58 protein-coding genes (2 of these 58 running past the window's edge) are annotated in these 54847 nt (G+C 63.6%); 21 read left to right on the top strand and 37 right to left on the bottom strand.

Going from position 1 to position 54847, the window contains the following annotated elements; all coding sequences use genetic code 11:
- On the top strand, positions 1–1575 hold the 3' portion of the coding sequence (pheT, locus tag HHL25_RS13785; RefSeq protein WP_169591864.1) for a phenylalanine--tRNA ligase subunit beta. Its footprint begins 849 nt before the window's first position; only the last 1575 of its 2424 coding nucleotides appear in the window; its start codon lies off the left edge, out of view; its stop codon occupies positions 1573–1575.
- Positions 1576–1658: 83 nt separating this feature from the next.
- Here the strand turns inward: pheT and HHL25_RS13780 are convergent, their stop codons facing one another.
- Positions 1659–2552, bottom strand: a complete 894-nt coding sequence (locus HHL25_RS13780; RefSeq protein WP_169591861.1) for a DMT family transporter — start codon at positions 2550–2552, stop codon at positions 1659–1661.
- A 283-nt stretch (positions 2553–2835) separates the two neighbouring features.
- Between HHL25_RS13780 and HHL25_RS13775 the strand changes: the two genes are divergently transcribed.
- Entirely contained in the window at positions 2836–3585 is a 750-nt protein-coding gene (locus HHL25_RS13775; RefSeq protein ID WP_205927874.1) for an AraC family transcriptional regulator, read from the top strand.
- Positions 3586–3593: 8 nt separating this feature from the next.
- Here the strand turns inward: HHL25_RS13775 and HHL25_RS13770 are convergent, their stop codons facing one another.
- The gene (locus HHL25_RS13770; protein WP_169591855.1) at positions 3594–4592 is read right to left on the bottom strand and encodes an aldo/keto reductase; all 999 of its coding nucleotides are present in this window, start codon (positions 4590–4592) and stop codon (positions 3594–3596) included.
- Between the two features lie 122 nt (positions 4593–4714).
- On the opposite strand from HHL25_RS13770, the gene HHL25_RS13765 reads away from it, so the two are divergent.
- Positions 4715–5626 (top strand): LysR family transcriptional regulator, encoded by a 912-nt coding sequence (locus tag HHL25_RS13765; protein WP_169591852.1) that lies wholly within the window; start codon positions 4715–4717, stop codon positions 5624–5626.
- Here the strand turns inward: HHL25_RS13765 and HHL25_RS13760 are convergent.
- From HHL25_RS13760 to HHL25_RS13735, 6 genes are all read right to left on the bottom strand, one after another.
- Positions 5595–5900 carry a type II toxin-antitoxin system RelE family toxin gene (locus HHL25_RS13760; protein ID WP_169591849.1) on the bottom strand — a complete coding sequence of 102 codons (306 nt, stop codon included), beginning with the start codon at positions 5898–5900 and terminating at the stop codon, positions 5595–5597. The genes HHL25_RS13765 and HHL25_RS13760 overlap by 32 nt on opposite strands.
- Positions 5890–6108: a type II toxin-antitoxin system RelB family antitoxin gene (relB, locus tag HHL25_RS13755; protein WP_169591845.1), complete on the bottom strand. Its 219-nt coding sequence runs from the start codon at positions 6106–6108 to the stop codon at positions 5890–5892. Before relB ends, HHL25_RS13760 begins: the two co-directional genes overlap by 11 nt.
- Before the next feature lie 51 nt (positions 6109–6159).
- Positions 6160–6606, bottom strand: a complete 447-nt coding sequence (locus HHL25_RS13750) for a GNAT family N-acetyltransferase (protein ID WP_169591841.1) — start codon at positions 6604–6606, stop codon at positions 6160–6162.
- Between the two features lie 7 nt (positions 6607–6613).
- Positions 6614–7564, bottom strand: a complete 951-nt coding sequence (locus tag HHL25_RS13745; RefSeq protein ID WP_169591836.1) for an aldo/keto reductase — start codon at positions 7562–7564, stop codon at positions 6614–6616.
- A 96-nt stretch (positions 7565–7660) separates the two neighbouring features.
- On the bottom strand, positions 7661–8644 hold the full coding sequence (locus HHL25_RS13740; RefSeq protein WP_169591833.1) for a GlxA family transcriptional regulator: 984 nt from the start codon (positions 8642–8644) through the stop codon (positions 7661–7663).
- Entirely contained in the window at positions 8641–9201 is a 561-nt protein-coding gene (locus HHL25_RS13735) for a cysteine hydrolase family protein (RefSeq protein WP_169591828.1), read from the bottom strand. Before HHL25_RS13735 ends, HHL25_RS13740 begins: the two co-directional genes overlap by 4 nt.
- Positions 9202–9403: 202 nt before the next feature.
- On the opposite strand from HHL25_RS13735, the gene HHL25_RS13730 reads away from it, so the two are divergent.
- Positions 9404–10393, top strand: a complete 990-nt coding sequence (locus HHL25_RS13730) for a Gfo/Idh/MocA family protein (RefSeq protein ID WP_169591824.1) — start codon at positions 9404–9406, stop codon at positions 10391–10393.
- Between the two features lie 9 nt (positions 10394–10402).
- Here the strand turns inward: HHL25_RS13730 and HHL25_RS13725 are convergent, their stop codons facing one another.
- Together HHL25_RS13725 and HHL25_RS13720 are read right to left on the bottom strand one after the other, a co-directional pair.
- A complete protein-coding gene (locus tag HHL25_RS13725; protein ID WP_169591820.1) occupies positions 10403–10777 on the bottom strand; it encodes a GtrA family protein in 375 nt (124 codons plus the stop codon).
- Positions 10774–11769: a glycosyltransferase gene (locus tag HHL25_RS13720; protein WP_169591816.1), complete on the bottom strand. Its 996-nt coding sequence runs from the start codon at positions 11767–11769 to the stop codon at positions 10774–10776. The genes HHL25_RS13725 and HHL25_RS13720 overlap by 4 nt, the downstream gene beginning before the upstream one ends.
- Before the next feature lie 161 nt (positions 11770–11930).
- Between HHL25_RS13720 and HHL25_RS13715 the strand changes: the two genes are divergently transcribed.
- Positions 11931–13751, top strand: coding sequence for a hypothetical protein (locus HHL25_RS13715; RefSeq protein ID WP_169591812.1), 1821 nt, complete (start codon positions 11931–11933; stop codon positions 13749–13751).
- Between the two features lie 30 nt (positions 13752–13781).
- On the opposite strand, the gene HHL25_RS13710 is transcribed toward HHL25_RS13715, so the two are convergent.
- Both HHL25_RS13710 and HHL25_RS13705 read right to left on the bottom strand, forming a co-directional pair.
- Positions 13782–14000, bottom strand: coding sequence for a hypothetical protein (locus tag HHL25_RS13710; RefSeq protein ID WP_169591808.1), 219 nt, complete (start codon positions 13998–14000; stop codon positions 13782–13784).
- Between the two features lie 123 nt (positions 14001–14123).
- Positions 14124–14387, bottom strand: a complete 264-nt coding sequence (locus HHL25_RS13705) for a spike base protein, RCAP_Rcc01079 family (protein ID WP_169591805.1) — start codon at positions 14385–14387, stop codon at positions 14124–14126.
- Positions 14388–14604: 217 nt separating this feature from the next.
- Between HHL25_RS13705 and xseA the strand changes: the two genes are divergently transcribed.
- Both xseA and HHL25_RS13695 read left to right on the top strand, forming a co-directional pair.
- Positions 14605–16242 carry an exodeoxyribonuclease VII large subunit gene (xseA, locus tag HHL25_RS13700; RefSeq protein WP_169591801.1) on the top strand — a complete coding sequence of 546 codons (1638 nt, stop codon included), beginning with the start codon at positions 14605–14607 and terminating at the stop codon, positions 16240–16242.
- A 247-nt stretch (positions 16243–16489) separates the two neighbouring features.
- On the top strand, positions 16490–16831 hold the full coding sequence (locus HHL25_RS13695) for a hypothetical protein (RefSeq protein WP_169591797.1): 342 nt from the start codon (positions 16490–16492) through the stop codon (positions 16829–16831).
- Between the two features lie 43 nt (positions 16832–16874).
- Here HHL25_RS13695 and HHL25_RS13690 read toward each other — a convergent pair whose 3' ends face one another.
- Entirely contained in the window at positions 16875–18128 is a 1254-nt protein-coding gene (locus HHL25_RS13690) for an aminopeptidase (RefSeq protein WP_169591793.1), read from the bottom strand.
- Between the two features lie 79 nt (positions 18129–18207).
- On the opposite strand from HHL25_RS13690, the gene HHL25_RS13685 reads away from it, so the two are divergent.
- Positions 18208–19053: a hypothetical protein gene (locus tag HHL25_RS13685; RefSeq protein WP_169591790.1), complete on the top strand. Its 846-nt coding sequence runs from the start codon at positions 18208–18210 to the stop codon at positions 19051–19053.
- A 27-nt stretch (positions 19054–19080) separates the two neighbouring features.
- Here the strand turns inward: HHL25_RS13685 and ybaK are convergent, their stop codons facing one another.
- The gene (gene ybaK / locus HHL25_RS13680) at positions 19081–19554 is read right to left on the bottom strand and encodes a Cys-tRNA(Pro) deacylase (protein ID WP_169591786.1); all 474 of its coding nucleotides are present in this window, start codon (positions 19552–19554) and stop codon (positions 19081–19083) included.
- A gap of 4 nt (positions 19555–19558) precedes the next feature.
- Positions 19559–19909, bottom strand: coding sequence for an ArsC family reductase (locus tag HHL25_RS13675; protein WP_169591782.1), 351 nt, complete (start codon positions 19907–19909; stop codon positions 19559–19561).
- Positions 19910–20050: 141 nt separating this feature from the next.
- Between HHL25_RS13675 and HHL25_RS13670 the strand changes: the two genes are divergently transcribed.
- On the top strand, positions 20051–20572 hold the full coding sequence (locus tag HHL25_RS13670; protein ID WP_169591778.1) for a MarR family winged helix-turn-helix transcriptional regulator: 522 nt from the start codon (positions 20051–20053) through the stop codon (positions 20570–20572).
- 256 nt (positions 20573–20828) lie between these two features.
- On the opposite strand, the gene HHL25_RS13665 is transcribed toward HHL25_RS13670, so the two are convergent.
- Both HHL25_RS13665 and HHL25_RS13660 read right to left on the bottom strand, forming a co-directional pair.
- Positions 20829–21776: a sensor domain-containing diguanylate cyclase gene (locus HHL25_RS13665; RefSeq protein WP_169591774.1), complete on the bottom strand. Its 948-nt coding sequence runs from the start codon at positions 21774–21776 to the stop codon at positions 20829–20831.
- A gap of 118 nt (positions 21777–21894) precedes the next feature.
- Entirely contained in the window at positions 21895–23463 is a 1569-nt protein-coding gene (locus tag HHL25_RS13660) for a methyl-accepting chemotaxis protein (protein WP_205927827.1), read from the bottom strand.
- 462 nt (positions 23464–23925) lie between these two features.
- On the opposite strand from HHL25_RS13660, the gene HHL25_RS13655 reads away from it, so the two are divergent.
- Both HHL25_RS13655 and HHL25_RS13650 read left to right on the top strand, forming a co-directional pair.
- A complete protein-coding gene (locus HHL25_RS13655) occupies positions 23926–24822 on the top strand; it encodes a Tll0287-like domain-containing protein (RefSeq protein WP_169591766.1) in 897 nt (298 codons plus the stop codon).
- Positions 24819–26345 carry a mechanosensitive ion channel family protein gene (locus HHL25_RS13650; protein WP_169591762.1) on the top strand — a complete coding sequence of 509 codons (1527 nt, stop codon included), beginning with the start codon at positions 24819–24821 and terminating at the stop codon, positions 26343–26345. Before HHL25_RS13655 ends, HHL25_RS13650 begins: the two co-directional genes overlap by 4 nt.
- Before the next feature lie 39 nt (positions 26346–26384).
- On the opposite strand, the gene guaA is transcribed toward HHL25_RS13650, so the two are convergent.
- The 13 genes from guaA to HHL25_RS13585 all read right to left on the bottom strand — a co-directional run bounded on the left by guaA (position 26385) and on the right by HHL25_RS13585 (position 39743).
- Positions 26385–27947 (bottom strand): glutamine-hydrolyzing GMP synthase, encoded by a 1563-nt coding sequence (gene guaA, locus HHL25_RS13645; protein ID WP_169591758.1) that lies wholly within the window; start codon positions 27945–27947, stop codon positions 26385–26387.
- A gap of 92 nt (positions 27948–28039) precedes the next feature.
- Positions 28040–28678 carry a 5'-methylthioadenosine/S-adenosylhomocysteine nucleosidase gene (locus HHL25_RS13640; protein ID WP_169591753.1) on the bottom strand — a complete coding sequence of 213 codons (639 nt, stop codon included), beginning with the start codon at positions 28676–28678 and terminating at the stop codon, positions 28040–28042.
- On the bottom strand, positions 28675–29124 hold the full coding sequence (locus tag HHL25_RS13635; protein ID WP_169591748.1) for a PaaI family thioesterase: 450 nt from the start codon (positions 29122–29124) through the stop codon (positions 28675–28677). The genes HHL25_RS13640 and HHL25_RS13635 overlap by 4 nt, the downstream gene beginning before the upstream one ends.
- Before the next feature lie 86 nt (positions 29125–29210).
- Positions 29211–29663 carry a TspO/MBR family protein gene (locus HHL25_RS13630; RefSeq protein ID WP_169592904.1) on the bottom strand — a complete coding sequence of 151 codons (453 nt, stop codon included), beginning with the start codon at positions 29661–29663 and terminating at the stop codon, positions 29211–29213.
- 44 nt (positions 29664–29707) lie between these two features.
- The gene (locus HHL25_RS13625) at positions 29708–30790 is read right to left on the bottom strand and encodes a DUF1513 domain-containing protein (protein WP_169591745.1); all 1083 of its coding nucleotides are present in this window, start codon (positions 30788–30790) and stop codon (positions 29708–29710) included.
- Between the two features lie 3 nt (positions 30791–30793).
- Positions 30794–31897 (bottom strand): imelysin family protein, encoded by a 1104-nt coding sequence (locus HHL25_RS13620; RefSeq protein WP_169591740.1) that lies wholly within the window; start codon positions 31895–31897, stop codon positions 30794–30796.
- Complete coding sequence (locus HHL25_RS13615; RefSeq protein ID WP_169591736.1) at positions 31894–33417, bottom strand: di-heme oxidoreductase family protein; 1524 nt, start codon at positions 33415–33417, stop codon at positions 31894–31896. The genes HHL25_RS13620 and HHL25_RS13615 overlap by 4 nt, the downstream gene beginning before the upstream one ends.
- Positions 33418–33474: 57 nt before the next feature.
- Positions 33475–34755: an imelysin family protein gene (locus HHL25_RS13610; RefSeq protein ID WP_169591732.1), complete on the bottom strand. Its 1281-nt coding sequence runs from the start codon at positions 34753–34755 to the stop codon at positions 33475–33477.
- Between the two features lie 134 nt (positions 34756–34889).
- Positions 34890–36179, bottom strand: coding sequence for an RsmB/NOP family class I SAM-dependent RNA methyltransferase (locus HHL25_RS13605; protein ID WP_169591727.1), 1290 nt, complete (start codon positions 36177–36179; stop codon positions 34890–34892).
- A gap of 100 nt (positions 36180–36279) precedes the next feature.
- On the bottom strand, positions 36280–36642 hold the full coding sequence (locus HHL25_RS13600; protein WP_169591723.1) for a septal ring lytic transglycosylase RlpA family protein: 363 nt from the start codon (positions 36640–36642) through the stop codon (positions 36280–36282).
- A 343-nt stretch (positions 36643–36985) separates the two neighbouring features.
- Positions 36986–37879, bottom strand: coding sequence for an SDR family oxidoreductase (locus HHL25_RS13595; protein ID WP_169591719.1), 894 nt, complete (start codon positions 37877–37879; stop codon positions 36986–36988).
- Positions 37880–37883: 4 nt separating this feature from the next.
- A complete protein-coding gene (gene queG / locus HHL25_RS13590) occupies positions 37884–39038 on the bottom strand; it encodes a tRNA epoxyqueuosine(34) reductase QueG (protein WP_169591715.1) in 1155 nt (384 codons plus the stop codon).
- A gap of 12 nt (positions 39039–39050) precedes the next feature.
- Positions 39051–39743: a glutathione S-transferase family protein gene (locus HHL25_RS13585; RefSeq protein ID WP_169591712.1), complete on the bottom strand. Its 693-nt coding sequence runs from the start codon at positions 39741–39743 to the stop codon at positions 39051–39053.
- A 149-nt stretch (positions 39744–39892) separates the two neighbouring features.
- Here HHL25_RS13585 and HHL25_RS13580 point away from each other — a divergent pair, with 149 nt between their 5' ends.
- Positions 39893–40711 carry an undecaprenyl-diphosphate phosphatase gene (locus HHL25_RS13580; protein WP_169591707.1) on the top strand — a complete coding sequence of 273 codons (819 nt, stop codon included), beginning with the start codon at positions 39893–39895 and terminating at the stop codon, positions 40709–40711.
- A gap of 66 nt (positions 40712–40777) precedes the next feature.
- Here the strand turns inward: HHL25_RS13580 and HHL25_RS13575 are convergent, their stop codons facing one another.
- From HHL25_RS13575 to dnaN, 7 genes are all read right to left on the bottom strand, one after another.
- Entirely contained in the window at positions 40778–40936 is a 159-nt protein-coding gene (locus HHL25_RS13575; protein ID WP_028738715.1) for a hypothetical protein, read from the bottom strand.
- A gap of 191 nt (positions 40937–41127) precedes the next feature.
- Positions 41128–42108 (bottom strand): complex I NDUFA9 subunit family protein, encoded by a 981-nt coding sequence (locus tag HHL25_RS13570; protein ID WP_169591702.1) that lies wholly within the window; start codon positions 42106–42108, stop codon positions 41128–41130.
- Positions 42109–42227: 119 nt separating this feature from the next.
- Positions 42228–42515: a DUF1330 domain-containing protein gene (locus HHL25_RS13565; RefSeq protein WP_169591698.1), complete on the bottom strand. Its 288-nt coding sequence runs from the start codon at positions 42513–42515 to the stop codon at positions 42228–42230.
- Between the two features lie 171 nt (positions 42516–42686).
- Complete coding sequence (gene pyrF / locus HHL25_RS13560; protein ID WP_169591693.1) at positions 42687–43379, bottom strand: orotidine-5'-phosphate decarboxylase; 693 nt, start codon at positions 43377–43379, stop codon at positions 42687–42689.
- On the bottom strand, positions 43376–43966 hold the full coding sequence (locus HHL25_RS13555) for a histidine phosphatase family protein (protein WP_169591688.1): 591 nt from the start codon (positions 43964–43966) through the stop codon (positions 43376–43378). The genes pyrF and HHL25_RS13555 overlap by 4 nt, the downstream gene beginning before the upstream one ends.
- Before the next feature lie 9 nt (positions 43967–43975).
- Positions 43976–44569 (bottom strand): phospholipid N-methyltransferase PmtA, encoded by a 594-nt coding sequence (pmtA, locus tag HHL25_RS13550; protein ID WP_169591684.1) that lies wholly within the window; start codon positions 44567–44569, stop codon positions 43976–43978.
- 123 nt (positions 44570–44692) lie between these two features.
- Positions 44693–45811, bottom strand: a complete 1119-nt coding sequence (gene dnaN / locus HHL25_RS13545; protein WP_169591680.1) for a DNA polymerase III subunit beta — start codon at positions 45809–45811, stop codon at positions 44693–44695.
- Positions 45812–46110: 299 nt separating this feature from the next.
- Between dnaN and rsmI the strand changes: the two genes are divergently transcribed.
- The 9 genes from rsmI to HHL25_RS13500 all read left to right on the top strand — a co-directional run.
- Positions 46111–46974, top strand: a complete 864-nt coding sequence (rsmI, locus tag HHL25_RS13540; RefSeq protein WP_246701834.1) for a 16S rRNA (cytidine(1402)-2'-O)-methyltransferase — start codon at positions 46111–46113, stop codon at positions 46972–46974.
- Positions 46971–47339, top strand: a complete 369-nt coding sequence (locus HHL25_RS13535; RefSeq protein WP_169591671.1) for a YraN family protein — start codon at positions 46971–46973, stop codon at positions 47337–47339. The genes rsmI and HHL25_RS13535 overlap by 4 nt, the downstream gene beginning before the upstream one ends.
- Before the next feature lie 120 nt (positions 47340–47459).
- Complete coding sequence (locus tag HHL25_RS13530) at positions 47460–48758, top strand: extracellular solute-binding protein (protein WP_169591668.1); 1299 nt, start codon at positions 47460–47462, stop codon at positions 48756–48758.
- A 69-nt stretch (positions 48759–48827) separates the two neighbouring features.
- Positions 48828–49709: an ABC transporter permease subunit gene (locus tag HHL25_RS13525; RefSeq protein WP_169591663.1), complete on the top strand. Its 882-nt coding sequence runs from the start codon at positions 48828–48830 to the stop codon at positions 49707–49709.
- Positions 49710–49720: 11 nt separating this feature from the next.
- Positions 49721–50563, top strand: a complete 843-nt coding sequence (gene ugpE / locus HHL25_RS13520) for a sn-glycerol-3-phosphate ABC transporter permease UgpE (protein WP_169591659.1) — start codon at positions 49721–49723, stop codon at positions 50561–50563.
- A 13-nt stretch (positions 50564–50576) separates the two neighbouring features.
- Positions 50577–51692, top strand: coding sequence for a sn-glycerol-3-phosphate import ATP-binding protein UgpC (locus tag HHL25_RS13515; RefSeq protein ID WP_169591655.1), 1116 nt, complete (start codon positions 50577–50579; stop codon positions 51690–51692).
- Positions 51693–51818: 126 nt separating this feature from the next.
- Positions 51819–52319, top strand: a complete 501-nt coding sequence (locus HHL25_RS13510; protein WP_169591651.1) for a cupin domain-containing protein — start codon at positions 51819–51821, stop codon at positions 52317–52319.
- Between the two features lie 99 nt (positions 52320–52418).
- Positions 52419–53366 (top strand): glutathione synthase, encoded by a 948-nt coding sequence (gshB, locus tag HHL25_RS13505; RefSeq protein WP_169591648.1) that lies wholly within the window; start codon positions 52419–52421, stop codon positions 53364–53366.
- Between the two features lie 192 nt (positions 53367–53558).
- A protein-coding gene (locus tag HHL25_RS13500; RefSeq protein WP_169591643.1) for a YifB family Mg chelatase-like AAA ATPase crosses the window boundary here: on the top strand, positions 53559–54847 show its 5' portion. The gene runs 244 nt beyond the window's last position; the window shows 1289 of its 1533 coding nt (coding positions 1–1289); its start codon is at positions 53559–53561; the stop codon falls past the right edge of the window.

The following is a 54847-nucleotide window of genomic DNA, read 5'->3' as shown; positions in this document are numbered from 1 at the left end:
GAAGGCGAGGAAATCCTCGCGCTCGACACCCGCACCTACAAGCTCAATCCGACCAACGTCATCATCGCCGACGACAACGGTCCGGAATCGATCGGCGGCATCATGGGCGGCGAGCATTCCGGCTGCGATGACAATACTGTCAACGTATTGATCGAGTCGGCGCTCTGGGACCCGATCAACATCGCCAAGACCGGCCGCAGCCACGGCATCATCACCGATGCGCGCTATCGCTTCGAGCGTGGCGTCGACCCGGAATACATGATGCCGGGCCTCGAGCGGACCACGGAACTGGTTCTGTCCATGTGCGGCGGCACCGCGGCCAAGGCCAGGGTCGTCGGCTACAAGGGCTTCGATCGCAAGATCGTCGACTTCCCCTTCTCGGAAGTGAAGCGCCTGACCGGCCTCAACGTGTCCAACGCGGAAGCCCGCACGATCCTGACTGGCCTTGGCTTCGAGGTCACCGGCGACGGCGAGACCGTTTCGGTCGCCGTGCCCTCCTGGCGCCCGGACGTCGACGGCAAGGCGGACCTGGTGGAAGAGGTCATGCGCGTGCATGGCGTCGACAACATCAAGCCCGAGCCGCTTGCCCCGACCGGCAGCGTCAACGGCCGCATCCTGACGCCGCTGCAGATCCGCACGCGCACTGCCAAGCGGGCGCTTGCCTCGCGCGGCATGCTGGAAGCCGTCACCTGGTCCTTCATCCCGGAAGAGCAGGCAAAGCTCTTCGGCGGCGGCAGCCGCGCGCTGAAGCTCGCCAACCCGATCGCCGCCGACATGTCGGACATGCGCCCCTCGCTGCTGCCCGGCCTCTTGACGGCAGCCCAGCGCAATGCCGACCGTGGTTTCGGTGACGTGGCGATCTTCGAGGTATCGGGCACCTACGAGAGCGACAAGCCGGAAGGCCAGCGCCGCGTCGCTGGCGGCATACGCCGCGGCACGGCATCGCTTGCCGGCGCCGGCCGCATGTGGTCGAACGCGGCCAAGGGCGGCGGCAAGCCGGTTGACGTCTATGACGCCAAGGCCGACGCGCTCGCCGTGCTCGAGGCCTGCGGCCTGCCGATGTCGAATGTCCAGGTCGAGCAGGGGGGGGCCGAATGGTACCATCCGGGCCGCTCCGGCACGATCAAGATGGGTCCGAAGGTGGTAGTCGGCCATTTTGGCGAATTCCATCCGAAGACGCTCGAGGCCCTCGACGTATCGGGCGCTCTCTGTGGTTTCGAAGTCTATCTCGACATCATGCCGGAGCCGAAGAAGAAGGCGACCCGCACCAAGCCGGCGCTCGATCTCTCGCCCTTCCAGATGGTCAAGCGCGACTTCGCCTTCGTGGTCGAGAAGTCGGTCGAAGCCGGTGCGATCATCAAGGCGGCGGCAAGCGCCGACCGCAAGCTGATCACCGGCGTCAATGTCTTCGACATCTTCGAGGGCGCCTCCGTCGGCGAGGGCAAGAAGTCGGTCGCGATCGAGGTGCTGATCCAGCCGGTCGAAAAGACGCTGACCGACGAGGACTTCGACGCGTTGACGAAAAAGATCGTCGGCAATGTCGAAAAGACCACGGGCGGCAGCCTGCGCGCTTGAGGCACCCGTCGGTGGAATAAATCGAAAGGCCCGCTTCGGCGGGCCTTTCTTCGTTCAGGGAGAGCATGCCCGTCGGTTCGCCGTCACGCGGCGACGGTAGCGCGCCTGGCTGCCGGCCGCGTGAAGATGATCACGTTGCCAAGCAGCGTCAGGAAGAGCCCGAACAATCCTGTCGCTGTCCAGTGATAGCCCTCGTAGACCGTCGACAGCGAAAGGGCGACGACCGGAAAAAGCACCGTCGTATAGGCGGCCTTGGATGAACCGAGGCGCGAGACCAGCATGAGATAGGTGGTGAAGCCGACCACGGAGCCGATGACGGCAAGGTAGAGCATGGCGATCAGGTACCGGGCATCCGGAGGAGCGACGACGGGCGTGCCGGTCAGCGCAATCAGGGCCGCCAGCATGACGGCACCATAGGCCATCCCCCACGAATTGGCGATCACGGGCGAGATCCCGGCGACACTGTTACGGCGCGAGGCCATGTTGCCGAGCGAAAAGAACAAAGTTCCGAGTGCGGAAAGACCGATACCCTTCCAGGTGTTGGCGTCGAAGTCGAGCACGATGTCCGGACCGAAGAGCAATCCGAGACCGGTGGCGCCGAGGACGGCTGCGACCAGCGTTCGGCTGGTGATGCTATCCCCGAAGAACAATCGCGCATTGACCGCATTGTAGATGGTCGCCAGGGAAAAGATCACGGAGATCAACCCCGATGGAACAAAGCTTGCCGCGTTGTAGAAACAGAGGAAGTTGCAGCAGAACAGGCACACCGCCTGCGCGAGAATGAATGGCTGGTGCTTCAGAGCCGGTATTTTCAGCTTGCCCGTGAGGGCGAGCACCAGGAGAAACAGCACGGCCGCCGTCGCGAAGCGGTAGAAGACGGAGACCAGCACCGGAACCGGGCCGACTTGCATGGCAATGCCGATCCAGGTGGTGCCCCAGATGGCGACGGTCGAAGCAAACAGAAGAAAGTTGGTCATGTAGCCCTCGTAGAATTTGCCCGAGGGTTAAGGCGCGCCGTCTGGCACTTCTTGCACATTCTTGCGGCGAAGTGCCGATCGAGGGTGCCTGAAGCAGTATTCGGCAGTGGCTCGCCGCGAAGTCTGCGATAGAATGAAGGTCTGTTTTCGAGGTTTACCCATGTCGTGCCAACACAGGTCTGTCTTCAGTTTTCTCTCGGCGTCGCCGAGCGCGCAGAAAACAGGAGCACTCGATCTGGGTCTTGGTCGTTCGGCCGCGATCTGGCGCAATGCGCACGACCGCATGACCTATGAACGGACGCAGGATCACACTTTCAGTCTTTATCTGGAGGGAGGAGCTGGCACCCGCCGGCTCGACGCCGGTTCTGCGCATGGCTGGCCAGGCGCCGTCTGCCTGATGCCGCAGGGCGCCTCGTCCGAATGGGAGATCACCGACGTCTTCGAGTTCGTCCATCTCTATGTTCCGGATCATGAACTCAGGCGCGTGTTCACCGAAACCTTCGATCAGGATGCCCGGCTGATGGTTCTGCCCGAGGCGACGTTCGAACATGCGCCGGCGCTGGCCGAGGCGATGCGGTGTCTGGCGATGGCGACACGGTCGCAACAGCCGCTTCTTGCCGAGGAAGCGATCAACGCGGCCTTTGTAAACGTCTTTCGCGATCCGCGTTACAGCGGTGCGCGGTCAGGTGCGATAAGGGGCGGTCTCTCTCCGGCCGTCCGGCGCCGTATCCTCGACTATATCGAGGCCAATCTGGACACGCATGTCACCCTGCCCGAGCTGGCGTCGATCGCCGGCCTCAGCGAGTTCCACCTGCAGCGCATGTTCACTGCCAGCTGTGGCGTATCTCCCCATGGCTGGGTATTGCACCGGCGTCTGGCTCGCGCCAGGACCCTGCTTTCGGGATGCGATCCGATTGCTCAGATCGCATCCGCCTGCGGCTTCAGCAGCCAGAGCCACATGACGAGGGTGTTCAAGGCGATGACCGGAACGACGCCGTCCGCCTATCGGCACAGCATCTCAGGCGCCGCCTGATCCTCCTGTTACTTGTTCGCCATCTGCGCCATGCGCTCGGGATAGCGGGCACCCGCCACCTTCTTGGGAGACAGCATGTCGCCCAGCGTCTCCACCTCCTGCGCCGAGAGCACGATGTCGGCAGCGGCGACGTTCTTTTCGAGGTTGGCGATCTTGGTGGTGCCGGGGATCGGCACGATGAAGTCGCCCTGGGCGAGCACCCAGGCGAGCGCCAGTTGGCCGGGCGTGACGCCCTTGTTCGCCGCCATCCGTTCCAGGGTCGCGACAAGCGCCAGATTGGCGTCGAAATTCTCCTGCGAGAAGCGTGGCAGGGAGCGGCGGAAATCGTTCTCGGCAAGCCCGTCGAGCGTCTTCAGCGCCCCGGTCAGCACACCGCGGCCGAGCGGCGAGAAGGGCACGAAACCGATGCCGAGCTCGCGGCAGGTCTCGAGCACGCCGTTCTCTTCCGGGTCGCGCGTCCAGAGTGAATACTCGCTCTGGATCGCGGCGATCGGGTGAACGGCATGGGCGCGGCGGAGCGTTGCGGCGCTGGCTTCCGACAGGCCGAGCGCTTTGACCTTGCCCTCGCGAACCAGATCGGCCATCGCGCCGACCGTATCCTCGATCGGCACGTCGGGATCGACGCGGTGCTGGTAGAAGAGGTCGATGACCTCGACGCCGAGCCGCTTCAGCGAGGCCTCGGCGACCTCCCGCACATGTTCGGGGCGGGAATCGGTGCCGCCGGCGCTTGCGTCGTTGGGGTTCTCCGTATTGATCCGGAAGCCGAACTTGGTGGCGATCTTCACCTTGTCGCGGTAGGGCTTGAGGCCCTTGCCGACCAGAATCTCGTTGGTGAACGGCCCGTAGATCTCGGCGGTGTCGAACAGAGTGACGCCAAGCTCGACGGCGCGGGCGAGCGTGGCGAGCGAGCCGGCCTCGTCACCGGTCTGGGTATAGCCGTGCGTCATGCCCATACAGCCGAGTCCGAGCGAGGAAACGGAAAGCGGGCCGAGCTGTCTTGTCTTCATGGTCTGAACCTCTTTTCGAGAAGCGCCTCTTTCCAGCGCGAAAGTGAGAGTGCCAGCATAACGGTCAGATTGGATAAGAAAAGGGCTGTAAGTTTGTCATCCTTATTCTATCAAATAGAACAATGAACCGGACCCAACTCTCTCAACTCGCCGTGCTGGCGATCGTCGCCGAGACCTGCAGCTTTCGCAAGGCATCTGCCGAACTCGGCATTGCGCCGTCCGCCGTCAGCCATGCGGTGGCGACGCTCGAGGCAAGCCTCGGCGTCCGGCTTCTCGCCCGCACCACGCGTAGCGTCGCGCCGACGGAGGAGGGCAGGCGCCTGCTCGAGACGCTGGCGCCGGCGCTTTCCGACATCGATGCGGCTTTGGCTGCCCTTGCCGAGGATCGCGGCCGACCGGCCGGGCTCCTGCGCGTGACCATGCCGATGCTCGCCGCCGAGGATCTCATCGTGCCGCGTCTCGGGGCCTTCCTTGCGGCCTATCCTGAAATCGAACTCGACGTCGTCACCAATGATCGCTTCGAGGACATCGTCGCCGAAGGTTTCGACGCGGGGCTGAGGCTCGGTGAACATCTGGAAGCCGACATGATCGCTGTAAGGGCAAGCGGCCCGCAGCGCGGCCTGATCGTCGCCGCGCCCGAATACGTCGCCGCCCATGGCCAGCCGCAGGTGCCGGGGGACCTCTTCCGCCACCGCTGCATCCGGCGGCGGTTTTCGAGCGGTCGCCTCTATCGCTGGGAGTTGGAAAAGGACGGAAAGACGCTTGCCGTCGACGTGCCGGGGCCACTCACCCTTTCCGACCAGCGGCTGATGCGCCGGGCAGCGCTCGACGGCGTAGGGCTTGCTTATCTCTTCGACGCGCGGATCGACGAGGACGTGCGCGACGGAAGGCTGGTGCCCGTGCTCGAGGACTGGTGCCCGCCCTTCGAGGGTTTCTTCATCTACTACCCGTCGCGCCGGCAGATGCGCCCGGCGCTGAGAGCCTTCGTGGATTTCTTCCGCTTCACGGCTGGTCCGGATCGCGTGCCTGGATAAGCCGGCGGCTGCGATTGGAATAGACGGAACTGCGATGGGCGACCCGGATCACGAGGACGTAGTCGTCGCCCTCGCGCCTGATCTGGCAGACAAGACGGACATCGCCCACCCTAAGCCTCCAGAAGTCCTTCAGGTCGCCCCGATAGGGTTGGAGACGCTGCCTTGGATCATCGAGCTGCAACAGCAGATCCAAGGTCTTCTTGATGCGTCGCTGGTCGGCGGTCCCGAGCTGCCGGAGTTCCTCCACAGCGGCGGGATGCCAGTCAATCCGCAAGCCCAAGTTCCTTCCAAACCTGATCGTTCGGCACGGGCTTGAAGGACTCTTTCAGGCGAGCCTCCGCGGCGTAGAGATCTTCCAGTTCCTCGAGCTTTTCGATGATCGCTTCGCGGAACATATCGTTGCGATCAAGGCCGTGAGCCTTGGCGATCTTTTCCCAGCGCACTTCGATTTCGTCGTCGATCCGGATGTTCACGTTGGCCATGGTCGAACTCCTTCGCGCTGAAGTCTATTACAGTCTTCAGCCGGAGACAAATTAAGCAAGCGTCATCCTATAGCGCACATGTCCGTCTTCCTTGGCATAGGTGTCGTAGAGCTTGCGGGCGGTCGCATTGTCGTGGTTGGTGTGCCAGTAGAGGCGCGACCAGCCCTTCTCTTTTGCCAGCGCGATCAGGTCGTCGATCAGTGCCCGGCCGAGGCCCTGTCCGCGGAATTCTTCCGCGAGATAGAGATCTTCCAGATAGCAGTCCGGCGTCAGCGCCCAGGTGGAATCGTGGAAGTGATGGATGGCGAAGCCGGCCATCACGCCGTCGACGAACGCCACCCGCATCGCGACGCGCGAGGCCGGATCAAGGATCCGGGCCCAGGTGCGATCGGTGATCTCGGACGCGAGGTCGACCTTGTAGAAGGTGAGATATCCGGCCCAGAGCCGGCGCCAGGCGGCCTCGTCGCGAGGTTGGGCGTCACGAATTTCAACGGTCATGAATGGCTTACGCTCCGGCGTCGTTGACAAGGGCCATCTGGGCCGCGGAAAGTTCAAGCGTTCCGGCGGCGACCAGGCTTTCGAGCTGGCGCACGCTGGTCGCCGAGGCGATCGGTGCCGTGATGCCGGGGCGTGCCGCAACCCAGGCGATGGCCACCGTCGCCGGCGTCGTGCCGGTCTCGGCCGCAACCGTGTCGAGGGCGGCGAGGATCCGCAATCCCTTGTCGTCGAGATAGCCGCCGACGCGATAGCTGCGCGCCGCGCCCTCGGTGTCCTTCAGGCTGCGATACTTTCCGGTCAGGAAGCCTGCCGCCAGCGCATAGTAGCTGATGACACCGATCTCCTCCTTGATGCAGAGGTCCGCCAACGGCCCGTCGAACCGGTCGCGGGTATAGAGATTGTATTCGGGCTGCACGACGTCGTAGCGCGGCAGGTTGCTGCGGGTTGCGACGTCGAAGGAGGACTGCAGTTGGTCGGCATCATAGTTGGAGCAGCCGATCGCGCGGATCTTGCCCTGTTCCTTGAGCTTCGAGAACGCTTCCAGCGTCTCCTCGATCGGCACCTCGTCGTCCGGCTTGTGGGCGAGGTAGAGGTCGATATAGTCGGTGCCGAGGCGCTTCAGCGAGGCCTCTGCCGCCTCCGCGATCCATTTGGCGGAAAGGCCCGTCTTGCGGCCCTGGCTGTCGAACCCGACCTTGGTGACGATCACCGCCTTGTCGCGGGGGACATGGCCGCGCTTCAGCCATTTGCCGATGATCGTCTCGCTCTCGCCGCCCTGATGGCCGTCGACCCAGGACGAATAGACGTCCGCCGTGTCGATGGCATTGTATCCGGCGTCGAAGAAGGCATCGAGCAGGTCGAAGGACGTCTTTTCGTCCGCGGTCCAGCCGAAGACGTTGCCGCCGAAGACGACGGGCGCGATGGAAAGGCCGGTGCGGCCGAGTTTGCGCATCTGCATGACGAGAGCTCCGCGTTGGATGACGACCGGGCGGTCGGATGGAGGAGGCCAGAGGTTAGCAACCGCCCCGTTGATCGACCACTCAATTTCTTTGATCTAACGGCGATAGTGGCTGGGCGGCTGATCGTTGTGCTGCGACCAGATGCGGCGCAGGTGCCGTGGGGAGGCAAAGCCCGAGCGTTCCGCGACCGCCTCCATGTCGAGCCGCGTTCCGGCGAGGATCTCCCGGGCGAGCGTCACGCGCATCAGGTTCACATAGGCCGTCACCGTGAGGTCGGTGTGCTCGCGGAAGAGCCGCGTCATGTGCCGTTCGCTGAGATGGCCGAGATCCGCAAGCTGCAAGAGCGTCCAGTCGCGGGCCGGATCGGCCATGATCGCATCCTGGATGCGATGGATCGCCGGATGCATGTGGTTTCGGCCGGAAAGCCAGGGGGAGAGCTGCGGGTCCGAGCCGCTGCGGCGCATGTAGACGACCATGACGCGGGCAATCGAAAGGGCGGTCGCCGCCGAGGTGAGCTTGGCGACGAGATGCAGCATCAGGTCCGTGCCGGTGGAAATCCCGGCGCTCGAATAACGTTCGCCGTCTTCGACGAAGAGCCGGTTTTCCAGAACCTGTGCGCCGGGTGCGAGACGACGCAAGTCGTCGATGCAATCGGCATGGGTGGTACAGGCGTGCCCGTCGAGCAAGCCGGCGGCCGCGGCGATCAGCGCGCCCGAGCAGATAGTGACGAGCGTGATGCCGGGAACGACGCTGCGGCGGAGCCAGGCGGCGATCTCGCGCCGCTCCGCCTCGACGAGCGCCGGATCAGGCACCTTGCCGATACTGCCCGATACGATGACGAAGGCGCCTTCAGGCAGCCTTTCGGGGAGGGGCTCGAGGTTGGCGAGGGTCAGTCCGATCGAGGTGGTCTGTTCACGGCGCGCGGCGACGAAGTGGCAGTCGAACAGGATCGCCTCCTGTTCGATATTGGCATAGCGCAGCACCTCGACCGGTCCGGCGACGTCCATCAGCAGCGTGTGCGGCGGCAACACGACATAGATGGGGATGATCCGGCGGTCGGTATGCTGTGCCAAGGTCATGCGGCAAGTCCGATCCGTCCGAGAGCCTCGTCCACGGTGACGATACGGGCGAAGCGGCCGGCAAGCACGAGTTCGGTGCGGATCCTGATGTCGTCGGCGCTGAAAACCCGTCCGGAGGCGTGCGTCATCGGGAAGGTCAGCGTCGCCTCCGTCACATAGTCTACGGCAAAGCCGAGATCGGCGCCGTGCCGCGTCGTCGTCTCGCAGCACTGCTCGGTGCGGATGCCCGAGACGATCAGCCGGCCGATGCCGCGCTGGCGCAGCCAGACTTCGAGCGGCGTGCCGACGAAGGCCGAATGACGGGTCTTGTGGAGGACGAGGTCCGGCTGGATCCTCAGGCCTGCAAGCGTCGTGACGAAGCCGCTGTCGAGGCGAAACTCGGCGTCGTCGTCGGTGTGGAAGATCTGCACGACGGCATGCCCGGCTGCCCGCGCGCCGTCGATCAGCGCCTGCTGCCGGGACTGATAGACGGCGACGTCTTCGTCGCGCCAGTACGGCCGGTGGCGGAAGGACTCCTGAACATCGATCACCAGGAGGGCGGTTTTCGTATCGGTCATTTTCTGCATCCTTTTGAACAACGATATAGCCAATTCTATCCGCAGAATGAAAGGCAGAAAGACACTCGCCGGACGATCATGGGACGAATCCAGCCATTCAATGCCCCAAGTCCCCTCCAGTGTTTCCGAAGCTCTCATCGAGCCGTTGCAATGCCGGCCGTGTCTGACTAGTTTGCCTGCAACGATACAGGAGGAGATACCCATGCTGCGTTTTGGAATTCTGTCGACGGCCAGGATCGGTCGTGATCTCGTGGTGCCGGCCATGCAGGATGCCGAGAACTGTGTGGTGACGGCGGTGGCGAGCCGCGACCTTGAAAAGGCGCGCGCCATGGCCGATCGCTTCTCGGTGCCGCATGCCTTCGGCTCCTACGAGGAGATGCTCGCCTCCGACGTGATCGACGCCGTCTACATTCCCCTGCCGACGGCGCAGCATGTTGAATGGTCGGTCAAGGCGGCGGATGCCGGCAAGCACGTGCTGTGCGAAAAGCCGATCGCGCTGAAGGCGGCCGACATCGATCCGCTGATCGCGGCGCGGGAGCGAAACGGCGTGCTGATCTCCGAAGCGTTCATGGTCACTTACACGCCGGTCTGGCGGAAGGTTCGCTCGCTGCTCGCCGAAGGGGCGATCGGAACGCTTCGCCACGTCCAGGGCGTCTTCACCTATTTCAACCGGGATCCCGGCAACATGCGCAATATCCCCGCGCTGGGCGGCGGCGGCCTGCCGGACATCGGCGTCTATCCGGCGATCTCGACCCGGTTTGCCACGGGTGCCGAGCCGAAGCGCGTGCAGGCGGTCGTCGAACGTGATCCGGAGTTCGGCACCGACATCTATTCGAGCGTCAAGGCGGACTTCGGCGGCTTCGAGCTGAGCTTCTACATCTCGACCCAGATGGCCAATCGGCAGTCGATGGTCTTCCACGGTACCGAGGGTTTCATCGAGGTCCGCTCGCCCTTCAATGCCGACCGCTGGGGACCGGAGGAGGTCGAACTCTCCAACCAGTCGCACAACCAGTCGCAGATCTTCCGGTTCCAGGACAGCCGCCAGTACCGGCGCGAGGCGGAGGCATTCGCCAAGGCGGCGCTTTCCGGGGATCGCAGCGAGATCGTCAGCCTCGAAAGCTCTTGGGCCAACCAGCGCTTCATCGATGCGATCTATCGCGCCGGTGAAAGGGACGGCTGGGAGTCGGTCTGAGCGAAGGGCTCAACGGCGGAAGACGAAACGCGAATAGCCGAAGAAGGAAAAGGCCATGGCGGCGATCGAGGCGATCACCAGCGCCGCCAGCGGCTGCAGGATCGGCACCGAGATCAGAAGCCCTGCATAGATCAGGTAGTTCACCACCGCCGAGGTAAGCCCGACCGAACCATAGCGGAAGCCCTCGACAGCCAGCGAATGGCGCGAGGCGCCGAAGGTGAAGCTGCGGTTCATGAGCCAGGTCGAGACGAGAGCGACGGCGATCGCGATCGCGCGGGCAAGGAAGGGGCCGGCTGGCGTCCAGGCGAGCAGGGCCGCGAGCATGCTGGCATCGACCAGGAAACCCAGCGCGCCGACGATGCCGAAGCGCAGGAGCTTCTTCATGCCGCATCCGCCCGGCGGCCGGGCGTTTCGACCGCACGGACGGGCGCGGGACTGCGCGTCAGTGCCGGAAGGTTCATGTAGTGGATCCGCAACTGCTCGGCCCGGGAGCGGGCGACGGAATCGAGAATCAGCGCTGCGGTGAAGCTGAGGAACGACATCATCATCAGCGCCATCGCCGCGACCCAGGTCGGCATGCGGCTGACGAGGCCGGTGGTGAAGAACTCGATGAGGACCGGGATCATGAAGACGAGGCTTGCCGCCATGATCGCCGCGCTGATCGTGCCGAAAAAGGCGAAAGGCCGGGTTTCCTTCATCAGCATGGCGAACATCCAGAGGATCTTCGCGCCGTCCTTGAAAGTCGACAGCTTGGAGTGCGAGCCCTCGGGGCGGCGGCCGTAGTCGAGTTCGAGTTCGCAGACCGGCAGCTTGAGCCGCGAGGCATGCACCGACATCTCGGTCTCAATTTCGAAGCCCGCCGAAACGGCCGGGAAACTCTTGACGAAACGGCGCGAGAAGGCGCGGTAGCCGGACAGGATGTCGGTGAAATCGTTGCCGAACAGGATGCGGTAGAGTTGGTTGAACAGGCGGTTGCCGAAGGCATGTCCCTGGCGGCCGGCATCGGCATGCACGCCGCGACGGGTGCCGACCACCATGTCGCAGCGCTCGGTAACGAGCGTGCGGATGAGTTCCTCCGCGTCCTCCGGCGCATAGGTGCCGTCGCCGTCTGCCATGATGTAGACGTCGGCGTCGATGTCGCAGAACATGCGACGGACCACATGACCCTTGCCCTGGCGGCGCTCGCGAACGACGGTCGCGCCGGCAAGCATCGCGGTCAGAGCCGTGCTGTCTGTCGAGTTGTTGTCGTAGACGTAGATGCGCGCCTGCGGCAGCGTCTCGCGGAAACTGCGGACGACCGCGCCGATGGTACCTGCTTCATTGTAGCAAGGCAGGAGAACCGCCACGTCGAGACTTTCAGGTCCAGGCTCACGCATATCATATACTCGCTACTGAAGACATGCCCGACAAAGAGGTGTCCGGCCCGGTTTTACTATTTCTTGAGAAGGTTAAGGCTAGGTTTCGGGAAGATTTGTCATTCAACCTTTTTCGCCTCGCCACGGGCTTCCGTCGCGGGTGCTTGGGGATCGCAGCGCGCATGGCCGACCAGGGACTTTCCGACAAGGCAGGATCGGGGCTGTGGGCCAGGCCCTGGATACTGATCTCCCTATTCTCGGCGGCGGTCATCCTTTTGCTGCTCGTGGTCAACCTCCCCGGAGCGACCGACTATGTCGGCATCGACAACGACGATGTGATGCGTCTCGTCGAGGTGCGTGACCTGCTCGCCGGCCAGAGCTGGTTCGACCTCACGCAGTACCGGTTGGGGCTCGAAGGCGGGACCCTCATGCATTGGTCGCGGCTGATCGACCTGCCGATCGCAACGCTGATCCTATTCTTCTCCCTGTTCTTCGCGCCCGAGCGGGCGGAAGCCGCGGCACTCCTGGTCTGGCCGCTCTCCCTCACGATCCCGATGATGATCGCGATCGCCGTCGGTGCGCGCCGGATAGGCGGGCCGCCGGCGATGCTGATCGCGCTTGGCCTCGGCGCGCTGCTCGTCTTCACGTCGAACCGCTTCCTGCCCGGTGCCATTGACCATCACAATGTCCAGCTGGTGCTGGTGGCGGTGATTGCAGCCATGCTGGTGGATCCGCGTCAGCGCGCTTGGAGTTTTGCCCTCGCCGGGGTCGCCTGCGCCATCGCCATTGCGATCGGTGCGGAGACGACGCCCTTCGTCGCTGCGGCCTGCCTTGTCGTGGCAGCGCTGTGGGCATGGAACGGCGAAGCCTTCCGGCCCGCCGCACGTGCCTTTTCGCTGGCCGTCACCATCGCCATTTCAGCCGTCTTTTTCGCGACGGTACCGCCGCGCCTCTATACGGCCGTCACCTGCGACAGCCTGTCGATTGGTTATTACGGCATCGCCGCCGTTGGCGGGGTGCTGCTCCTGCTGTCTTCGCTGCTCGCGAGCGGTCTCGGCCGGCCCATGCGCTTCGCGGTGCTCGCGCTCGACGGCGTGCTCGTTTTTGCCGCAGCCCTGGTGCTGGCACCGCAATGCCTGCAGAACCCGCTGAACGATCTCGATCCGCTGCTCTTCACCCTCTGGCTCGATTATGTCGCCGAGGCGCAGTCGGTCCTGGGCCAGCTGCGGATCGAGCCGGCCGGGTTGGGTGGTTTCTACGCCGCCGGGTTCCTGGCGCTGACCGTCTGTGTCTTCCGTGTCCTGCGCGACGACCGGGCCCAGATCCATGCCGTGCTTTTCGCGCTGATCCTCGTCTCCTGGATCATTGCACTCATCCAGGTGCGCGGTGCCGTTTTCGCCAACCTTCTGTCGATCCTGCCCCTCTCGCTCCTGATTGCCGAGCTACGCCGCAACGCTAATAATGATCCGGAGAACCTCAGCGCCGGCTTCACCTTCGTGGTGGCGACGCTTCTGTCCGTGCCGAGTGTCTGGGTACTGGTCGGGGTCTTCGCAACCGAGGGCACGATGGGCCTGACGCGCCGTTTCGAGGCGAACGCGCCGGCAGCCGCTGCGGAGGATTGCGAAACGGCGACCGCGCTGCACCAACTGGCCGGGCTTCCGCCCGCGACGGTCGCGGCACCCTCCAATATCGGGTCGGAAATCCTGCGTTTCACCCCGCACCGGGTGCTGTCCGCTCCCTATCACCGCAACCAGGGCGGCATGCTGACCGAGTTGCATATCGGCCTGACCGAGCCGAAGGAGGCGGAAGCCTTCCTGCGGGGTGCCGGAGTGACGATCCTTGCCTACTGTCATTCGGACCTCCAGACGGCGGCGATCCGCAAGCTGAAGACGGACGGGCTCTATGCCGCGCTCGGCCGCGGCGAGATCCCGGCCTACCTGGTGCCCTTGCCGAGGGATCCCCGCTCGGGCATTGCCCTTTATCGGACGAAGTTCGAACAGTAAGGCGTGGGAGGGGGGGGCGAATGTCCGCTTCTAGCCGCGGCGGAGGGCCTTCACCATTTGCGCGGCGAGTGCCGTGGCGAGCCCGCAATTGAACCCGCTGTAAAGGCCGATCAGGGAAACCGAGGCCGAGGTGAACACGGCGGCCAGACCGAAACCCAGTCCACCCAAGATCGCGACGAAGGCGATCACCATCGCCGAGCGGGCGATGCCGGTCACCATGCCGATCGCCAGTGCCGTCACGAAGATCAAGCCTGCACCTCCACGAAAATCGCCTCCAGAAGGCGGGCAGTCTGACGGCGAAATGGTTTCCGAAAGGTAAATCGGCCGGACACCGCAGTGGCGCCCGGCTCGTCGAGTTGTCAACGCGGCGGCTCAGGCGAGAGCGACGATCTCGCTGGCCGTGGTGCCCGTCGCACGGACGCGCGTCACGCGAAGCGGCAGAAGGCTGCCATCCGGCACACCGTTGAGGAGAAGCGTGACGCCCGACAGCATGACGACCGAGAGGTCGCCGCCGGTTCCGACATAAAGGGCGCGGGTCGCCTCCTCAAGGTCGGTGGTGTCGCTCGGCGTGACGGAAAAGCCCGCCGATGCGGGGCCGGAAAGGGACGGCTGGGAATGGGAAAAACGATCGGTCATGACGAAGCTCCGCTTGAGGTCTGCAATGGAGCCATTGTCGACCAAGGCCGGTGTGGCGGGGACGTTCGGGACTGCGAGAAAAGATTCTTCGCGCCGTTTGCGGTGATGTTAGGCAGCGCTATGTTTTGTTTTTCCGGCGCTTGGCTGACGATCCAAGGCACGGGAGAGGGTCGCAAGCCTTGCTGATCTTCCCCGTTTTTTGCGGTACTAGAAGTCCATGACCAGTTTCTTCAGCGATGATTCGCCCACCAATCTCGCCGAGTTCACCGTCTCGGAGCTGTCGGGTTCGATCAAGCGGACGATCGAGACCGCCTTCGACCATGTGCGCGTGCGGGGCGAGATCTCCGGCTATCGCGGCCAGCATTCCTCCGGTCATGCCTATTTCAGCCTGAAGGACGACAAGTCGCGCATCGACGCGGTCATCTGGAAGGGGTCCTTTTCCAAGCTGAAATATCGGCCGGAAGAGGGCATGGAGGTGATCGCCACCGGCCGCATCACCACCTTTCCCGGCTCGTCGAAGTACCAGATCGTCATCGAGCAGATGGAGCCCGCCGGCGCCGGCGCGCTGATGGCGCTGATCGAGGAACGCAAGCGCCGGCTGGGTGCCGAGGGCCTGTTCGATCCCGCGACGAAGCAGTTGCTGCCCTATATGCCGAAGGTGATCGGTGTCGTGACGTCGCCGACCGGCGCCGTCATTCGCGATATTCTCCACCGTATCGCCGACCGCTTTCCGGTCCATGTGCTCGTCTGGCCTGTCAAGGTGCAGGGCGAGGGCTGTGGCGAGGAGGTGGCGAACGCCATCCATGGCTTCAACGCCATGGACCCGGTGGGCGAAATCCCCCGTCCTGACGTGCTGATCGTCGCCCGTGGCGGCGGAAGTCTCGAAGACCTCTGGGGCTTCAACGACGAGATCGTCGTACGCGCGGCGGCGGCAAGCGTCATACCGCTGATTTCGGCGGTTGGTCACGAGACGGACTGGACGCTCATCGACTACGCCGCCGACGTCAGGGCGCCGACGCCGACAGGGGCGGCCGAAATGGCGGTACCGGTGAAGGCGGATCTCGTCGCCCAGGTCGCGAACCTCGCCGCGCGCCTCTCCGGGGCGTCCGCCCGGCAGATGGAAACCCGCCGCCAGGGCTTGCGGGCGCTGGCGCGTGCGCTTCCCTCGCTCGACCAGTTGCTCGCCCTGCCGCGCCGCCGTTTCGACGAGGCGGCCGCCGGGCTCGGCCGAGGCCTCGAGCTCAACACGATGGCCAAGCGCCGCGCCTTCGAACGGGCCGCATCGCGCCTCTCGCCCGACATGCTGGCGCGCCGCCTCGGCGAGCGCCGCCAGCGCATCACCGAGCGGGCGGCGATGGCCGAGCGCATCGTCGAGCGGATGATCGACCGGCTGCGCGGACGCGTGACCGGTGCGGACGCGGTGCTGCGAAACGTGCCGGTAAGGCTGCGCACCCAGATGGACCGCAGCCGTGATCGTCTGGACGGCCTGATCCGCCGCTCAGACAGCGCGCTCGCCAACGAACTGCGCGCCCACCGTGCGACCCTTTCTGGCCACGAGCGCATGCTGCAGTCGCTGTCCTACAAGAACGTGCTGATGCGCGGCTATGCGGTGATCCGCGACGCGGCGGACCGCCCGGTATCCCGCGCGGCCGCCCTTTCCGCAGGAGCAGCCATTTCCATCGAGTTTGCCGATGGCCGGCTGAGGGCGGTGACCGAGGGCGGTGACGGATCGCCCGTACAGCCCTCCTCATCCCCCGAAGCGCCGGCCGCCGGCGCTGTGGCGCCTGCCAGACCCGCCGCGCCGCGTGCGTCCAGGAAAAGCGATCCACCCGCCGGACAGGGAAGCCTGTTCTGACGGGCGGTGAAGGCGGCGAGACAGTCCGGCGCGTGCGGGCGGCTTGCCGCGTTTTCAGCGCGCATGACGATCGCATGCCGGCCGTTCTCTCACTGCCTCGTGATCACCCGCAGGACTGCTGCCTGGCTCTTGCCATTTAAACGCCGGATCGAACGCCTATCTCATCTCTGACGGCATGGCGCGCACCGACGGTCACTCGGATCGTCGCGGGGCGGGCGTGTGCCGCTGAAGACAAGGAGAAGACACCATGAAGAGTTTTTCGACGGCGGTGCTGAGTGGCCTTTTGATGTCGTCGGTTCTGGGCGCATCGGCGCTTGCCGATCAGGCGGACGTCGCGGCAATCCTGTTCGGCCGCAACTACAATGACGGCGTGACCGCCGTTTCCGTCTGGCCCGGCCACCGAGAGGGCGGCATGGGCGGTCCGTTCTCGCCGGAATTCCAGACGCCGGCCCGCCTGCAGGCGGCACAGGCCGAAGTCGAGCGGGACGCAAGCCTCCAGGAAGCGCTGGCGCGGCGCCATATCGCCCGGCACAACGTGGTCTGGGTCCAGACCGCCGCAAACGGCGGCAGGATCATCTACTACCGTTGAGATGGGACGGCCCGCCGCTCTTGCGAGGGCGGGCCGGATCCTTTCAGGCCCATTCGCCCTTGCGCATGACCGCCACCCGGGCGCCGTCCGGCCGCACGCCGTCAATGTCGACTTCACCGGACCCGATCATCCAGTCGATATGGATCAGCGAGGAATTGCCGCCCTGTGCCTTGATCTGTTCCTGAGAGAGCGAGGCGCCGTCGAGGAAGCACTTCGAGTAGCATTGGCCGAGCGCGATGTGGCAGGAGGCGTTCTCGTCGAACAGGGTGTTGTAGAACAGGATGCCGGAGGCCGAGATCGGCGAGGAATGCGGCACCAGTGCCACTTCGCCGAGACGGCGCGCGCCCTCGTCGGTATCGAGGACCTTGAGGAGGACTTCCTCGCCCCTGGTCGCCTTGGCCTCGACGATGCGGCCGCCCTCGAACCGGACTTTAATGTTGTCGATCAGCGTTCCCTGGTGCGACAGCGGCTTGGTCGAGCAGACATGACCCTCCACCTTCAGCGCATGCGGCGTGGTGAAGACCTCTTCCGTCGGGATGTTGGGATTGCAGGTGACGCCGTTCTTCGCGGTCGAGGCGCCGCCGTGCCATTCATGGCCGTCGGCGAGCCCCACGGTCAGGTCGGTGCCCGGTCCGGTGAAGTGCAGGGCCGCGAAGCGTTCGTCGTTCAGCCAGCGCGACCGCTTGCGCAGCTCCGCATTATGGGCCGCCCATGCAGCGACCGGATCGGCCTCGTTGACGCGCGAGGCGGCGAAGATCGCCTCAGCCAGTTTCGCGACGGCTTCAGTCACCGGAACGTCCGGAAACACCAGTTTTGCCCAGGACGGGTTGGGGTAGGAGCAGATGTTCCAGTTGATGTCGAAATTCGAGATATGCTCGAGCGCCGGCTTGTAGGCGATCGAGTTCGCCTTGTTGGCGCGCGCCACCTTGGCCGGATCCTGCCCGGAAAGCAGCATCGGATTGTCCCCGGCGATCGCCAGGCGGGCGGCCCCGTTCTCATAGGCCTTCGCCATGCCGTCATAGAGCCAGCCCGAGGCCTTGTCGAAGCTCTGGTCGGGGGCATGGGCATAGCGCGCCAGCGTGGTTTCCTCGTCGGCGTAGAAGGTCGTCACGATGCCGGCGCCTGCCTTGTAGGCATGCCGCGTGATCAGCCGCACGAGCGGCAGGGCCGCGATCGGCGCGGTGATCACCAGATCCTGGTCCTTCTGCAGCTGGAGGCCGACCTTTACAGCCACTTCGGCGAGTTTTTCGAGACGGACCGGATCGACGGCGGTTTCAAATTCGGGCAGGAATGTCATGGGATTGCCTGATGCTTGTTGGCGAGAAGCGGCAAGCCTAACGGGCTTTGCGGCGAAATTGAAGGCGGGAGATTGAGGGATGCGTATGCTGCGGAGGACAAGCTCCACGACAACGGCGGTGCTCTTGGCGGCGGGCTTGTGGGGCGGATGGGGTTCGTCCGCCTTCGCGATGGAATTCGACCTGCAGGTATTCGGCCATCGGGTCGTGGTCGAATCGAACGACGACGGCGAAATCCTGAAGCTCGATGACCGGGAAGTCCATCGCAACATCTATGTCCATATCGAACGCGTCGCCGTCATCGACGATGTCCAGACGATCGTCGGCACCTCCTCCGACGGCGGCAATGCCTGCGCCCCGACACCATTCGTCCTGACACTCCCGGCAGGCGATGAACCGAAGCTTGAGATGTTTCCCGAAGATTGCGTCGGCGTCTCCTCGAGTGAGGAGGACGGCAAGCTGGTCTTTACGGCTGAACCCCTTCCGGGTCGGGACGGCGAACGCTGGAGTTGGGATCCGACGAACGGCTTCAAATCCATGGGCGCGCTCGCCTTCCAACCCGATCCGGGCAAGGGCTGGGACAGCCTCGTCTCCGCACCGCCCGAACACCCCTCGGGCCTTTACGACTTCGGCGCGATCGCCGATCAGCTCGACGCGCTTCTGGGCGACGACGCGGCGGACTTCAAAGAGATCATCACCGGTGTCGGCAGCGGCGAGCTGCGGGACGGCGGCTTCTATGTCGGCACCAGCTGCCTGCCGCACAGCTGCGGCGCGGTGGAGGCGATCGTGGTCGCCGACACGACGGAAGAGCAGGTCTATGTCGCCTGGAAACCGCTTGACGCGAAGATCATCGTCCGGCCGGAGGTGAAGAGCTGGCCGGCATCCGCCAGGACGGCACTACGCGAATGGGCGGCCACATGGAACTGAAGGGAGGCCGCTCCCCGGCGGCGCGGCTCAGGCGACGAGCGGGGCTGAAATCGCGCCGAGTGCCTTGAGGGCGGCTTCCGGCGACAGCCGCACCTGAAGGCCCCGTTGCCCGCCATTCATGTAGACGAGCGCCTCGGTCATCGCCTCGGCCTCGATTGCTGTCGGGACCTGTTTCTTCTGGCCGAAAGGACTGATCCCGCCGACGACGTAACCCGTCAGCTTCTCTGCCATGGTCGGCTTCATCATCGCCGCATGCTTGCCGCCAAAAGCGGCTGCGAGTCTCTTCATGCTCACCTCCTTGTCCGAGGGCACGACGACGCAGACCGGCTTGCCGTCGAGTTCGGCCATCAGCGTCTTCAGCACCCGGTGCGGCTCCTCGCCGATCGCCTCGGCCGCCTGAAGCCCGATGCGTTCGGCGTTCGGGTCGTAGTCATAGGTGTGCGTGGTGAAGGCGACCCCCGCCTTTTCCAGGAACTGCGTCGCACGCGTGGTCTTCGCCATCGCCTCAGGCCTTCAGTTCTGCCGCGTAGACATCCGGCTTGAAGCCGATCAGCAATTTGCCGTCCGCTTCCAGCACCGGTCGCTTGATCATCGATGGCTGGGCGAGCATCAGCGCGATCGCCTTGTCCTGATCAAGATTGCCCCTGTCTTCGTCGGACAGCTTCTTGAAGGTCGTGCCGGCCCGGTTGAGAACGGTTTCCCATCCGGCTTCGCGGCACCAGGCCTCGAGATGGGCGCGGTCGATGCCTGTCGTTTTGTAGTCATGGAACACGTAGGCGACGCCGTGGCTGTCGAGCCAGTCGCGCGCCTTCTTCATCGTGTCGCAATTCTTGATGCCGTAAAGCCGTGCCTGCATGGTCGAAAATCCGAGATGAAACAATCAGACCGCAGATAGCACGAGGTGGCGCCCAAAGAAAATCCGCCTTGCGGGTCGGGCGAACACGTTCTTGTGGTGGCCAAACGCACGAATTATATGCAAACTGCACATGAGGGTAGAATGGCTGACGACACGGAAAAACTTCGCTTCGAGAATATCTTCGGCGCCATGAGCCTGGCGCTGGTCGACAAGCTTGAGCGCGCCTATGAAGCCGATATCGGGCTTGGTCCCAGCTCGGTCGCGGCCCTGATCCAGATCGGCACCGGCTCCGGCATAACTATCGAGACGCTGCGGCGGATCATCGGGCTTTCCCATTCCGCCTCCGTGCGCCTCATCGATCAGCTGGAAGCCGCGGGTCTGGTCCTGCGCAGCGAGCCGGTTGACGGGGACCGGCGAGCGAAGGCTCTGAAGCTGACGGAGGCGGGGAGGGCATTGTACGGCCGCTGCAAGGAAGCGCGGCGCGGCGTGACGGAACGTGCCTTCGCGGTGCTCGACCCCGATGAAATGCAGTTGTTCGGCCGACTTGCGGAGAAGGTGCTGCCGGCACTTGTCGATCTCGGCGCCGACCAGGACGTCGTCTGCCGGGTCTGCGACGAATCGGTCTGCGTGCGGGCCCGCTGCCCGATCAGCCACATGAAGTGATGGCAGGTTCCGTCGTCTTGACATGATCCATATATATGCATAATGCATGCATATATTGGAGACGGGAGAGGTGCGATGCAAAGACTTGTTCAATCAATTCCGGTCATGGCACGGCTGCTGAAACGGGCGACACCGCCCAGCGACACCGCTCGCATTCCACTGACAGAAACGGTGTTGCGCCAGGCCGTGAGGCTCGCCATAGCGGCCCGTTGCCGTCAGAAGGGCAATTGACGATGACGAGACGCCGGGGCCAAGCTCATGCGGCGACCGTCGTCTCCCCGATCTGGGTGGCCACCCGGTTGCGTCCGCCGGCCTTTGCGGCATAAAGCGCCAGGTCGGCACGGCGCACGAGTTCATCGAGGCTTTCGTTCGCGTCTTGCGAAACCGTCACGCCGGCGCTGACCGACATCGGCAGCGACAGACCGTTTGCCGCACCGAACCCCAGGACTTCGACATTGCGGCGGACAAGCTCGGCGACCGCAAGGGACCGGTCGAGCGTGGCATCCGGCATGATCGCGATGAATTCCTCGCCGCCCCACCGGGCGAGCAGGTCGTTGTCCAAGCCGATCGACTTCATGATATTGGCGAATTCGCAGATCACCGTATCGCCGACATCGTGCCCATAGCGATCATTGATCGCCTTGAAGCCGTCGAGGTCGAAAAGAACCATGGCCACCGGACTGTGGTTGCGCCGGCATCGTTCGAGTTCGCGTCCGGCGAGATCGACGAAGGCGCGGCGGTTGTTGATCCCCGACAACGGATCGGTGTTGGCCAGGCGCTCGAGCTCGCTCTGATGCTGATGTCGCTCTGTGAGATCGCGCAGCACCGCGATGAAGATGGGGCCGTCCGAACCGGACGTCCTGAGAATCGTCGCGCCGAGGCTGATCTCCGTGCCGTCGGCGCGGTAGCCGACGATGAAGGACTTGCGGCTTCCCATGTATTTCGCATCGACCGGCCCCTTCATGAAGCCGGCGAGATGATCGCGGTGGGCGTGCCGGAAGCGGGGAGGCAGGATCGTGTCGATCGGCTGGCCGGCCAGCTCATCCGTGGATTGCTGGAACAGCGTGGCGGCCGAGGGATTGCAGTAGAGGATCTTCCCGTGTGCATCGATGGCGATGATACCGTCTTCCATCTCCGCGACGATCTTGCCATAGACTTCGCCATCAAGACGGGATGCCTGCTCGTTGAAGGATGAGCGAGCCAAGATGAAAATCCTCTTCCCTGAAATACTACTGGCATTCGAAATATTCGGGTATTGAACCAGCTTTTCGTTAATGGAGCTTTGCCGGGGGGTGAGCGGACGTCCGGTCCGCTCACCTTGATCAGGCTGCCGGCCGCCGCTGCGGAGCAGTGGCGGCGAAGGTTTCGGGCGTGCGGTCTGCCCGATCGATCTCGAACTGCTGCACCATCCCGACGATGCGGTCGATCTCCGTTGACAGCGCATGGGTTGCTGCCGTCGACTGCTCCACCATCGCGGCATTCTGCTGGGTCGCCTGGTCCATGCTGTTGACCGCCGCGTTGATCTCCTTGAGCGAGGTCGACTGTTCGCGCGCGGCCTGGACGATTGCACCGATATGGTGGTTGAGTTCGCGCACGTCCTCGACGATGCCGTCGAGCGCCTTGCCGGTCTGGCCGACGAGTTCGACACCGCTGCGGACCTGCTCGCCCGACCGGGTAATCAGCTCCTTGATTTCCCTTGCCGCCTGCGCCGAGCGCTGGGCGAGCTCGCGGACCTCCTGGGCGACGACCGCGAACCCCTTGCCGGCCTCACCCGCGCGCGCCGCCTCGACCCCGGCATTGAGCGCCAGCAGGTTGGTCTGGAAGGCGATGTTGTCGATGACGCCGATGATGTTGCCAATTGCACTGGAGGAGGCCTCGATCGCATCCATGGCCTCGACCGCTTGCCGCACCACGGCACCTGAGCGCTCGGCGCCGTTTCTCATCCGGTCGACCAGCTTGCCGGCCTCGTCGGCCCGGCGGGTCGAATCGCCGACGGCCGTCGTGATCTCCTCGAGCGATGCGGCCGTCTCCTCGAGCGAGGAGGCCTGACGTTCCGTCCGCTTGGCAAGATCCTCCGCCGATTGCCGGATCTCGCTGCTGCCGGCATTGATATGACGGGTTCCACTCTCGATCTCGCCGATGGTCGTGGCCAGCTGGTGCATGGCGTCGTTGAAGTCGTGGCAGACTGAGAGATAGGCCTCCGGAACGTCGTGGCTCATGCAGTGGGTGAGATCCCTGTCGGCGAGCCGTGCCATGGCATGGCCGAAGATGCCGCAGACCAGGTTGCGCTCCGCCGCGATCGCTTCGGCCTGGGCCTTCTGCTTGGCGGCCTCCGCCTCGTCGATATAGACCGAGATGGCAAAGTCCATGTCGAGCATGACGGCCTTGATCAACGCACCGAGCACACGGCCGGTTTCGTCTGCTTTTGCGCGTCCGCTGGCAAACATTCCCTGGCTGCCGAAAGCCTGGGTCACCACCTCGCGAACCAGATGGTCGAGCACGATGGCATAGCCGCCGATATACCATTGCGGCTCCAGCCCGATGCGGGCATGGACCGTGCCGATCGCCTTCACCTTGGCGACATAGTCCTCGTTGAGGTCGCCGGCCGAGATGTTCGACCAGTGGTTCATCTGTGCGCCCTTGGCGCGATCGATGTGGATGTCTGAGGAAAAGAAGTGGCGAACCTCGGGCGTTGCCCGCAGCTTCTCGTAGAACTTGTCGAGGCCCTTGGGCAGCTCGCGATCGATCAGGGGCTTGATGCTCCGGATGCCGTCGAGATCGGCCCGGCTGATCTGCATGAAATCGAGACGCCGCCCCAGCGACCGGCTCTCAGGTTCGCTTTGCGCATTCTTGGAATCCGCCTGAACGGATTGTTGCTTCAAACTGGTCATGGCGGTCCCCTCGCCGGTGAATGAATTTTCTGAAATATTGACCTCTTCTAATATTGTATTCTGGGTCATCTGCCGACGATGGTAGAACGACATAGTTTACAAATGGTAAGTTTTGAATATTTTACTTTAGAGAAATCGAATAATATTGAAGATGTGAAGTAGAAACGTAAGAGATACGATCGATGAATTGATTATAGTCAAATTTCTACGAATCTATTTTCGCTTTTATTCGTTTCATGTGGAACTGTTTTTGCAATGCATCATCGACGTCGCCCGATCTCGTTGCGTTGGCGAGGAGAAGCAGGCGCGACGTAGAGCCGGCCGGACCGCAAACTGATTGGTCCAGAATTGGCGGTTGAAATGCCTTAGGACGCTGTCATCGTGCAGTTATGCTGCACTGCAATGCGGGTCCCGCCCGTTGGCCGGCGGCGAGGATGATCCACTCCAAATGGCGGGGCGTCTATGCGCATCGAGTTTCGTTTTGGCCTGATCCTGGCCGTCTGTTTCGTCTTCGGCCTGGCCATTGCCGGCTACATCTCGTTCACGCTGGAATTCCGCCAGGCGCGCGCCGAGGTCAACGAGAAGTCCCGCGTCCTGCTGGAGACGGGCCTTGCCCTTCGGAGCTACACAAGCACGGAAGTGGCTCCGCTCGTCAAGAAGCTCGGCTACGAGGAGTTTCACCCGCAGATGGTGCCGTCCTACGGCGCCCAAACCACGCTCGGTTTCCTGCGCGACCGGTTCCCCGACTATCGCTATCGCGAGGCGTCGCTCAACCCGACCAATATCGCCGACAGGGCCAATGACTGGGAGGTGACTTTGTTGCAGACCTTCCAGCAGGATGCCGAACTGAAGGAGCTATCCGGCGAAGTGGGTGCAGGCACGGACAAGCGCTTCTATCTCGCCCGGCCGCTCCGCATGCCGAACACCGACTGCCTGCAATGTCACAGCACGCCGGATGTTGCCCCGGCGTCCATGGTTGAGAAATATGGCGCGAACGGTTTCGGCTGGAAGATGGGCGACGTGATCGGCATGCAGCTCGTCGAGGTTCCCGTCCTTGGCCCCAACACTCAGGCCATGAAGGGTCTGCTGGTGACCTTGGGCGCGCTCACCTGTGTCTTCATCCTGTCGCTGTCCGTCTTCCTGCTCCTGCTGCGTCGCTACGTCACCCATCCGCTCGAGGCGATCACGCGGCGCACCATTTCGACCAGCCTCGCTCCGGAGCGTCACGAAACGGGTGAGCAAACACCGCTCAACGGGCAGTTCCATGATCTGGAACAGTCGATCGGCCGCCTGCGCACCAGTCTGAACGAAGCGCTGAGGCTGCTCCCCGATCTCGGAAAACGGAAGAACGGGCCATGAGCTACGTCTTCTCCGCCCTTCTGGTTGCCCTCACGGCGCTGACCTGGCTTCTCTTCGTCACGCTAGCGCCGGAGGCAGACGACTGGTCGCTTCTGCTTCGCGAACTCGCCTACTTCCTGACGGCAATCAGTGTCGCCCGCATTGTCGAGGTGCTGGTCAACAGTTTCGTCGACGATGCCGACGGCAACAGCCGCACCACCGACCTCGTCAAGGTGATGAGTTCCATCGTCATCTATGTCGCGGCCGTTCTGGTCTGGCTGCATTACGGGCTTGCGTTCGACATTACCAGTCTGCTCGCCACGTCGGCGATCGTCTCGCTGGTCATCGGCTTCGCCTTGCAGAACACGCTTGGCAATCTGTTCTCCGGCCTGTCGCTGGAACTTGAGCGGCCCCTGCGGGCCGGCGACTTCATCCGCAAGGGAGCGATTGAAGGGGAGGTCGAGGCCTTGAAATGGCGCTCGATCTTCTTGAGGACGGCGGACGGCGGCACCGTCGTCCTGCCCAACAGCGCGCTCGCCACCGATGCGGTCGAAGTCGTGCGCCGCGGCGCGCCGTTTCGCAGCCAGGCGATATTCCACGTGCCGGCCGAAATCCCCCCGATGATCGTTCTGGAAACGGTGCGGGAGGTGCTCGCGAACGGCGTGTCCGGCGTTGCCGACGATCCGCCCGGAAGTGCGGTCGTCCTTGGCACCGAGGCGCAGACGGGCGTTATCCGCTACTGCGCCCGCTTCTACAGCCTTCGCCCGATCGAACTCTCCCGCCAGACATCCGCCGTCCTGACCGGCATCTGGTATGCCCTCGACCGGAAGGGCATTCCGATGACTGCCGCGCCCGAGGGCCTCGGTGTGCCGACGGGCGCTGCACCGCGCTGGAGATGGCGCGCCGGATCGGTGGTGCCAGCGGAATTTGAAAAACAAGGCGCTCTTCTTCGCTTCGGCCCGGGCGAGGTGCTGCCGGCCGACCTGGCCGGGATCGTAGCCGATGGCATGCTTCGGGAAGAGGTGCTGGCCGACGAATTCGACCTCTCCGCTGCGGTCGGCGCGCTCCTTGAGGCGGATCACGGTGTCGAGCGACCCTTGCGGCTCGATCCGGTTCTGGTGCGCGAGATTTCAAGGCAGGCGGCCGTGTTCCTTGGGCCGATCGCCTTCACCCTGGCCCAGCATTTCGCCGGCCTGACCGACGATCCCTTCTTCGTCTATCAAGCGCTGGCGACGCGCATCCCGGAAGATGCCGACAAGGCGCGCTTCCTTGCGCTCGCTCCGGCCCGGCCGGTGCGCCGGCTGGGCCCGGGCGCTCCCGTCGGCTGGGCGGGCCTCCTGGGGCTTGAGCCGATGGCGGCCCGGCGGCGAAGTGTTCCGGTGCATGCCGACATCATGGCGTTCGACCGTGACGGCCTGGTGAAGCTGATGGCCTCGCCGGAAGGGGAACATCTCGTCGATCGTCTGGTGCGGCTGCCCCAATTGCACGACCAGTCACGCGAGGCGATCCGCGACCTGTTGATCACGTCGGCAAGGGACGCCTGACCCCGATGTGAAAAGAGCCCCGGAAGGGGCTCTTTGTCGTCATTCCCACTCGATCGTGCCGGGTGGCTTCGACGTCACGTCATAGACGACGCGGTTGATTCCGCGGACCTCGTTGATGATGCGGGTTGCCGCACGGCCGAGGAATTCCATGTCGTAGTGGTAGAAGTCGGCGGTCATGCCGTCGACCGAGGTGACTGCACGCAGCGCGCAGACGAATTCATAGGTGCGTCCGTCGCCCATGACGCCGACGGTCTGGACCGGCAGCAGCACGGCAAAGGCCTGCCAGATGGCATCGTAGAGGCCGGCCTTGCGGATCTCGTCGAGATAAATCGCGTCGGCTTCGCGCAGGATGTCGAGCTTTTCGCGGGTGACGCCGCCCGGGCAGCGGATGGCAAGGCCGGGTCCCGGGAAGGGATGGCGGCCGATGAACGAGTCCGGCAACCCAAGTTCGCGACCGAGCACGCGAACCTCGTCCTTGAACAGTTCGCGCAAGGGTTCGACGAGCTTCATGTTCATGCGCTCGGGCAGGCCGCCGACATTGTGGTGCGACTTGATCGTCACCGACGGGCCGCCGGTGAACGAGACGCTTTCGATCACATCCGGATAAAGCGTGCCCTGGCCGAGGAATTCGGCGCCGCCGAGTTTCTTGGCCTCGTCCTCGAAGGTTTCGATGAACAGGCGGCCGATGATCTTGCGCTTGGTTTCCGGATCGGAAACGCCTTCCAGCTCGCCGACGAACCGGTCGACGGCGTCGACGTGGATGAGGTGGAGGTTGTAATGCTCCTTGAACATGGCGACGACATTGGCCGCCTCGTCCTTGCGCATCAGGCCGTGGTCGACCAGGATGCAGGTCAGCTGGTCACCGACGGCTTCATGAATGAGAAGCGCTGCGACGGAGGAGTCGACACCGCCCGAAAGGGCGCAGATGACGCGCTTGTCGCCCACCTGTTCGCGGATCTGCTGAACGGCCTTGGCGCGATAGGCGGACATCGTCCAGTCGCCGTGAATGCCGGCGATCTTCTGGACGAAGTTCTGGATCAGCTTGGCGCCGTCCGGCGTGTGCACGACTTCCGGGTGGAACTGCACGGCGTAATACTTGCGCTTCTCGTCGGCGATGAAGGCGAACGGCGCGTTGGACGAGGTTGCGACCACCTCGAAGCCCGGCGGGATCGCGGTGACGCGGTCGCCATGCGACATCCACACCTGGTGGCGCGAGCCGGCCGACCACAGGCCTTCGAACAGCGCGCATTCCTTGTCGATTTCCAGGAAGGCGCGTCCGAATTCGCGGTGATGGCCGCTTTCGACCTTGCCGCCGAGCTGGGTACACATGGTCTGCTGGCCGTAGCAGATGCCGAACACCGGAAGTCCGCTGTCGAAGATCATCTGCGGGACGCGCGGGCTGCCTTCGTCGAGCGTGGAGGCCGGGCTGCCCGACAGGATGATCGCCTTGGGGTTCAACCGGCGGAAGCCTTCCTCCGCCGACTGGAAGGGAACGATTTCGCAATAGACGCCGGCTTCGCGGACGCGCCGGGCGATGAGCTGCGTCACCTGGCTGCCGAAATCGATGATGAGAACGCTGTCGGGATGTGCTGTCTGGGTCATGGCGAGGCTTTAAAGAAAACCGCCGGTTCTTTCAATCGGAGAATTGTGCCGATTGTCCGCAATTCGGGCGGTTTCGCGCGCTTCTGCCGGTCTCAGAACCAGAAGACGCCGTCCTCGAGCGCATCGAAGAGCGTGTCGACGGCGAGTGCGAGCTTGCGGTCGACCACATGGAGATATTCCTTCCAGTCGTCGATGTGATTGAGTTCGTTTCTGCCGTCCGAGATGCCGCGCAGACCGATCAGCGGCAGGTTGAAGGCATGGCAGGACCGGAGCACGGCAAAGGTTTCCATGTCGACCATATCCGCGTCGATCGCGTCATAGGTGGCGCCGGACACGATATTGGCACCGGTCGACAGCGTTGCCGTTGACACTCCGGGGATGCGGAGCGGCAGCTCGATCGCTGCCGGCATGTCGAGGAAAGGGGTTCGACCCTTTTCAAAGCCGAGCGGGGAGGCGTCCATGTCGCGGTAGGAGACATGCGAGGCCTGGTAGACCTCCGTCTGCTCCAGCCGGGCAGAACCGGCGGAACCGAGCGAGACCACGAGATCGGGCCGCTCGCCCTCTTCCTCGAGCTTCGCGAGCGTCCGGGTCAGAGCGACGGCGGCCTCCACGGGCCCGACGCCCGTCATCAGCGGATCGATCCGCGAGCGCAGGAACGGTCCGTATTCGGCGTCGACCGCCATGACGAAGAGAATGGATTTCCCGGAGACCGATTTCAGTTCGAAGCTCATCCGGTGATGCCCTCGCGGCCGCGAACCACCATCATCGTGCTCGTCATCGAGGCGATGAGCTTGGCCGGGCCGTCGCTCAGCGCATAGCCGCGTCCGTCTGCGACGATGATCGTCGAGCCGGGCTTGGTGATCTCGCCGCGAAACAGGAAGCGGTCGCCCTTGCCCGGCGACATCAGGTTGACCTTGAACTCGATGGTGAGCAGCGATACGTCCGGCTCGATCATCGTATAGGCGCTGTAGGTGCAGGCGCTGTCGAGCGCCGCCGAGATCACGCCGGCATGCAGGATGCCGTGCTGCTGGGTGAGTTTCTCGTCGAAGGGGAGTTCGATCTCCACGACCCCCTGGCTGACACGGGTCAGTTCGGCGCCGAGCGTGTGCATCGCCCCCTGCCGGGAAAAGCTCTGCCGGATCCGCTCATGCACGGTGTCGCTGTTGATTTCACTCATGTAGTCGCCCCTCTCGCGGTTGCGAAAGTGGCATGGCCGATGCGCTTCGGCAAGCGGCGGGAGCAGGAATTCCCGCGCCTTTGTCGTCAGTTCAGAAGGAAGATCGCCGCATTGAGCAGTGTCGCGAAACCGACCCAGGCGAGATAGGGCAGGAACAGCAGCCGTGCCGGCCGGTCGATCGCCCCTGCCTTCCAGACGAAGCCCGCGACGGCGACGAGAAGGGCGATGATCACCAGGAGCGCAAGACCCGGAGCCTGAAGCCCGAAGAAGGCCGGCGACCAGGCGAGATTGAGGACCATCTGGGCGAACCAGGCCTGCATGGCGAAGGATGCGGGCGCGACCAGCCATATGCGCGCACCGGCAATCGCGATCAGCACGTAGAGAATGGTCCACACGGGGGCGAAGACCCAAGCCGGAGGATTGAAGAACGGCTTAGCCAGCTGCTGGTACCACTCGCCAGGCATGTTCGAGAGGCCCGAAAGGATGCCGAGACCGACGACGACGAAAAGAAAGATCAGATAGGTGAAAATCTTGCGCATGCGAAACAAGATAGGGCGCTCCGCGTGCTCGCCAAGGGGTGTTTTCAGCCGATCCGGACAATGTGCTGGTCCCAGGCGACGGGACTTCTGGTCGCTTCGAAACGACCGTCATAGGACGAGACGGCAAAGCCTGAGGAGGCGGGTGCAATGCCGGCCGCGTCCGTGACGGCGGTCGTCGAAACGATCGCTCCGCTGCGCTGGTCTAAGGTGACGGCAAGGCCGCCCTTCGGCGAGGTGATCCCCACCAAGCCTTGCTGCCGGTTGACGGCGATCGCGCCGACATAGTTGGCAAGGCCTGCCGTGATCTCCGCAGGCATGGTGACGAAGGAAAGCGCTTCGCCCTTGGCGAAATTACCGACCAGTGGCGGGCTGTCGTTGCGCGAGCCTTCATACTGACAGGCGAACCAGATCCGCCCGTCGTCGGCGACATCAAGGTGGCGTGTCGAGAGCTGGCTCAGTTCGCGGGGCATCACGTGCTTCTCGATCAGCGCCCCGCTTTTCGCGTCGGCGATCACGAGTGACGGTTCCATGTGGTCGAGATTGAGCTTGGTGCGACCGAAATCCGGATGGGTCTCGATGCCGCCATTGGCAATGATCAGAAGTTTCCCGTCGCCGCTGACGGTCATGTCGTGTGTGCCGATGCCGTGCGCCTCGAATTCGCCGATCCGGCGGAAGCCATCCGCTGCGTCATAGACGCCGATCATGCCGCGATTGGCGTCGAAATCGTTTTCGCTCGCATAGAGCAGCCGGCCGTCGGGCGAGAAATGGCCATGGCCGAAGAAATGCCGGTCGTCCGGTGCTGCGATCAGCACCGGTTCGGAGCGTCGCGTCGCGTCGAACACCACCGCGAAGGTGCCCGGCCGGCGGGCAAAGGCGACCGTCTTGCCGGTCGCCGGACTATATCCCAACCCGTGAATGCGGTCGGGCAGGTCGATCTTTTCGATGAAAGTGCCGTCTTCCCCGATCAACCCGACACCGTAGCGTCCGTCCGGACCACGGAAGCCGGAGGCGAAGACCGCATCGGCGCGCTCAAGGGCGAAAAGGGCGCGTGGCGCAAGGGACGCCATGAAGGCCGCGCCCGCGGCCTTGATGAACGACCGCCTGTCGATCAGCGCACTCCGGCCCATGGATCAGTCCCCGTCAGAGAAGGAGAAACCGGCGGCAAGGCCGATGGCGCCGCCATAGTCGTTGTTGAGGCGCAGGATCAGGTCCTTGCTGTTCAGCAGGAGGAAATCGAGCTTGGCGCGTTCGGCAGGATCCGTGACGGCATTCTCGACGTCGGGATCGATGGTTCCGGCGACCCGGCTCAGCGACTTGGCGACGAAATCGATGGAGGAGACGATGGAACGCGTGTCCTCGTTCACCAGTTCGACCATGCCGGACACCTTGAGCAGGGTCCGTAGCCCCTCGATGTTGCCCTCAATTGAAGCCCAGGTCTTGCCGGAGCGCCAGTAGATCGCCTGTTTGGGGAAGGTGTTGTTTTCCTCGCCCTTGTAGAAGTTCTCGATCCGCTGGTCGCGGATCGTCTCCGAGCCGTGCACGAGGATGCCGAGCAGTTCGGTGATTGCCTCGCGGCCGTCGCGGAACACCGGGTTTTCCGGGCCGGGATGTTTCCAGGCGTCCTGGATGCCGCCGGGGCGATCCCATTCGGTGACGAGTTCGTCGCCGAGACGAACCAGGTTGCCGGCGATCGCCGCCCCGTAGCGGCAGCGGAAGCCGCCCTTTTCCGTTGAGAGCTTTTCGGAGCCGGTACCGTAGAGCACGAATTCAAGCGCCCCCAGTCCCTGCATGGCGACGCTCTTGTCCTTGAGCGTGGCGACCGACGTGGCGCTTTCGTCCGGCTTGGCCAGCATGGCCTGGACCTGTTTCAGGCCGGTGCTCTTGCGGTCCGGATAAAACAGGATGCGCTCGAACCGGTTGTTCTCGATAATCGGGCCGACCCGGACGATCTCGATCGTCGACCAGGACGCGACGGTCTTGCCGAAGGCGTCACGGGCCGTCTGCAAACCCGCCTCGGTCGGCGCGGCGCAGAACGCGTGCATGTCCTTCTCAAGCAGCGAAGCCTCGTTGCGGAAATGGCGGTAGCCCGGACGGATGAAGTCGTCGACCGCCTTCTGCAGCACCGCCGGGACCGCCTCCGCGTGGAGAGCGGGCGGTGCGAGCGTGGCATCCTGGGCCAGCGCTGTCGTGGCAAGGCCGAGTGCGGTGAGAAGGCCGAAAACGATGGGCTTCATAGGGACTCCAGGAACGTGATGAGCGCCTTGCGCTCGTCGGGCGACAAAGCGGCGAAGCCATCGCGTGCGGTCTGGGCTTCCCCGCCGTGCCAGAGAATGGCTTCCGTCAGGTTGCGCGCGCGGCCGTCGTGAAGAAAGAACGTATGCCCGTTCACTTCGTCGGTGAGACCGATACCCCAGAGTGGCGGCGTGCGCCACTCCCTGCCGCTCGCATCGGCGACCTGCTGACCATCGGCGAGCCCTTCGCCCATGTCGTGCAGCAGGAAGTCGGAATAGGGCCAGATCAGCTGGAAGGCCTGGGCCTTGTTGCCCGCCTTGCGGCTCGTCACGTATTTCGGTGTGTGGCAGGCAATGCAGCCCGTGCCGTAGAATAGGGCCTTGCCCTTGAGCACCGTCGTGTCGTCGACGTTGCGGCGTGCCGGCGGCGCGAGGTTTTCCGAATAAAAGGTCACGAGATCGAGAACCGGATCCGGCGCCTCGGTGTCGCCGAGCCGGGCCTGGACTCCGTTCGGCAAGGACAGGCAGTCCTTCTGCGCCGCCGTGCAGTCGCCCCAGTGGCTCGGGGCGTCTGGGGAGGAAATACCGATGTCACCCTTGAAGGCGCTGGCGCTCTGGTCGCGCACCGACGCATTCTGTGCCTTCCAGCCGAAGCGACCAAGTTTCAGTTCGCCGGACCGATGATCGCGCGCGCGGGCGGCGCGTCCGGATATGCCGTCGCCGTCGGTGTCGTCGGGATCCGCCTTCGCCAGGATGTCGGCGTCGGTGATCGCCTCGATCAGCCCCATGCCGATCATCGGGTTGGCGATCCGCGGCGAAAGCGTGGTTGCCGGATCGAGCGGCCCGTAGGCGAGATCGCTCACCGAATAGCTCGGCCTGCGCAGCGACACCTTCTCGCCGCCGGCAAGCGTCATCGCTTCCTCCGTATAGGAGATCGTCATGCGGCCCTCGGCGGCGAGCCCCGGCACCGCGAGATCCTGCAGCTGTGCGCCGTAGACCGGGTCGGGAAAGTTCACGACCTTGAGGTCGGCCACTGCCTTGCGCTCTTCATCGGTCTGTGCCGGACGGGCAAGCCTCAGAAACATCGAGGTCGCGTCGCTCGCGCTCTCCGGCGGATGGCCCCGCCCGTCCTTCAGGTGGCAGCTCTGGCAGGCACGTGCGTTGAAAAGCGGGCCGAGGCCGTCTGAGGCCTGCGTCGAGGAAGGCGAGGAAACCCAGAACTTGCGGAACAGCGCGTTGCCGAGCTTGAAATCCTCCTCCTCGGAAAAGGTGATGTTCGAGGAGAAGTGCGAGAACGCGTCCGCGTTAATCGGCTTGGTCGAGGTTGCCGCCCCGCCCTGCATCACCTCGAACTGCTCCGGTTTCGAAAATTCCGTCGCCGGCTGGCTGACTTTCTCGACGCGCTTGAGGTCCTTCGGGGAAAGGTCGGTCCGCCGGACATCATTCTCGGTGGCACCACCGCCGGCCGAGACGAGGATGAAGGTGGTTGCCAGCAAAATGTGTCTGGCTGTGCGATTGGGCATGCGGGACATGATGATAAAAATCGGGCCACCGGATCGATCCGGTGGCCCGCCTTTGTCTTATTGGAACACGGCGTTAGGATTATCCAGGCTGTCGGAGCCTTCAAGCTCGATCTTGCCGAGATCCAGCGACGCAATGACGCGTTCGATGGTCTTGGTCTGGTCGATCAGGCCGTCGATGGCGGCCTGGACGGTGGCATTGCCCTCGGCATTGCCTTCGCCGATCATCTGGTCATAGGCTTCGACCGTTTCCGCACGCTTAGCCATCGCGTTCATCGCGTCCAGCGTCTTGGTCAGCTTCGCCTTCATCTCGGTGTCGAGAGCCGCATCCTTCGCGGCGACGAGCTCGGAAAGCGACGGGCCGGTCAGCTTCGTGCCGTCGGCGCGGGTGTATTCGCCGGTGTAGGCCGAGGCAATGCCGACGGCATCGTTGAGATGCGAGGCATGCGTGTTGTCGGAGAAGCAATCATGCTCTTCTTCCGGGTCATGCAGCAGGACGCCGAGCTTCATGCGCTCGCCGGCAAGCTCGCCATAGGAGAGCGAGCCCATGCCGGTCAGGATGGCGGCGATACCGGCCTTCGGATCGGCGGTGACATGCTTGGTCGCCTCCCCATCCGCAGCCCAGGCGGTCACCATCTCCTCGAGATCGGAGACGAGCAGGGAGGAGGCGGCCTTCAGGTAGGCCGCGCGGCGATCGCAATTGCCGCCGGTGCAGTTCTTCGTGTCGAAGTCGGTGTAAGCGCGGTTGCCGGCGCCCGGGCCGGTGCCGTTGAGGTCCTGTCCCCAGAGCAGGAATTCGATGGCATGATAGCCGGTGGCGACGTTGGCTTCGACTTCGCCTGCTTCATGAAGGGTCTCCGACAGGAACTCCGGCGTCAGGTTGGTCGCGTCGACATCCTTGCCGCCGATCTTGATCTTCGGATTGGCGATCACGTTGGCGATGAACAGCGAGTTCTCGTCGCTTTCGCTGCCGTAGGACGCATCCACATAGTCGATCAGGCCTTCGTCGAGCGGCCAGGCGTTGACCTTGCCTTCCCAGTCGTCAACGATCGGGTTGCCGAAGCGGTAGACTTCCGACTGCTGGTAGGGCACGCGGGACTTGATCCATGCGGCGCGGGCGGCCTTCAGCGTGTCTTCGCTCGGGGTCGCGATCAGTGCGTCGATGGCAGCGTCCAGGGCTTTCGCCGTAACCAGCGCGTCCTCGTACTTGGCATGCGCCAGCTCTGCATAATGCTTCAGAACGGCTGCAGGATCGGTGGCGGCTGCGGCCGGACCGGTCATGAACGTTGCCGACGCGACCAGAAGCGCGAGCGACGCGCCGATGATGGTTTTCCGGGACATGGTCTCTCCTTTGACGCCGAGGCGCCGTCTCCGTGTGAACGAACGGAGCTGTCTTGGCCGAAAATGAAACTGGTGTCAAATAGTCCAGTATCGCAATCCGGCCGACGGCTTGCCTTTCGTCAAGGTGCGGCCCGTCAGCCCTTGCGGCGCATGCGGCAGAAGAAGAAGCCGTCGGTGTCGGTCGATGCCGGGCTGAGCGTTACTGTCAGGCCGTTCTGCGACAGCGGGCGGGGCGCATCCTTGGCAAACAGCTTGTCCCAGGTTTCGAGCGCCGGAGCGATCGAGAACTCCGGGTTGGCGGCGCAGAAGGCGCTTGCCTGCGCATCATTTTCCTCCGGCAAGAGGGAGCAGGTGACGTAGAGAAGTTCGCCACCCGGCCGGACATAGGCGGACGCCTCGGTCAGCGCTTCCTGCTGCTGGCTCACGCGTTCCTGGAGGTTACGAGCCGTGAGACGCCATTTGGTGTCGGGGCGGCGGCGCCAGGTGCCGGTGCCGGTGCAGGGCGCATCGACCAGCACGTGGTCGAGCTTGCCCTTGATGGCGGCGAGCCCCTTGGCGCTGTCATGCACTTGCACATTGTGGGTTCCGGCGCGCTTCAGCCGTTCGATGATCGGGGCCAGCCGCTTGCGATCCGCGTCATAGGCGTGCACCTGGCCCTTGTTGTGCATGGCGGCTGCCATGGCAAGCGTCTTGCCGCCGCCGCCGGCACAGAAATCCAGCACCTGATCGCCTTCGCGCGCGTCGACGAGATCGGCGACGATCTGCGAGCCTTCGTCCTGCACCTCGAACCAGCCCTTCTGGAAGCTGAGTTCGGCCGTGACGTTGGGCAGACGCGAGGCCCCTTCGCCGGCAGCCACCCGCATCCCGAAGCGGGCGATGCGCGCTGCCTGGGCGCCGGCGCGATCCAGCGCCTTCAGAACCTTGTCACGATTGGCCTTGAGGGTGTTGACCCTGAGGTCGAGCGTCGGCCGGCCGGCAAGCGCCCGGGCTTCCTCGATCCAGTTATCGCCGAAAGCTGTTTCGAACGAGGCCTGGATCCATTCGGGAATGTCGCCTTGAACGTGAAGCGGCGCGTCTTCGAGCCGTCGCGAGGTAATGGCGGCGATCTGCGCGTCAGTCAGCGGTGCAGGGGCGAAATTGTCGCCGTCGAATTCAGAGGCGAGCCGTTCGGGGGAGTAGCCCCATTGGCGAATGAGGACTGCCCAGCCGAGCGCGGCTGCGCTGTCGTCGTCCATCAGCCAGGCATGGGAGAGTTTCATGCGAAGCGCGTCGTAGACGATGTTGCCGATCGCGGCACGGTCGCCGGAGCCGGCGAAGCGATGGGCTAGGCCCCAGTCCTTCAACGCGTCGGCGACCGGGCGACGCCGCGCTTCAATGTCATCCAGTACTTCGATCGCACCGGCAAGGCGGCCGCCCAAACGCATGTTCATTCTCCTGAGCTCGAAGAGAGCGTGGTAACGGCGAACCGTTTGAAGAGCAAGCGTCTATGCGGCCGGTCGAATGCAATGGGCGCGGCGGACCGGATCAGCCGATGATTTCGTAGCAGACCTTGCCGTGGCCGGAGCGGATCATGCCGATGTTCTGGGCGGCAGCCTTCGAAAGGTCGAGAACCCGGCCGCGGATGAACGGGCCGCGATCGTTGATGCGAACCACCACGCTCTTGCCGTTCTTGGCATTGGTGACCTTGAGCTTGGTGCCGAAGCGGAGCGACTTGTGGGCTGCGGTGAGGTTCGACGGGTTCATACGTTCACCGGAAGCTGTCTTCGAATGGAGCGCATACCAGGACGCGCCGCCGCATGAAGAGGCCGCATGGGCCGACAGCGGCAGGAAAGCAGTAAGTGCAATTATTGTTGCCGCGGTGAATGTAGAGCGCCGGATATTCGTCAATGTGCATTTCCCTAGTCGTTGACACGAGCCAAAATTTGCTTGGCGACGCTAAAACGAGGCGAAAAATGGCAAAAACGTGCCTTTTGGTGATCACGTAATGTTTCGCGATGTAACATTTGTGATCGATAGCGATCGATCGATCCAGTTCAGATTTTGGTAACTTTTTGGAAAAACGGTTTGTTTACAGGCGAAAAGCGGAACGCCATTCCGAGTGAATCCCAAAATGGGGCGATCACGAAGAAAATGACGAAAAAAAATTCCACCACGCCACATTTGCCGCCCGAAATGTGAAATTTCGGGGGCAAACGGCGGTGGATCGCGCGACTGGAGGTCGCTTGTCTCTTCAGAACGCGCCCGCCGGGTCTTTGTTCCAGCGTCCGCCAGCCCACAGAGCCGCCAGAGACTTGCGATAGTCAGGGTAGCGGAAGGCAAAACCGAGCGCCCGCAGGCGGGCATTGGAGACCCGCTTGTTTTCGCCGTAGAAGGAGCGTGCCATGGGGCTCAGCTCGGCGCTGTCGAAATCCTGTTCCGGCGGCGGCGCGACGCCCATGAGGCGCGCGGCTTCCGTCACGACATCCTGCGGCGGGCAGGGTTCGCTGTCGGTGACGTTGTAGATCCCCGGCCGGTTGTCCGCCGCAAGGAAGGCGGTCGCCGCGGCGATATCCTCGACGCGGATGCGATTGAACACCTGATCCTTCTTGACGAGGCGACGGGCCGTTCCGTTGTTGAGGTTGACGAAGGTGTTGCGCCCGGGACCGTAGATGCCCGAGAGGCGCAGGATCGCAAGCGGCAGGCCGTGCCGGCCGGCCAGCTCCTGCCAGGCGCGCTCGGCCTCGACACGCTCCACAGAACGCTGCGACACGGGTTTCAGCGTCGCATCCTCGTCAACCCAGCCGCCGCCATGATCACCGTAGACGCCGACCGTCGAGAGATAAGCGATCCATTCCAGCTTCGGCATCACCGACCGGAGGTCTTCCGCGGCAAAGATCCGGATCAGCGGATCGCCCTCCCGTCCCGGCGCGATCGACTGGACGAGATGGGTGACGCCCGCAAGTTCGGCTCGCAGATCGGCGTTCAGCCCGGCGCCATCAAACAGGAAGGGCGTAATGCCACAACCGGCAAGGGCCGCCTGCTTGTCGGCGCTTCGGGTCGTGCCGGCCACATGGTGACCGCCCTCAGCAAGAAGCCGGCCGATGGCCTTTCCCGAGTAACCGGCTCCGAAGATCATCACGCGCATGCTCTCACTCCACCCTTGTCCATTCTTCCCTGACGTCCGGTTCCGCCTCGCCCGGCAGGCGTGCCTGGCGAAGCACGGCGAATGTATCGCCGGGCAGCAGCCGTGACAGCGCCCAGACCGCCATGCCCCGCACCTCCGGCGACGCGTCGTCGAGCAGGGACGTGCACGGCCCGACCAGCACGCCGGCCCCGGAATTGCCGGCGGCAATTAGGCAGTTGCGCACAAAGCGGTTGCGGCCGATGCGCTTGACCGGAGAACCGCTGAACAGCGCGCGAAATGCGGCATCGTCGAGCGCCAGGAAAGAGGCGAGATCCGGCGCGAGGAGATCGTCGCGGGCCTTCAACTTCATTTCGCTGGCTTGCCGGGCGAACTTGTTCCACGGACAGGCCGACAGGCAGTCGTCACAGCCATAGATGCGGTTGCCGAAGGCGGGCCGCAGTGCGGGATCGATGGTGCCCTTGTGCTCGATCGTGAGATAGGAGATGCAGCGGCGCGCATCGATCCTGTAGGGCGCCGGAAAGGCCTCCGTGGGGCAGGCGTCGAGGCAGGCCCGACACGAGCCGCAGTGATCGATCTCCGCGTCGTCGATCTCGAGATCGGCGGTTGTGAACAGGCTGCCGAGGAAGAGCCAGGAGCCGAATTCGCGGCTGACCAGATTGGTATGCTTGCCCTGCCAGCCGAGCCCGGCGGCGCCGGCCAGCGGTTTTTCCATCACGGGCGCGGTATCGACGAAGACCTTGACGTCGGCGCCGGCACGCGCGGCAAAGCGGGTGGCAATCTCCTTGAGCTTGCCTTTCATGATGTCGTGGTAGTCGCGATTTCGCGCATAGACCGAGATCGCACCCTTATCGGGATGGTCCTGCAAGTCACGGGGATCGAGGTCCGGCCCGTAATTCATCGCGAACATCGCGATCGACCGAACCTCGGACCAAAGGACCCGTGGATCGGAACGGCGTTCATAGGTTTCCGGCATCCACGCCATCGTGCCGTGATAGCCGGCGGCGATATAGTCGGCCAGCCTTTGCGGCGCCTCGGGAATCGAAGAGGGGAGCGTGATGCGGCAGAGATCAAAGCCCTGGGCGGCTGCCTCCTGCCTCAGGAAGGCGGTGAGGGACGCCCGACGCTTCTCGTTCTTCTGATCGGCCTGCTCCGCCGGCATGGCCGCCACCCGTCAGAAGTCCAGGTCCGCGTAATGCGATACCGGGGTGAGGCCACGCAGGCGCTCGGCGAGAAGCGGCCGGAAGGAAGGCCGCGATTTCAGTCGCTGGTACCATTCCTTGGCGATCGGGAACTCCGACCACTCGATCTCGCCGAGATAGTCGAGGACGGACAGGGAGGCCGCGGCAGCAAGGTCGGCATAGCTCAGCCGGTCGCCGGCGAGCCACTGACGCGAGCCCGACAGCCAGCTCAGATACTTCATGTGCTGGCGGATATTGCCGCGAGCGGTGCGCAGCACCTTCGAATCCGGGGCGCCGCCGCCCAGCCCGTTCGGGATCAGGAGCTTGTGGACGCGCTCGCGGACCAGCGGCTTGGTGACGTCCTGCTCCATCTTCTGCAGGAACCATTCGGTCAGCCGGCGGATCTCGGCGCGCTGGAACGGGTCTTCCGCCAGCAGCCGGCGGTCGCGCTTCAGCACGCCGTGGGTCTCGTCGAGAAATTCGGAGATGACGACCGGGCCACACAAAACGCGCATATTGTCATCTACATAGACCGGCAGCGTTCCGGCGGGATTGAGAGACAGGAATTCCCGGCGCTTTTCCCATGTCTGTTCCTCGACGAGATCGACCTGGAAGCCGTATTCGGAGAGCACCAGCCGGATGAACCGGGACGCAGTGGACATGGGGTGATGATACAATGTCGGCATTGTCACTCGGACTTCTATGACGTTTGGGCACCGGCATGGCGCGCGACTTGCGGCTGGCCATGACCACGGCTTCCAAGCTATAGGGGCTTGGCTGTCGCAATACAAGCAAATCGCAATTTTCCTCCCGCTTCTCCCCGCAAGGATATTCCATGGAAGATCAATCCATTCTCAGTGCGCTATTCCTGGGCCTGATCGAGGGTCTGACCGAATTTATCCCGGTCTCGTCGACGGCCCATGTCCTGCTGGCCGGGCATTTTCTCGGCTTCAAATCCCCGGGCAACACCTTCGCAGTGCTCATCCAGCTCGGCGCGATCCTGGCGATCCTCAGCGTCTATTTCCGCAAGCTCTTCCTGATCGCCGTCGCATTGCCGACCGATCCGGGCAGCCGCCGCTTCGTTGCGGCAATCCTGGTCGCCTTCCTGCCGGCGGCGATCATCGGGGCGCTCGCCCACGACTTCATCAAGAGCGTGCTGTTCGAGACCCCGATGGTGATCTGCGTGATGCTGATCCTCGGTGGCTTCGTGCTGCTTTGGGTAGACAAGCTCAAGCTGACGCCGAGATACACCGAGGTTACCGACTACCCTCTGTCGCTCGCCTTCAAGATCGGCCTCTGCCAGTGTCTCGCGATGATCCCGGGAACATCGCGCTCGGGTGCGACGATCGTCGGCGCGCTGTTGCTCGGTACCGACAAGCGCTCGGCCGCCGAGTTCTCGTTCTTCCTTGCCATGCCGACGATGGTCGGCGCCTTCGCCCTCGATCTTTACAAGAACCGCCATGCATTGAGTTTCGACGATGGCGCGATCATCGGCATCGGCTTCATCGCGGCATTCCTGTCGGCGCTGCTGGTGGTCAAGGCGCTTCTCGATTTCGTCTCGAAGCGCGGCTACGCGCTCTTCGCCTGGTGGCGGATTGTCGTCGGTGTGCTCGGGCTGGCCGGTCTGATGTTGGGGATTGGTGGCGCCGCCTGAGGCGGACGGATACGAAAAAGGCCGGCGATAAGCCGGCCTTTTTTGATCGGGATGTCGGCTGCAGGCTTACTGCGTGACCGAGATCGAACCGGTGCTGCAGGGGTCCACGCCATAGGCGGGAGCGCAGTTGCCCTTGCGGGCGGCAACGGTGGACGGTGCCAGGAACGAACCGGCGATGATGACCAGTGCCGCACACGCAAAGAACAGTGCGATAGACTTACCCATGAATAGGCCCCTATGAGATGATACTTTGTTCGTCGCAGGCTTTGCTTGCCGCGCCCGAATTTGCGGATTGTTTACGCGTTGCCGGCTGAGCCATCAATAGTAGATCTTGCTGAATCGCCCGTTAACGCAGGGATTTTGTCACTGCGTCTTTTGTGCAACGCAGAGACGGCCTCCCGGGTTCCTTTGGAGGCTCAGGCCGCCTTGCCGGAGCCGGTGAACTGGCCGTGCGGGCGGTAATGGACGAGATAGGTCGGCAGGATCGAATCAAGCGTAACCGGGGTGATTCCCATTGCCTCGAGCGTGCGCCCCTCGGCCTTGGCGGCCTCGGAGACGACGTTATCCTTCTTCAGGAGCTTGACCTGGTCGCTGGTAAGTGCGGGCTTCACGAACGGGATCAGCGAAGAGAGGCTGCCGATCAGAGACGCGATGCCGAAGGGCAGAGGCAGGAAGAGGCGCTTGCGGTCGACCACGGCGAGCATGGTCTCCATGCATTCGCGGAAGCTCAGCACGTCGCGGCCGCCGAGTTCATAGGTCTTGCCGCCGGCGAGCTTGCCGTCGACGGAGCGGGCGACAGCCTCGGCCACATCCTCGACATGCACCGGCTGGAATTTCGTCTTGCCGCCGCCGACGAGCGGAAGCACGGGCAGCATCTTGGCCATGGCGGCGAACTTGTTGAAGAAGCCGTCTTCCGGCCCGAAGATGATCGACGGGCGCAGGATCACGGCATCCGGAACGATCGCCTTCACGGCGGCCTCGGCGCGGCCCTTTGAGGCGGCGTAGAGCGATTCAGACTTGGCATCGGCGCCGATGGCCGAGATATGGGTAAGCTTGGCGCCGACCGAGCGGGCGGCTTCGGCCACGGCACGGGCGCCAAAATCCTGCACGGCATCGAAATTGTTGCGGCCGCTTTCGAACAGGATACCGACGCAATTGACGACATGGTCTGCACCCTGCACGGCCTTGTCTACCGACGCACGATAGCGCAGGTTGGCCTGGACGAAGGAGATCTGCCCGACATTGCCGAGCGGCTGCAGGAAGAAGGCGAGATCGGGACGGCGCACTGCGACGCGGATACGGTAACCGCGCTTGGCCAGAGCCCTGACCACATGGCGCCCGACGAAGCCCGAGCCACCAAACACGGTGACGAGCGGCGGAAGGTTGGACAAGGTCATGATGGGCTCCCTAGAATAGGCGTGCGCAGAATGCGCTGAAGATCTAGCAGTCTTTAGCCGAATCGCCGGTCAAGCGGAAGGGCCGTCGGCGGTCGCGACCCTTCGAAAAAGGTCGAAGCTCAGATGCCTTCGACGACCACCATTTCCGCGTCGGCCACTTCCTGGCGGATCTTGGCGGCGATCTGGTATTCGGGCGAGTTGTAGCAGTCCACAGCGGCCTGGTGAGACGGGAACTCGATCACCACGTTGCGGGCACGCGCCTTGCCTTCGAGCTCGGTGAACTCGCCGCCCCGGGCGAGGAAATTGGCGCCGTGTTTCTCGAATGCCAGCTTCGCGGCAGAGACGTAATCCTTGTAGCGTTCAGCGTCACGAATATCGACGCGCGCGATCCAGTAGCCCTTGGCCATAGCTTCTATCCATCTGTGACTGGTTGTGGTGGTTTAATTCCGGAAATTTCGCCCCCGGTCAAGCATTTCGGACCGTAGTTTCGGCCGCTGGTCCCGCCTGGTTAACAGGCTTGTTCTCGGGCGCCTCGCGAAAGTGGGATGGTTGTCGCGGGGACAGGGGTGGCCGGCGCGTCAGAGCGCCGAAGCCATCTCTGCAAGGATCGCCTGGGCCGCAGCCTTCGGGTCGGCCGCCTTGACGATCGGGCGGGCGACCACGAGGTGGCTGGAGCCGGCCTTCAGCGCGTCCGCGGGCGTCATGACCCGTTTCTGGTCGCCCTTGTCCGCGCCGAGCGGGCGAATGCCCGGGGTGACGAGCGCCATGTCGGGACCGATCACCTTGCGCACCGCGTTCGCTTCCTCGGCCGAGCAGACGATGCCGCCCATACCGGCGATGCGCGCCTGCTCGGCGCGCTTCAAGACGAGGGTGTGCGGGTCGTATTCGTAGCCGGCATCGACCAGATCCTGCTCGTCCATGGACGTCAGCACCGTGACGCCGAGCAGGCAGAGGTCGGAACCTTTCGCCGCAGCGACCGCGGCGCGCATGGCCTTCGGATAAGCGTGCAGCGTCAGCATCGACATGCCCATCTTCGCGATGTTCTCCACCGCGGATGCCACCGTGTTGTCGATGTCGAGCAATTTCATGTCGAGGAAGATCTTCCGGCCGGACTGGGCGAGTTCGCGGGCGAATTCCAGGCCTCCGGCAAAGGCCAGCTGGTAGCCGATCTTGTAGAACAGGATCTCGTTTCCGAGCGTGTCGACGATCTTTTCCGCTTCCCGGACGGTCGGTACGTCCAGGCCGACGATCAGGCGGTCTCTTGGCGTCATTGTTGCATCCCCTTCCAGTCTTCGATGGGCGTCCAGTCGCATGCGACGCGCCGATCCGCAAGAGTGAAGGCATAGAGATTGCCGCCACCGGCCGGCTGGTCTTGGCTGCGCGCGATGGTCCGGCCCTCGATATGGCACTTGAGCAGCGTGCCCACCCCGCCATGCCCGACGAAGGCAATCGGCTGGCGCGGGTCGTGGTCGGCAAGCACTGCCTCGACCGCTGCGACGATGCGGGCTTGTGCATCGATCGCCCTTTCCCAGCCGTGAAAGCTGCCGTCGGGATGGGCGAAGAACCAGTCTGCCGCCTTTTCGAATTCCGTGGGCGTGAGGAATCCGGTGGCAGATCGGTCGTTCTCGTGCATGGCCTCGACGATTTCGTAGGAAATGCCTGCGGCTCGCGCGAGAATGTCCGCCGTTTCCATCGCCTTGGTCTCGCCGCTCGAAACGATGCGCTTCAGCGACCCGGCCCAGGGACGCGATGCCGCCAGGCGGGCGCGTGCGGTGCCGATCTCGGACAGCCCCCACTGCGGCACGGGAACGTCGGGGTCGATCCTGACCTGCGGGTGGGTGATGTAGAGACCGAACATCGGGCGCCGTCAGTTGCGGCGATAGACCCAGAGCTGCGCCGGCGGGATGTTGCGCACGACGAAGTCGTAATGCTGGATGTGATAGCTCGACGGTTTGGCAAGGATCGGCGAGACGGGTCCGTAGGAGATCTGCATCACCGGGCGTCCCGGCGGAATGTGATCGAGAAGCGTTTCGAGAAGCGCGATCCGGTCCGCCATCGGGAAGTTGAGGAGCGGCACCGCGGAGATGACGCAGTCGAATTTCTGGTCGGCGCGTTCGCCGAGCGTCTTTTTCAGGTCGAAGGCGTCGCCGTGAACGAAGTTCACGCCCGGAAAGGCCTGGACCAGATGTTCGTAGAAGTCTTCGGAATACTCGATCGAGACGAGATCCTTCGGCTTAACTCCGCGCTCGAGGATCGCCTTGGTGATGACACCGGTGCCTGGGCCGAGCTCGAGAACCGGAAGACCTGAATGGGGATTGGCGACGCTCGCCATGCGCCTAGCCGTGATGGAAGAGGTCGGGGCGATAGCGCCGACGGTCTTGGGGCCTTGCATCATGCCCTTGAAGAAGCGGATTTCGTCGTCGAACTTCTTCTCGAACCGTTCCTTCAAGCGTCGCACCATGGCCCAATCCCTCACTCTAGCCCCGAAGCGCGTGTCATCCGCGCTTCATGAATGTTGTTCGGGTTTGCCGCAAAAACAAGGCACAATGCCGCAAGCGGCAAGATTGCCTGTGCGTTTTTAGTCTTAGACCCGCATCGGCATCAGGACATAAAGCGCATCGTCGCCCGCCGTGTCGCGGATCAGGGTCGGAGAACCCGCATCCGCAAGCAGGAAGATGGCGTCGTCGCCCGAGAGCTGGGCGGTGATGTCCAGCAGGTACTTGGCGTTGAAGCCGATCTCCATTGGATCGCTTTCGTAGCCGACGGCCACTTCTTCCGTCGCGCTGCCCGAATCCGGGTTGTTGACGGTCAGCATCAGGTGGCCGTCCGTCAATGCCAGCTTCACGGCGCGGCCACGCTCTGAGGAAATCGTCGAGACGCGGTCGACGGCCTGGGCAAACGATTGGCAGTCGACGCGCATTTCCTTGTCGTTGGCAGCCGGAATGACGCGCTGATAGTCCGGGAACGTGCCGTCGATCAGCTTGGAGGTCATGACGATCTCGCCGATGGTGAGCCGGATCTTGGCATCCGAAACCTCGACCGTGACGATGAGCTCGGGATTGTCGACCAGCTTCTGCAGTTCGCCGACCGTCTTGCGCGGAATGATGATGCCCGGCATGCCTTCCGAACCGGACGGGGCCTCGACGTCGGCACGCGCCAGGCGATGGCCGTCGGTCGCGACCGCGCGCAGCTTGAGCGCGCCGCCGGCCTCGATCGTGTGCAGGAAGATGCCGTTGAGGTAGTAGCGGGTCTCCTCGGTCGAGATCGCGAACTGGGTGCGATCGATCAGCATCTTGAGATCCGATGCCTTCAGCTTGAAGGAGTGTGTGAAGTTGCCGGCGGTGAGATCCGGGAAGTCCGTTTCCGGAAGGCACTGCAGCGAGAACTTCGAACGGCCGGACGTCACCGTCATCGACGAGCCGTCCGGAGTGGTGGCGAGCGCCACTTCCGAGCCGTCGGACAGCTTGCGGACGATTTCGTAAAGAAGATGGGCGGGAACGGTGGTCGCGCCGGCCTGCTCGACCATCGCCGGGGTCGCCTCGGTGATTTCGAGGTCCAGGTCCGTCGCCTTCATGGCGAGGCTCGCGCCTTCGGCTCTCAGCAGCACGTTCGACAGGATCGGGATCGTGTTGCGCCGCTCGACCACGCGATGCACGTGGTTCAGCGATTTGAGAAGGTTGGACCGTTCAAGAGTAATACGCATGGACGCTACCGCTTTCGACCTGTCGCGGCCCGGGTGTCGGGCCGCACTGCTCCTCCCGGCCACAGGAAAGGGCCGGACAATGTGGACGGGCAAAATGGCAGGAATTGCGCATGAATTGCAAGAGCTAGCTGCGACCGCTCCGCACCAAATTGGTGCAATGGCTAACGCGGCGACCCGGAGCCCCGCTCTTGCCCAATCGCCGGGGCTGGACGATAAGGGGACCGAAGACGAACAGACGGGGCGAGGCCAGGGTGACGGAAGACAGAGAGGAGGCCGGACAGTCCCGGCGGACCTATCGGCTGAACGATACGGCGGTCGAGGCCCGCCCGCTCGAGCCCGCGCTTTACCTTGTCGCAACCCCGATTGGCAATCTCGGTGACATCACGCTGCGTGCGTTGGAAACGCTGGCCGGCGCGGACGTCCTGGCCTGCGAGGACACTCGGGTCACGCGCGTCCTGTTGGATCGCTACGGCATCCAGAACAAGCCCTATGCCTATCACGAGCACAATGCCAACGAGGCCGGTCCGCGCCTCATCGCTGCGCTCGGCGCCGGCAAGTCGGTGGCCCTCGTGTCGGATGCCGGGACGCCGCTGGTCTCCGATCCCGGCTATCGTCTCGGGCAGCAGGCGATCGAGGCCGGCTATCGCGTCGTGCCGATCCCCGGCGCGTCTGCGCCGCTTGCCGCTCTCGTCGGCTCCGGATTGCCGAACGACGCCTTTCTGTTCGCCGGCTTCCTGCCCACCAAGGACAAGGCCAGGCGCGAACGCCTGTCGGTCTTCAGGGATGTTCCGGCAACGCTCATCTTTTTCGAGAGCCCGCACCGGATCGGCGACACGCTCGCCGCCGCCGTCGATGAGTTGGGAGCCGATCGCCAGGCTTCCGTCTGCCGGGAACTGACCAAGACCTTCGAGGAGTTCCGCCGCGGCAGTCTCGGCGATCTTGCGGAACGTTATGCCGATCTTGCGGTCAAGGGAGAAGTGGTGCTGGTCGTCGGGCCACCGTTGGAAAAGCCGGCCCCGGAGGCGGGTGAGATCGACCGCCTGCTCGGCGAACTGGCGGTCGGGCTGCCGACCGCGAAGGCGGCGACCGAGGCGGCCCGGATCACCGGACTGCCGCGCAAGGATCTCTATCAGCGGCTCCTCGAACTCAAGGGTGGGGGATGAGCAGGTTCGCCACGCCCGACAAGCGAAAGCGAGCCGAACGTCGGGGACGTTGGTCGGAATGGGGTGCGGCACTTTTCCTGATGGCCAAGGGCTATCGCATCCTCGCCATGCGCTACCGCGTCAGGGCAGGTGAGATCGACATCATTGCCCGCCGTGGCGAACTGGTTGCCTTCGTCGAGGTCAAGGCTCGGGGAAATGCGATGGCCGCTGTCGATGCGGTTACCTTTGCCAGTCAGCTCCGGATTCGTGCGGCGAGTGACTATTGGCTTGCCCGCCAGCCGGATGTAGCGCGGCTGTTGCTACGATACGATATCGTTGCCGTCATGCCCTGGAAGATGCCCCGCCATTTCGAAGGTGCGTTTTAATTTCGTTTCGCTTTCGTATTTGCGACTCTTGTAATTGAAATGACATAAAACGTTTAATTCCGCGTCACAGATCGCGACTAAGCCACTCCTCACCCCAACACTGGCGGAGAGGATCTATCCATGTTCAAGAAGCTTTCACTGGCCGCTCTGGCCCTGGCGATGACCGCATCGACGACGCTTGCCGCAACCAATATCACCTGGTGGCACGGCATGGGCGGCCGCAACGGCGAAGTCATCAATGAAGTGGCGCAGAAGTTCAACGCCGCGCAGTCCGAATGCGCCATCACCCCGGTGTCCAAGGGTACGTACGAAGAGGCCCTCTCGGCCGGCATCGCTGCCTTCCGTTCGGGCGAGCAGCCGAACATCCTGCAGGTCTTTGACGCCGGTGCCGCCACCATCATCAACGCCAAGGGCGCTGCCGTTTCGGCCGAAGACCTAATCAAGGACGCCGGCTTCGAATTCAACCGCGACGACTTCATTGAAGGTGTCCGTTACTTCTACGCCGACTCCACCGGCAAGTTCGTCGGCATGCCGTTCAACTCCTCGGCTCCGATCATGTATGTCAACACCGACGCCCTGAAGAAGGCCGGTGTCGAAGCCCCGAAGACCTGGGAAGAGTTCGAAGCCATCGCTCCGAAGCTGAAGGAAGCCGGCTTCATCCCGCTCGTCCAGTCGCAGCTGACTTGGCAGTTCACCGAGAACTTCTTCTCGCGCCATAACCTTCAGTTCGCCTCGAACAACAACGGTTACGACAGCGTCGTCGACACGACGATCAACGTCACCGATCCGAACCACGTCATGATGTATGAGAAGCTGAAGGCCTGGTACGACCAGGGCCTGTTCGGCTACTATGGCGCCGGCTGGAACGACAACCAGAAGCCGTTCGAAGAAGGCAAGGTCGCGCTCTGGATCGGCTCGTCCGGCTCGTTCGGCGGTCTGCAGAAGACGGCGACCATGCCCTTCTCGGCCACCTTCCTGCCCTACTGGAAGTCGGTCATTCCGGAAGGCGTCCACACCTTCATCGGCGGCGCGGCTCTCTTCGCCATGGCTGGCAAGCCGGAAGCCGAGAACAAGTGCACGGCCTCCTTCTTCCACTTCCTCACCTCGCCGGAAGTCCAGAAGTTCTACCACCAGGCCACCGGCTACGTCGCCATCACCAAGGCTGCCTACGAGCTGTCCAAGTCGGAAGGCTACTACAACGAGAAGCCGGCCGCCGAAGTCGGCATCCAGCAGCTTTCGCTGCCGGGCGCTGAATGGGACAAGGGCTACCGCATGGGCTTCTACCCGCAGATCCGTTCTGTAATGGAACGCGAATACAACCGCATCTTCGCCGGCGAAACCACGCCGAAGGAAGCCATGGAAACCATCAAGAAGGAAGCCGACGAACTGCTCGCCCGCTTCGCCAAGACGGCCGGCTGATCTTTCTCTTCCGATGCATTGAGTTCCCGGGAGCTTCAAGCTCCCGGGATTTTCCGTGAAGGCACCCCAATGAAGCGCGTCCAGTTTTCCTCGCGATATCTCCCTTATCTGCTGCTTCTGCCGCAGTTCGTGATCATATCGATCTTCTTCTACTGGCCGTCCGCCCAGGCGATCCACTCGTCCTTCTTCATCGAGGATCCGTTCGGCTTCGGTTCCGCCTTCGTCGGCCTCGCAAACTACACGGATGCGCTCGCTTCTGCGGAATACCTGAAGATCGCCCGCTTCACGGTCGCCTACAGCCTGATCGTCACCTTCCTGACGCTCTCGATCGGCCTGCTGCTCGCCTTGAAGGCGGATGCCGTGATCCGTGGCAAGTCGACCTACAAGACGCTTCTGATCGTCGTCTATGCGATCGCCCCGCCGGTCGCCGGCCTGATCGGCATGATGTTCTTCGACCAGCATATCGGCCCCTTCGTCCACTTTGTCGCTCTTTTCGGATGGGACATGAAGGTCGGGATCAACTACTTCGACACCGCCTTCGCCATGGTCGCGGTCGCTGTCTGGAACCAGATCCCTTACAATTTCATCTTCTTCCTGTCCGGGCTGCAGGGCATTCCCGCCTCAGTGCGCGAGGCGGCCGCGATCGACTGCAAGTCGGGCACCCGAAGGTTCTGGACGGTGATCCTGCCGCTGCTGACCCCGACGGCCTTCTTCCTGCTGATCATCAACATGACCTATTCGCTCTTCGACACCTTTGGCGTCATCGACGTCATCGTGAAGGATAAAGCGGCGAACAACCCGATCACGCTGGTCTACAAGGTCTATCTCGACGGCTTCCGCGGCAACGATCTCGGCTCGTCCTCGGCGCAGTCGGTCATCCTGATGGTCATCGTGCTGGTGCTGACCCTCATCCAGTTTCGCTTCATCGAACGTCGCGTTCATTACGGCTGAGGAGCGGCAGAATGTACCGAACAAAGTTCTTAGACCATCTGATCCTGATCGCCGGCGTGGTGCTGATGCTCGGCCCGCTGGTGGTCGCCTTCACCACCTCGACCCACACTGCGGCCGACATCCATTCCAAGGGCCTCATGCTCTCGCTCGGCGGTCATTTCGAGGAAACCTACGGAAACGTCCTGTTCCGCAAGGGCGGGTTCACCGGCGAGGTGACCGGCCTCACCATGGCGATGAACTCGCTGGTTCTCGGCCTCGGTTTCGCCATCGGCAAGATCGTGCTGTCGATGATGGCCGCCTATGCGATCGTCTATTTCCGCTTCCGCTTCGCAACGCTGGCCTTCTGGCTGATCTTCACGACGCTGCTTTTGCCGCTCGAAGTGCGCATCATGCCGTCCTACAAGGTGATGAGCGATCTCGGCCTGCTGAACAGCTATACCGGCCTCGTCCTGCCGCTCTTGGCGTCCGCGACCGGAACCTTCTTCTTCCGCCAGTTCTTCAAGTCCGTGCCCGACGAACTGCTGGAGGCCGCCCGCATCGATGGCGCAGGCCCGGTAAAATTCTTCATCGACGTCCTGGTGCCCCTGTCGCGCACCATGATCGCTGCCGTCTTCATCATCATGTTCGTCTATGGCTGGAACCAGTATCTCTGGCCGATGCTGATGACCACCGACGAAAGTTTCTACACCTTGATGCGCGGCATCAAGCAGATCCTCCAGGTCTGGATCGGCTCGCAGATCCCCGACTACAACGAAGCCTTCGCCATGGCTGTTCTCGCCATGCTGCCGCCGGTCGTCGTCGTGGTGATCTTCCAGAGCTGGTTCATCAAGGGCCTCACTGAAAGCGACAAGTGAGAAAGGTACTTCCATGGCTTCCATCATCATCGACCAGGTTTCGAAGATCTACGACGGTGGCGTGCATGCCGTGAAAGGCGTCGACATCGAGATCGGCGACGGAGAATTCATCGTGCTAGTCGGTCCGTCCGGCTGCGGCAAGTCGACCCTGCTGCGCATGGTGGCGGGTCTGGAGAGCATTTCGAAGGGCACCGTCTCGATCGGTGACCGGGTCGTCAACGAGATCGAGCCCGCCGACCGCGACATCGCAATGGTGTTCCAGAACTATGCGCTCTATCCGCACATGAGCGTCTTCGACAATCTCGCCTACGGTCTGCGTAACCGCAAGACGCCGAAGGCGGAGATCGAGGCGAGGGTGGCCGAAGCCGCCCGCATGCTGGAGATCGAGCCCTATCTCCAGCGCAAGCCGAAGGCGCTTTCCGGCGGCCAGCGCCAGCGCGTCGCCATGGGCCGCGCCATCGTCCGCAAGCCCGCCGTCTTCCTTTTCGACGAGCCGCTCTCCAATCTTGATGCCAAGTTGCGCGTGACGATGCGCGGCGAGATCCGCAAGCTCCAGCGCCGGCTTTCGACGACGGCAATCTACGTCACCCACGACCAGTTGGAGGCGATGACGCTGGCCGACCGCCTCGTGGTGCTGAACGGCGGGGCAATCGAGCAGATCGGCACCCCGCTCGAGGTCTATCATCGTCCGGCCTCGACCTTCGTCGCGAGCTTCATCGGCTCGCCGGCGATGAACCTTCTCGACGGCACGGTCGCCGGCGACCGGCTGGTGATCGGTGACCTCTCGATCGCTTTCGATCGGTCCGGCCATGCCGAAAGTCCGGTCACCATCGGCGTGCGCGGCGAGGACATCGCACTTGCGGACGAGGGGCAGGATGGACTGCCGTTCATCGTCGACTATGTCGAGGAGCTCGGCGCGCACCGTCTCGTGCACGGTCATCTCGCAGGGCAGCCCTTGACCGCCGTGCTGCCGCTCGATGCGACGATCACCGATGAACTGAGGCTCACCGTCCAGCCGGATCGGCTGCATTTCTTCTCGAAGGAGACCGGCCGCCGGATCGACGCGCCGTCCGCTGTGGCCGCATCTGCGCCCGTCGCATCGTCTGCGCACGAAACCTCTTTTGCCTGAGGTTCCGGACGCGGCATGTCGCGTCGGACAAGCCTTGCCGATCGCGAAAATTTTAGCGATCGGCCAAAGTGTAACGTAACGGGCTTTTGCTACCCTTCCGGAAGTTGAACGGATTAGGGAAGGCAAATGCCCTTGAAACTCTTGCTCGTCGGCATGGCCGGAGCCCTCCTTGCATCGCCGCGAAACGGCAAGACCGGCGAGAACCCGCCTGTGGTCTCCGCTAACAGCGGTCATCTGGCGCTGAAGCCTGCGCCGATCAATCCGGAATGGATCATTCGCGGAACGCCGCTCGCCCGTGTCGGCGACCATTCGACGAGCACGGACGAGGCGAGCTCGACGGCCGTGTGGGACTGCACCGCCGGGGAATTCCGCTGGTATTTCGGCTGGGACGAGACGGTGGTCATCCAGGAGGGGGAGGTCCATGTGACGGCGGAAGACGGTTCCGAGCGCATCCTGAGGTCCGGGGACATCGCCTACTTCCGTGGCGGCACCTGGGCGACCTGGCGCGTCGACAACTATGTCCGCAAGATCGCCTTCCTGCGCAAGCCGTTCCCCGAGCCGCTGGCCACGCTCTATCGCCTCCGCAACGCCCTGCGCTCGCCCTCCGCAAAGGGTCTCTTCGGCTGAGGGGGCCTTGATCCTCGATCAGCAAAATTGACCCTGGCCGGCGTTGCCTTTCCGAGGGAGGCAGCCTAAATCTCGTGTGCTTTCAACGAGGGGCAGGCCATGGCGAAGATCACCAATGTAGCGGTCCAGATGGACCACGTTTCCAGCATCAACATTGCCGGCGATTCCACTTTTGCCATGAGCCTCGAAGCCCAGGCGCGCGGATACCGGTTGTTTCACTACACGCCGAACCAGCTCGGCATGCGCGACGGCCGCGTCTTCGCGGTCGCCCAGCCGATGGAGCTGCGCGACGTCAAGGGCGATCACTACACGCTCGGCGAGCCCGAGCGCATCGACCTTGCCACGATGGATGTCGTCCTGCTGCGCCAGGATCCGCCCTTCGACATGGCCTATATAACCTCGACCCACCTGCTCGAGCGCGTCCATCCGAAGACCCTGGTGGTCAACGATCCGGCCTGGGTCCGCAATTCGCCGGAGAAGATCTTCGTCACCGAATTCGCGGACCTGATGCCGCAGACGCTGATCACCCGCGATCCCGCCGAGATTGCCCGTTTCCGCGACGAGATGGGCGACATCATCCTGAAGCCGCTCTACGGCAATGGCGGCGCTGGGGTCTTCCACTCGGCCCGCGACGACCGCAACTTCACCTCGCTGATCGAGATGTTCCACCAGATGTTCCGCGAACCCTTCATCGCCCAGGCCTACCTGCCGGCGGTCCGCAAGGGCGACAAGCGCATCATCCTTGTCGACGGTGAACCGGTCGGCGCGATCAACCGCGTTCCGGCGGAAACCGACAGCCGCTCCAACATGCATGTCGGCGGCCGCGCCGAACCGACCGAACTCACCGCGCGCGAAAAGGAGATCTGCTCGCGCATCGGCCCGGCGCTGAAGGAACGTGGCTTCCTCCTGGTCGGCATCGACGTGATCGGCGACTACATGACCGAAATCAACGTGACGTCGCCGACCGGCATCCGCGAGGTCAAGAAATTCGGCGGCGCGGACATCGCATCCCTGCTTTGGGACGCGATCGAACGCAAGCGCGCCTGAACTGCGGTCCGCCCGGGTGGCGGACCGGCTTTGTTCTCGTCTTGCAACCGCATACAACTCGTCATCGCGCGATACGCGAATTTGTTCCTTTAATGTTCTTGTTTTCTGTTGCTCTCTGTGCCAGATTGCAATCGATAGCCCGTGCAAGATGTAGTTGCGCGGACGGCGATCTGGCTTTCTCGGGGGCGGGCGATGGTAGCGCGTGTCAGTACAGTCGCATTCCAGGGCATTGAAGGGGTTCCGGTCGACGTCCAGGTGATGGTCGCGCCGGGTAAGCTCGGCATGCAGATCGTCGGCCTGCCCGATAAGGCGGTGGCGGAAAGCCGTGAACGGGTCCAGGCCGCGCTGCACGCCTCGGGTCTGGCTCTGCCGCCGAAGCGGGTGACGGTCAATCTGGCCCCTGCGGACCTTCCCAAGGAAGGCTCCCATTTCGACCTGCCGATCGCCCTCGGCCTGATGGCCGCTCTCGGCGCCATCCCGGGCGATGCGCTGGCCGGCTATGTCGTTATCGGCGAGCTCAATCTTGACGGAACGATAGCGCCGATCACCGGCGCACTTCCGGCGGCGATCGGCGCCAATGCGCTCGGAAAGGGCCTGATCTGCCCCCTGGATTGCGGAGCCGAGGCGGCGTGGGCCGGCGCCGACATCGACATTCTGGCCCCCCGCAGCCTGATCGCGCTCGCCAACCATTTCCGCGGTACCCAGGTTCTCACCAGGCCGGAGCCGGCGATCCGCGCGCTGCCGGCCAACATGCCGGATCTCGCCGACATCAAGGGGCAGGAAAGCGCCAAACGCGCGCTGGAGGTCGCGGCCGCCGGCGGGCACAACCTTGCCATGGTCGGGCCGCCGGGCTCGGGCAAGTCGATGCTGGCTGCGCGTCTCCCGTCGATCCTGCCGCCGCTTTCGGCCGCGGAACTGCTCGAAGTGTCGATGATCCACTCGATTGCCGGCCAACTGTCCGGCGGCAAGCTTTCCGACCGCCGGCCGTTCCGTACGCCGCATCACTCGGCGACCATGGCAGTCCTTGTCGGCGGAGGCTTACGCGCCCGGCCGGGCGAGGCCTCGCTTGCCCATCACGGCGTGCTCTTTCTCGACGAACTGCCCGAATTCGCGCCGCCCGTCCTCGATGCGCTGCGCCAGCCGCTCGAAAGTGGGGAATGCATCATCGCCCGCGCCAACCATCGCGTGACTTATCCCGCGGAGTTCCAGCTTGTCGCAGCGATGAACCCCTGCCGCTGCGGCATGGCGGGAGAGCCGGGTCATGTCTGCGCGCGCGGTCCGCGGTGCGTCACGGACTACCAGTCGCGCATTTCGGGCCCGCTGATGGACCGCATCGATATCCGCATCGACGTGCCGGCGGTCCAGGCGACCGATCTCATCCGTCCCATGGCGGCGGAAACGAGTGCGGCGGTGGCGAAACGCGTGGCCCTTGCCCGCGCGTTGCAGTGCGATCGCTTCGCGGCGGCGGGTGTCACCGGCGT

This window comes from Rhizobium terricola (assembly GCF_012927355.1).
GTDB classification, from domain to species: Bacteria; Pseudomonadota; Alphaproteobacteria; order Rhizobiales; family Rhizobiaceae; genus Allorhizobium; species Allorhizobium terricola.
This window is presented reverse-complemented; position numbering and strand designations above follow the sequence as displayed.

Excerpts from the sequence above, each read along its gene's own strand:
- HHL25_RS13780 (WP_169591861.1), bottom strand. The coding sequence starts at position 2,552 with ATGACCAACTTTCTTCTGTTTGCTTCGACCGTCGCCATCTGGGGCACC.
- HHL25_RS13775 (WP_205927874.1), top strand. The coding sequence starts at position 2,836 with ATGACCTATGAACGGACGCAGGATCACACTTTCAGTCTTTATCTGGAG.
- HHL25_RS13770 (WP_169591855.1), bottom strand. The coding sequence starts at position 4,592 with ATGAAGACAAGACAGCTCGGCCCGCTTTCCGTTTCCTCGCTCGGACTC.
- HHL25_RS13765 (WP_169591852.1), top strand. The coding sequence starts at position 4,715 with ATGAACCGGACCCAACTCTCTCAACTCGCCGTGCTGGCGATCGTCGCC.
- relB (WP_169591845.1), bottom strand. The coding sequence starts at position 6,108 with ATGGCCAACGTGAACATCCGGATCGACGACGAAATCGAAGTGCGCTGG.
- HHL25_RS13750 (WP_169591841.1), bottom strand. The coding sequence starts at position 6,606 with ATGACCGTTGAAATTCGTGACGCCCAACCTCGCGACGAGGCCGCCTGG.
- HHL25_RS13745 (WP_169591836.1), bottom strand. The coding sequence starts at position 7,564 with ATGCAGATGCGCAAACTCGGCCGCACCGGCCTTTCCATCGCGCCCGTC.
- HHL25_RS13740 (WP_169591833.1), bottom strand. The coding sequence starts at position 8,644 with ATGACCTTGGCACAGCATACCGACCGCCGGATCATCCCCATCTATGTC.
- HHL25_RS13735 (WP_169591828.1), bottom strand. The coding sequence starts at position 9,201 with ATGACCGATACGAAAACCGCCCTCCTGGTGATCGATGTTCAGGAGTCC.
- HHL25_RS13730 (WP_169591824.1), top strand. The coding sequence starts at position 9,404 with ATGCTGCGTTTTGGAATTCTGTCGACGGCCAGGATCGGTCGTGATCTC.
- HHL25_RS13725 (WP_169591820.1), bottom strand. The coding sequence starts at position 10,777 with ATGAAGAAGCTCCTGCGCTTCGGCATCGTCGGCGCGCTGGGTTTCCTG.
- HHL25_RS13720 (WP_169591816.1), bottom strand. The coding sequence starts at position 11,769 with ATGCGTGAGCCTGGACCTGAAAGTCTCGACGTGGCGGTTCTCCTGCCT.
- HHL25_RS13715 (WP_169591812.1), top strand. The coding sequence starts at position 11,931 with ATGGCCGACCAGGGACTTTCCGACAAGGCAGGATCGGGGCTGTGGGCC.
- HHL25_RS13705 (WP_169591805.1), bottom strand. The coding sequence starts at position 14,387 with ATGACCGATCGTTTTTCCCATTCCCAGCCGTCCCTTTCCGGCCCCGCA.
- xseA (WP_169591801.1), top strand. The coding sequence starts at position 14,605 with ATGACCAGTTTCTTCAGCGATGATTCGCCCACCAATCTCGCCGAGTTC.
- HHL25_RS13695 (WP_169591797.1), top strand. The coding sequence starts at position 16,490 with ATGAAGAGTTTTTCGACGGCGGTGCTGAGTGGCCTTTTGATGTCGTCG.
- HHL25_RS13690 (WP_169591793.1), bottom strand. The coding sequence starts at position 18,128 with ATGACATTCCTGCCCGAATTTGAAACCGCCGTCGATCCGGTCCGTCTC.
- HHL25_RS13685 (WP_169591790.1), top strand. The coding sequence starts at position 18,208 with ATGCGTATGCTGCGGAGGACAAGCTCCACGACAACGGCGGTGCTCTTG.
- ybaK (WP_169591786.1), bottom strand. The coding sequence starts at position 19,554 with ATGGCGAAGACCACGCGTGCGACGCAGTTCCTGGAAAAGGCGGGGGTC.
- HHL25_RS13675 (WP_169591782.1), bottom strand. The coding sequence starts at position 19,909 with ATGCAGGCACGGCTTTACGGCATCAAGAATTGCGACACGATGAAGAAG.
- HHL25_RS13670 (WP_169591778.1), top strand. The coding sequence starts at position 20,051 with ATGGCTGACGACACGGAAAAACTTCGCTTCGAGAATATCTTCGGCGCC.
- HHL25_RS13660 (WP_205927827.1), bottom strand. The coding sequence starts at position 23,463 with ATGACCAGTTTGAAGCAACAATCCGTTCAGGCGGATTCCAAGAATGCG.
- HHL25_RS13655 (WP_169591766.1), top strand. The coding sequence starts at position 23,926 with ATGCGCATCGAGTTTCGTTTTGGCCTGATCCTGGCCGTCTGTTTCGTC.
- HHL25_RS13650 (WP_169591762.1), top strand. The coding sequence starts at position 24,819 with ATGAGCTACGTCTTCTCCGCCCTTCTGGTTGCCCTCACGGCGCTGACC.
- guaA (WP_169591758.1), bottom strand. The coding sequence starts at position 27,947 with ATGACCCAGACAGCACATCCCGACAGCGTTCTCATCATCGATTTCGGC.
- HHL25_RS13640 (WP_169591753.1), bottom strand. The coding sequence starts at position 28,678 with ATGAGCTTCGAACTGAAATCGGTCTCCGGGAAATCCATTCTCTTCGTC.
- HHL25_RS13635 (WP_169591748.1), bottom strand. The coding sequence starts at position 29,124 with ATGAGTGAAATCAACAGCGACACCGTGCATGAGCGGATCCGGCAGAGC.
- HHL25_RS13630 (WP_169592904.1), bottom strand. The coding sequence starts at position 29,663 with ATGCGCAAGATTTTCACCTATCTGATCTTTCTTTTCGTCGTCGTCGGT.
- HHL25_RS13625 (WP_169591745.1), bottom strand. The coding sequence starts at position 30,790 with ATGGGCCGGAGTGCGCTGATCGACAGGCGGTCGTTCATCAAGGCCGCG.
- HHL25_RS13620 (WP_169591740.1), bottom strand. The coding sequence starts at position 31,897 with ATGAAGCCCATCGTTTTCGGCCTTCTCACCGCACTCGGCCTTGCCACG.
- HHL25_RS13615 (WP_169591736.1), bottom strand. The coding sequence starts at position 33,417 with ATGCCCAATCGCACAGCCAGACACATTTTGCTGGCAACCACCTTCATC.
- HHL25_RS13610 (WP_169591732.1), bottom strand. The coding sequence starts at position 34,755 with ATGTCCCGGAAAACCATCATCGGCGCGTCGCTCGCGCTTCTGGTCGCG.
- HHL25_RS13605 (WP_169591727.1), bottom strand. The coding sequence starts at position 36,179 with ATGCGTTTGGGCGGCCGCCTTGCCGGTGCGATCGAAGTACTGGATGAC.
- HHL25_RS13595 (WP_169591719.1), bottom strand. The coding sequence starts at position 37,879 with ATGCGCGTGATGATCTTCGGAGCCGGTTACTCGGGAAAGGCCATCGGC.
- queG (WP_169591715.1), bottom strand. The coding sequence starts at position 39,038 with ATGCCGGCGGAGCAGGCCGATCAGAAGAACGAGAAGCGTCGGGCGTCC.
- HHL25_RS13585 (WP_169591712.1), bottom strand. The coding sequence starts at position 39,743 with ATGCCGACATTGTATCATCACCCCATGTCCACTGCGTCCCGGTTCATC.
- HHL25_RS13580 (WP_169591707.1), top strand. The coding sequence starts at position 39,893 with ATGGAAGATCAATCCATTCTCAGTGCGCTATTCCTGGGCCTGATCGAG.
- HHL25_RS13575 (WP_028738715.1), bottom strand. The coding sequence starts at position 40,936 with ATGGGTAAGTCTATCGCACTGTTCTTTGCGTGTGCGGCACTGGTCATC.
- HHL25_RS13570 (WP_169591702.1), bottom strand. The coding sequence starts at position 42,108 with ATGACCTTGTCCAACCTTCCGCCGCTCGTCACCGTGTTTGGTGGCTCG.
- HHL25_RS13565 (WP_169591698.1), bottom strand. The coding sequence starts at position 42,515 with ATGGCCAAGGGCTACTGGATCGCGCGCGTCGATATTCGTGACGCTGAA.
- pyrF (WP_169591693.1), bottom strand. The coding sequence starts at position 43,379 with ATGACGCCAAGAGACCGCCTGATCGTCGGCCTGGACGTACCGACCGTC.
- HHL25_RS13555 (WP_169591688.1), bottom strand. The coding sequence starts at position 43,966 with ATGTTCGGTCTCTACATCACCCACCCGCAGGTCAGGATCGACCCCGAC.
- pmtA (WP_169591684.1), bottom strand. The coding sequence starts at position 44,569 with ATGGTGCGACGCTTGAAGGAACGGTTCGAGAAGAAGTTCGACGACGAA.
- dnaN (WP_169591680.1), bottom strand. The coding sequence starts at position 45,811 with ATGCGTATTACTCTTGAACGGTCCAACCTTCTCAAATCGCTGAACCAC.
- HHL25_RS13535 (WP_169591671.1), top strand. The coding sequence starts at position 46,971 with ATGAGCAGGTTCGCCACGCCCGACAAGCGAAAGCGAGCCGAACGTCGG.
- HHL25_RS13530 (WP_169591668.1), top strand. The coding sequence starts at position 47,460 with ATGTTCAAGAAGCTTTCACTGGCCGCTCTGGCCCTGGCGATGACCGCA.
- HHL25_RS13525 (WP_169591663.1), top strand. The coding sequence starts at position 48,828 with ATGAAGCGCGTCCAGTTTTCCTCGCGATATCTCCCTTATCTGCTGCTT.
- ugpE (WP_169591659.1), top strand. The coding sequence starts at position 49,721 with ATGTACCGAACAAAGTTCTTAGACCATCTGATCCTGATCGCCGGCGTG.
- HHL25_RS13515 (WP_169591655.1), top strand. The coding sequence starts at position 50,577 with ATGGCTTCCATCATCATCGACCAGGTTTCGAAGATCTACGACGGTGGC.
- HHL25_RS13510 (WP_169591651.1), top strand. The coding sequence starts at position 51,819 with ATGCCCTTGAAACTCTTGCTCGTCGGCATGGCCGGAGCCCTCCTTGCA.
- gshB (WP_169591648.1), top strand. The coding sequence starts at position 52,419 with ATGGCGAAGATCACCAATGTAGCGGTCCAGATGGACCACGTTTCCAGC.